Genomic DNA, 56,268 nt, shown 5'->3' on the forward strand with positions numbered 1-56,268 from the left:
TGAATCCGCGGCCACCATCGAGCCTGCCGAATGAATACCTCCGCTGATTGCTCCCGCCTGCCACTGCAGCAGGTGTGGCCCGAAGAACTGGCCGCGCACTATCGCCAGGCCGGTCACTGGCGTGGCGAGACGTTTCCGGCGTTCCTGCGCGAACGCGCGGAACGCTATGCCGACGACATCGCGGTGGTCGCCGGTGATGCCCGCCTGAGCTACGCGCAGCTTTGGCACGAAGCCGGGCGCATCGGTGCCGGCCTGCTGGCGCTCGGCCTGCGGCAGGGGGAGCGGGTGCTGGTGCAGCTGGGCAACACGGCAGGCTTCATCACCACAGTCTGCGGCCTGTTCCGCGCCGGGCTGGTGCCGGTCTACGCGTTGCCGGCGCACCGCATCACCGAGCTGGTGCACTTCGCCACCAAGGCCGAGGCCAGTGCCTACATCACCACCGGGCTGCACGATGGTTTCGATCATCGCGGGCTGGCGCGGGCGCTGCAGGCCGAAGTGCCGGCGGTTCGCCATGTGGTGATCGACGGCGATGCGGCGGAGTTCATCGCGCTGGAGGCGCTGCAGGGCGATCGCAGCCAGCTGCCAGCCGATCCGGACCCGCAGTCGGTGGCGTTCCTGCAGATTTCCGGAGGCAGCACCGGGCTGTCCAAGCTGATTCCGCGCACCCACGACGACTACATCTATTCGTTCCGCGCCAGCAATGACCTCTGCGGCATCGACCGCGACAGCGTCTATCTGGTTGCGCTGCCGGCCGCGCACAATTTCCCGATGAGCTCGCCGGGCTTCTTCGGCGCGCTGTATGCCGGCGCCCGCGTCGTGCTCAGCCCGGGCCCCGGACCGGATGTCGCGTTCCCGCTGATCGCCCGCGAGAAGGTGACCTGCTGCGGCCTGGTGCCGCCGCTGGCGTTGCTGTGGGCACAGGCCGCCACCACCAGCAAGCATGACCTGTCCAGCCTGCAGGTACTGCAGGTAGGCGGGGCCAAGCTGGTGCCGGAGGCCGCGCGGCGGGTCATCGACGGCCTTGGCTGCACGTTGCAGCAGGTGTTCGGCATGGCCGAAGGCCTGGTCAACTACACCCGGCTGGATGATCCGGAAGCATTGATCGTGGCCTGCCAGGGCCGGCCGATCAGCCCGGATGACGAAGTCCGCGTGGTCGATGACCATGACCAGCCGGTGGCCGAGGGCGAGGTGGGGCATCTGCTCACCCGTGGCCCGTACACCATCCGTGGCTATCACAACGATGCGGTAGCCAATGCGCGCTCGTTCACCGACGACGGCTTCTATCGCACCGGCGACCGTGTGCAGCAGCTGCCCGGAGGCTACCTGGTGGTGCAGGGCCGCGCCGGTGACCACATCAACCGTGCCGGCGAGAAGATCTCCGCCGAGGAGATCGAGGACCACCTGCTGGCACACCCTGGCGTGTTCGATGCTGCCGTGGTCTCCATTCCCGACGAGTACCTGGGCGAGCGCAGCTGTGCCTTCGTGATTCCGCAGGGCGAACCGTTCAAGGCGCCGGCACTGAAGGCGTGGATGCGCGGGCGCGGCCTGGCGGCGTTCAAGGTGCCCGACCAGGTCGTGTTCGTCGACAGCTTCGATACCACCGCGGTCGGCAAGATCAGCCGCCGCGAACTGCGCGCGCAGCTGCGTGCGCGTCATCTGCAACAGACAGGAGGAACGCGCTGATGGCGCTGCCCCGTATCACTGGTTATCCCTTGCCGACCGCCGCCGAACTGCCGCAGGCGCGTGGCCCGTGGCGCCCGCAGCGCGATCGGATCGCGCTGCTGGTGCATGACATGCAGCGCTACTTCCTGGCCGCGTTCGACGCCGGCAACGCACCGCTGCGGCCGGCCGTGGACAACATCGCACGCCTGCTGTCGCATTGCCGCGCGCACGGTATTCCGGTGTTCTACACCGCCCAGCATGGCGACCAGGATCGCCGTGACCGTGGCCTGCAGGCCGACCTGTGGGGCCCGGGCATGCGCCGCAGCGCCGACCATGAACCGATCATCGAAGTGCTGGCGCCACAGCCGGGCGAGCACGTGCTGGTCAAGCACCGCTACAGCGCGTTCCAGCGCAGCAACCTGGAGACGCTGATGCGGGTACGTGGCCGTGACCAGCTGCTGGTAACCGGCGTGTACGCCCATATCGGCTGCACCGCGACAGCGGTGGAAGCCTTCCAGCGTGACATCGAGGCCTTCATCGCCGCCGATGCAGTGGCCGATTTCTCGCGTGCCGACCACGATCAGGCACTGCATTGGATCGCGCGCACTTGTGGCGTGCCGATGACCACCGACCAGCTGCTGGGGGTGCTGTGATGGCTACCACGGGTGAGGTGCTGGATCTGGAGCGGATGCGCGCCGATGTTGCGCGGGTGCTGGACTGCACGCCGGATGAGATCGGTAACGACGACAACCTGATGGATCTGGACCTGGATTCAATGCGCATGCTTGGCCTGGTACTGGCGTGGAGCAACACCGGACTGCCGCTGGAGTTCTCGCAGCTGGCCGAGCACACCACGCTGCGCCAGTGGTGGAGTGTGGTGCAGACGCTGCAGGCATCACAGGGCGCATGAACGCCATTGCGCTGTCCACGCCGGTGGCATTGACCGAGGCGCAGGCCGGATTGTGGTTCGCGCAGCGGCTGGCGCCGGACAATCCGTCCTTCAACACTGCCCATGCCGTGTGGATTGACGGTCCGCTGGACGTGCCGGCGTTCGTGGCGGCCGCCAACCAGGCCGCCATCGAGGCACAGGCGCTCGCGCTGCGCTTTGCCGAAGGGGCCGATGGCCAGCCGCTGCAGTGGCATGACCCGTCGCATGCGCCGCAGTTGTCGATGCATGACCTGTCCGCAGACGCCGATCCGGAGTGCACAGTGCGCCGCCTGATGCAGGCCGATCGCCTCAATGCGGTCGATCCCACCCGCGACCGGATCAGCCAGCAGGCGCTGTTCAACCTGGGGGCACAGCGTTGGGTCTGGTACCTGCGCGTGCACCATCTGGCTGCCGATGGCTATGGCATGGCGCTGTTCAGCGACCGGGTCTGCGCGCTCTATGCAGGGCGCGGGGGCGATACGCTTCCGGGGCTTGCGGGCGTGCTGGCCGATGATCTTGCCTACCGTATCGACCCGCGCCGTGCGCAGGCGGGGCAGTGGTGGCGCGAGCAGATGCAGGGCGCACCGGCCGGGGCCGGCCTGTACGGTACCGTGGCCGCCAGTCACGATGCGCTGCGCTGGGTGCAGCCGCTGGATGCGGCGTTCCGCGAACGTCTGCTGCAGGTTTCGGCGAGCTGGCTGCAACCGTGGCCGGATGTGCTGGCCGCGCTGGCGGCCGAGTACCTGCGGCGCATGGGCGCTGCCGATGAGGTGGTGCTGGGTGTGCCCTACATGGGGCGGCTCGGCAACGCGTCGGCGCGTGTACCGGCGATGGTGATGAATGTGTTGCCGCTGCGCGTGGCGGCCGGTGAGGGCAGCGTCGAGGCGTTCACGCGTCGGCTCGGCCGCCAGCTGAGCCAGGGCCGCAGGCACGGCCGCTACCGGGGTGAGCAGCTGCGCCGTGATCTCGGCCTGGTCGGCGCGCAGCAGCGCCTGCATGGTCCGCTGGTGAATGTACAGCCGTTCTACAGGCCGCTGGCGCTGACCGGTGTGCAGGCGACGCTGGAGGTGCTGTGCACCGGGCCGGTGGATGACCTGACGCTGGGCTTCCGTGGCGACGGCCAGCGCCTGCTGGATCTGGAGATCGAGGCCAATCCCGCGCTTTACAGTCGCGAGGATGTCGAGGCCCACGCGGCGCGGTTGCTGCATTTCGTGTCCGCAGCACTGCAGGCTGACGATATTGCCGCGGTGCCTCTGGCGACGCCCGTGGAGGCGCAGCAGGTGCTGCAGGGTTTCAATGCCACCGCGCACGCGCTTCCTGAGACCACCCTGGTTGAATTGCTGCAGCAGGGCATGGATCGGGACCCGCACGCGCCTGCGCTGTTGCTCGGCGACGCTGCCTTGGATTACGCAACGCTGGAAGCGCGCAGTTTCGCGCTGGCGGCACAGCTGCGGGCGATGGATGTCGGCCCGGGCAGCGTAGTGGCGGTGGCGTTGCCGCGCTCGCTGGAGCTGGTGATCGCGCTGGTCGCGGTGCTGCGGGCAGGCGCGGCCTACCTGCCGCTGGACCTTGCCCATCCCGATGAGCGCCTGGCGCGTATTCTTGCCTCGGCGCAGCCGGTGTGCGTACTGGCTGCGGCGGACGTATCGTCGCGTATGGCTGGCGTACCGGTGCTCGCGCCCGAACAGTGGACCGCGCTGAGCTTTGCCGCACCGTGGGCCGACCCGGCACCCGATGACGCGGCCTATGTGATCTATACCTCCGGCTCGACCGGCGAGCCCAAGGGTGTGGTGATCGAGCACCGCGCCATCGTCAACCGCCTGCTGTGGATGCGCGAGCATTACGGCATCCGCGCCGATGACCGGATCCTGCAGAAGACGCCGGCCACCTTCGATGTCTCGGTCTGGGAGTTCTTCCTGCCGCTGCTGTGCGGTGCCACGCTGGTGATTGCCGGGCCGGACGCGCATCGTGATCCCACCGAACTGGCGCGCCTGATCCGCGGGCATGGCATCACCACGGCGCATTTCGTGCCGTCGATGCTCGATGCCTTCCTCGCTGCGCCGGCCTCGGCGGGGCTGCAGCTGCGCCGGGTGTTCACCAGTGGCGAGGCGCTGGACGCCTCGCTGCGCGATCACTTCCACACACGCGTGCAGGCCGAGCTGCACAACCTGTATGGCCCGACCGAAGCGGCCGTGGACGTCAGCTATTGGCCGGCGTCGGCGCAGGATCGCTCGCGGCCGGTGCCGATCGGGTTCCCGGTCTGGAACACCCGCCTGTACGTGCTGGATGCCCGGATGCAGCCTGTGCCGGTGGGTGTAGCCGGTGACCTGTACCTGGGCGGCGTGCAACTGGCACGTGGCTATCTCGGTCGCGACGACCTGACCGCCGAGCGCTTCCTCGCCGATCCGTTCCTGCCTGGCGAACGCATCTATCGCACCGGCGACGTGGCGCGCTGGCGCGCCGATGGTTCGGTCGAGTACCCGGGCCGCAGCGACCATCAGGTGAAGCTGCGCGGCCTGCGCATCGAGCTGGGCGAGATCGAGGCGGCACTGCGCGAACTGCCTGGCATCGTGCGCGCGGAAGTGCTGCTGCGGCAGGACGCGCCCGGCGATGCCCGGCTGGTGGCCTACGTGCCAACCGCGCTTGCCGACCCCGTCATGCTGCGCAGCCATCTGGCCATGCGCGTGCCGGATTACATGGTGCCCTCGGCATTTGTCGGTGTGGACCACTGGCCGGTGACCGCCAACGGCAAGCTCGACCGCAATGCCTTGCCGAAGCCGCCGCAGAACGAGATTGCCGGACTGGCGCCGCGCACGCCGCTGGAGCAGGAGCTGGCCGCGCTGTTCGCCCAGGCGCTGGGCCGCGATGCGCCCGTGGCAGTGGATGCGGACTTCTTCAGCCTCGGCGGCGACTCGCTGTCGGCGGTGCACCTGCTGCTGGCCATCGAACAGCGCTGGCGCTGTGATCTGGGCCTGGGTGCCTTGTTCGCGCAGCCCACCGTGGCCGCGCTGGCGGTTCGTGTTGCCGAACCGCCCGCACTGGCCGACCACGCGCTGGGGCCGGTGATCGCGTTGGCCGCGACCGACGCTGCCGGGCCCACGCCGCTGTTCGTGCTGCACCCGGCCGGTGGCATCGCCTGGAATTACCGGACCCTGGCCCGGGCGCTGCACCCGGTGCGCCCGGTGTACGGCCTGCAGTCGCCTGCGCTGGACGCGCGGCTGCCTCTGCCGAGCAGCATCGAGGCGATGGCCAATGAGTACGTACAGCGCGTGGTCGCGCTGCAGCCGAAGGGGCCGCTGCATCTGCTGGGCTGGTCGGTCGGCGGCATCCTCGCCCAGGCGATGGCGGTGCGCCTGCATGAGATCGGACGCGAGGTGGGTGAGCTGGTGCTGCTCGATGCCTATCCCAGTGAATGCTGGAGGGATGAGCCGGAGCCCGACCCGATTGCCGCGTTGCGTGCGCTGCTGGCCATTGCCGGCCATGATCCGGACGCGCATCCGGAGCTGGACAGCCGCGAGCGCATCCTGGCCTTCCTGCGCCGCGGCGGCAGTGCGCTGGGCAGCCTGCCGGATGTGGTGCTCGACGGCGTGGTGCGCGCGGTGACCGGCACCAACCGATTGATACGCGAACACATCCATCGGCCCTTCGACGGGACGCTGGTACACGTGCGTGCAGGGCGCGATCACCAGGCGCGGCCGCAGCTGCAGTCGGAGCTGTGGCGTGCACATGCGCGCGCGGTGCAGGCGCTGGAGCTGCCGTTCGTGCATGCCGAACTGACCGGGCGCGACGCAGTGGCGCAGCTGGCGCCGTGGTTGTCGGCGCGGCTGCGCCACTGGGACGAGCAACAGGAGATCGCAGCATGCAGTTGACCGGTTTTGAAGGCCGCGTGGCATTGGTGACCGGTGCCGCGGGCGGCATCGGCGAGGCACTGGTGCGGTTGTTGGCCGAGGCAGGTTGCATCGTGGTGGCGACCGATCGCGAAGCGCCTGTTACGGGAGATGTGCGTGTGCACGCCTTTGCGCTCGACGTAACCGACAGCGGCGCGGTGGACGCCCTGGTGGATCAGGTCGAGTCCAGCATCGGGCCGATCACGCTGGCCGCCAGTGTGGCCGGCGTACTGCATGTGGGCGGTGTCACCGAAACCGGCAACGATGATTGGCGCCGGGTGTTCGCAGTGAATGCCGATGGCGTGTTCCATGTCGGTCGTGCGCTCGCGCGGGTGATGCCGCCGCGCGGGCAGGGCGCCATCGTGACCGTCAGTTCCAATGCGGCCGGCGTCCCCCGGCATGGCATGGCAGCGTATGCCGCATCCAAGGCCGCAGCGACCATGTTCACACGGTGCCTCGGGCTGGAGCTGGCGCCGCTGGGCATCCGCTGCAACATCGTTGCCCCGGGCTCGACGCTGACCCCGATGCAGACCGGCATGTGGCGGGACGAGCACGGTGCCGAGCGGGTGATCGCAGGCAACCTGGAGACCTACAAGGCCGGCATTCCACTGCGCAAACTCGCCACCCCAGAGGATGTCGCCCATTCGGTGATGTTCCTGCTCTCCGAGCAAGCCGGGCACGTGGCGATGAGCGATCTGTATGTCGACGGCGGCGCCACCCTGCGCGGCTGAGCTCCGAGCGCCTCTGCCTGGGCCGACACTCGATCATCGGCCAATTCTACGTTCTGACAACGACCACACATCAGCGTCGCCGGCTCTTGGAAAGCAAAGCTGCAGCATGTGCAATCGACCAGTTTCACTACATCAAACAGCGCGGGCTCGTACAGTCACACGCATGGGTCGTCATGCCGGATCACGTCCACTGGATGTTCGAGCTGCGCGCAGCTCACCTTCCAGACATCGCGCGCCGGATGAAATCGTCGAGCGCGCTTGCTCTGAATCGCTTGGCGGGGCGTCGATGTACGGTGTGGCAGCCTGGCTGCTTTGATCATGCAGTGAGGGCCGAGGAGTCGCTGGCGCGACAAGCGCTGTACATCCTGGGGAATCCGGTACGCGCCGGTCTTGCTGGGCAGATTGGCGAGTATCCGTATGCATGGCCGGCCTGGTTCTGATGCCGGCCAGCGGCCGGCACTACCCCTTTGGTGTCTGGCGCGGCTTGCGCGTGCGCTTCGGCTTTGCGCTATCCGCACCGCTGGCGGCGCCATCCTGCAGCGCCTGCAGCCAGGACAAGGTGTCCACGTAGTCGATGAAATGCCGCAGGTAGCCGGGACTGGTCGCCTGCATCATGTCCAGCATGCGTTGCACCAGCACCGCCGAGTTCAGCGGGCCGCCGTCGGCCGGGGCCTCGGCACGCAGCGAGCGGCGCACCTGCAGTTCGCTGCGCTGCTCGGACCACTCGCGCTGCACCTGCTGCAGCATCGGCAGCTGCGGGTAATGCGGCAGCGAGCGCGACCCTGCATCCAGGTCGCGCACCAGTGCGCGCAGGCCTTCGAGCGCTGGCGGCTTACTTGGCATCCGGCGCCTTGGGCTTGGGAATCGGCGCGATCTCGACGCGACGGTTGCGTGCGCGGCCCTCTTCATTGGCATTGGAACTGACCGGCTGCTCGCTGCCGAACGCGGCGGCGAACACGGCGTCAGCCGGTACGCCATCGGCGATCAGGGTGCGGGTCACGGTCAGTGATCGCTGCGCGGACAGCTCCCAGTTGTCGGCGAAGCGGCGGTTGCCTTCGCGCACCGGTGCGTCATCGGTGAAGCCGCTGACCATCAGGATCTCCTCGCGGCTGCCCAGGTAGGCGGCCAGCGGTGCGGCCAGGCTGCGCAGCAGCTCCTGGCCTTCCGGCTGCAGCTGGTCGGAGTTCAGCGCGAACAACACGCTGCCGCTGATGCCGATGCGGCCGTCGACCAAGGTCACGCGACCGGCGGCCAGCGGGCCAGCCAGTGCCTGCTCCAGTGTCTGTAGGCGCTTGGCTTCGGCCTGGCGCTGCTTCACTTCCTGGTCCAGCCGCTGCGACAGCTCCAGCTGCACGGCGACCACGCCGACCAGGATCAGCACGAACGCGCCCAGCAACACCGACATCAGGTCGCCGAAGGCGGCCCAGATCGGGGCGTGCGAACCGCCGTCGACCTCCAGCTCGTCGCTCATGCGCTGCCGGCCTTGCCGCGGCGCGTGGCCAGCTGCTGCAGTTCTTCCATCACCTGCTTCTGCGACAGCAGGCTGAGGTCGACCACCTCGCGCGCCTGTGCCACGTAATAGGCCAGCTGTTCATCGCTGCGCGCCAGCGAGGCATCCAGTGCACCGCCGATCTGCTCCAGTCGGCCGGACAGCTCGCTGGAGGCGCTGCCGAACTGCGCGACGGCTTCACCGAAGGCACCGGCCAGCTGGCCTACGTCGCCGGCGCTGCCACTGAGCTGCGCGGCGATGCTGTCCAGCTTGCCGGTCTCGGCGGCGATATGGTCGGTGAAACGGTTGCCAACGCGTTCCAGCAGCGCGGCCGAACCACCGACCAGTGCGTCCACCGCCGTGCGCTGTTCGTGCGAGGCATGGTTGATCGCATCGAGCAGGGTCTGCACGGTGGCCAACAGGCGGCCGCGTTCTTCCAGCATGGCGTTGTCGCGTACCAGGCTTTCAGAAAGCGTGCTGCGCAGTTCATTGATGACGTCGGCGGCAGCCTTCGGCGCAGCGGCGGCGGTCTGCAGCAGCGTGGACACTTCGGCGAGGGTGGCGCTGGCCTGCGCGCGGCCGTTCTCGCCGATCTGCTGTGCGGTCGTGGCCAGCGCGTCGCAGACCTGCTGCTGCTGCGCGGCCAGATCGCGGGAGACGGCCTGCAATGCGTCGCTCCAGTGTCGCAGGCGCTGCTCATCGCTGGCCTGCAACTGCGAATGCAGCGTGGCGTGCGCCTGCCGCAGTTCGGCGCTGACCGCGTCCCAACGCGCCTGGCGCTGTTGTTCACGGCGGTCCAGGCTGGCCTGCAGTTCGGCGTGCGCGGCCGCAGCGGCGGCCTGAGCGGCCTGCCAATCCTGCGTGCGCTGCTGCTCGTGGCCCTGCAGCAGTGACTGGCTGGCGGCGTGGCGTTCGTCCAGCGCCTGCAGCAATGCCTGCGCACGCTCATCCAGATGCTGACTGGCGGCCTGCAGGGCCTGCTGCTGGCGCTCGGCCAGCGTGGCATTCAGTGCCTGCTGGTGTTCAGCGGCGGCGCGCCAGGCCTCGGCGTTGCCGTTGGCATCGGCCTGCAGCCGCTCGCCGATGCGGGCGAGCAGTGCATCGGCCTGCGCACCCTGGCCATCGCTGAAGGCCTGCAGGTGCTGGCGAAGATCGTTCACCAGCGCCTGCTGTGCCTGGGTCTGTTCGCCGACGACCTTGGCCCAGCTGGCCTCGGTCGCAACGCGGCTGCGCTCGAAGCCGTCGCTGAGGCCGGCCAGCTGCTGCTGCACGGCCTGTTCGACGCGTGCGTGCAGTGCTTCGCCGTGACGGGCCAGGCCAGCCAGGGTGGTCTCGGCCAACGGCTGCAACGCACCGCCGATCGCAGTGGCACTGGCTTCGGCGCCTTCGCGCAGCGACTGCTGCAGCGAAAGTGCCAACCGCTCCTGGAGCGTCTGGCTCTGGGTGAGGAATTCAGCCTGGCCGGCCAGCAGGCGCTCATTGGCGGCCGCGCTGTGCTGTTCAAAGGTGCTGGTCATTGCCTGCAGGCGGTCGACCAGGCCGGGAAGGGCGGCGGACTGCGCCTGCAGCAGGCGCAGCGATTCGGCGCGCTGCCAGGCCTGCGAGTACGGATGCAGGTCACCGGCAATGGCCCGGTCCAGCTGCTGCACGGCCTGCAGGCGGTCCCGGCGCAGCAGCGCCGCCAGCAGGCCCAGCATGGCCGAGCTGGCCACGCCTGCGATCGAGGTGCCGAATGCCACCGCCAGGCCCTGCACCGGCGAGGCCAGCGAGCCGCGGATGGCGGCCATGTCGGTCGCGCTCTGCAGCGCCAGGCCGGTGCCGCGCAGCGTGTCCATCATGCCCAGCAGGGTGCCGAGCATGCCCAGCAGCACCAGCAGGCCGACCAGGTACGGGGTCAGTACCGGTGCGGGCAGGGCAGTGCGCTCGCCTTCCACGCGCAGGCGCACGGCGTTGCGCAGGCCCACCGGCACGCGCTCCAGCCAGGGGGCGAGGCTTTCCTTCGCGCTGGACAGATCGTTCAGTGCGGTGCGCAGGCCGTTGCTGGCCTGGCGGTAGCGGTACAACTCCACGCCGCCGGCGATGTAGCAGGCCGCGATGATCGCCGCGACCGCTGCACCCAGCGGATGCACCGACACATAGCCAATGCCGATCCAGCACACGGCCAGCAGGCCGACAAGGAATACAACGACATGGAAAGCAGTTCTGGACATGGTGTTCCGGTCAGTGGGAGCGCAGGGCGTCTTGCAGCCCTTCGATCGGGTGGAAGCGCAGCTGCAGCTCGGCGAGCAGCAGCGTGCGCATGTCGTGGCGGAAGGCCGCGCGCCAGTCGGGCTGGCCGTGCACGCGTTCAAAGCGGGCGCCGAGCACCGTCGGCGCGATGGCCAGCAGGCTGTGCTCGCGCGGGGTGAGGGTCTGTTCCATCACCGCATCTACTTCGGCCAGCCGAGCCAGGTCGGGCGACGCCTGCACCAGCTGGTCGCGCAGGCGGCCGCGCAGGCGCCCGGTGGCGGTCTGGATGGCCTGCTGCAGCACCCGGTAGCGCTGGCGCAGCGAGGCGAAATTCGGCACAGCGGCCGCTTCGGCCAGGTCCAGCAGGCGCTCGGCCTCGGCGTCCTCGTTGATCGAGGCCAGCAGGCTGGCATGCGCCTGGGCGCAGTCGGCCAGCACGTCCTCGACCGCTTCGGCGGCTTCACCGGGCTCGGGCAGGCGTCCGCCCAGCGCCCCGGACAGGGCCACGGCACGGCTCCAGTCCACCCACTGGCCGAGGCGATCGGTCAGGGCGGGACTGCTGGCCGGCATCGCGCCGTCGCTGAGACGGGCGAGCAGGCGGAGGAACTCCGGTCCACCCAGGACCGGCTGCGCTGCGTTCGCCATCAAGGGGTGAGGGGCCAAAAACCGTTGATTTTACAACCAGATGACCCCGGCTGGATGAAGGCGTGGCCGGGGCGGGGCGCCCGCAGGCGCGACAAGGCTTAGAATGTCCGGCTGCACCCATCCCGTTCGACCCCTGGAGTACCCCATGACTGTTGCGCAGTTCTACCCGATCGGCACCCCCGGACAGCCCTGGGGCGACGCGGAACGCGCACAGTGGCGGGCCCGCCAGCAGCGCCAGCGCAGCTACCACGATGACGTGGTGGCCGCCCTTGAGCGCCTGGACGACAGCATTTTCGATGTGATCCAGTACGGCCAGCTGGACTACGCACCGGACCACTACCCCTTGTTCGCCGTGGTCAACCACGACTGGAACCCGGCGCTGCCGACCGCGCTGATCACCGGTGGCGTGCATGGCTACGAGACCAGCGGCGTACACGGCGCCCTGCAGTTCCTGGAACAGCAGGCCGAGCGTTACCTGGGCCGGCTGAACCTGATCGTGGCGCCGTGCGTCAGCCCATGGGGTTACGAGCGCATCCAGCGCTGGAACCCGGATGCGATCGACCCCAACCGCAGTTTCCGTGACGGCGGCCAGATCGAAGAGGCCGCCGCCCTGATGGCCTGGGTGGCCGAGCGCAAGCCGAACCTGCTGGTGCACCTGGACCTGCACGAGACCACCGACAGCGACCTGCACGAGTTCGATCCGGCCCGCTGCGCCCGCGACGGCAAGCCGTTCGAGCGCGACACCATTCCGGATGGCTTCTATGTGATCGGCAACAGCGAAGATCCGCAGGCCGAGTTCCAGAAGGCCCTGATCGCCGCAGTGGCGCCCATCACCCACATCGCCCCGGCCGACGCCGAGGGCAACCTGGTCGGCCTGCCGCTGCAGTCGCCGGGCGTGGTCTGGGGCGAGTCGCGCTCGATCGGCGCCTGCGCCGGCTTCACCGATGCACGCTTTGCCACCACCACCGAAGTCTATCCGGACAGTCCGCGCACCAACCCGCAGGAATGCAACGACGCCCAGGTGGCGGCGGTGTGCGCGGGCCTGGATTTCGCCCTGGCGGCGCAGTAACGCGCCACGTTCCTGGCAGCGACCGGCATCAACCGGCGCTGCCTCACTGGCGAGGTGGCCACAGCCGGTGAAGCCGACGGGCGGCAACCGGCGAACACATCCAGATCGCGCTGGTACACCGCGCTGTTGACCCCGAACAGGCCCAGCAGCGAGTGGAAGACGTTGTCGTGGCTGTGCGCCCGGTGCAGGGCATTCTCGCGCAGGCAGGCCAGGTCCAGGCCTGCGTTGCGGCTGAACTCCGGCGAGAACCACATCACCATCGGCACCTGGGTCTGCTCGCGGGGTGCGATGATGTAAGGCGTGCCGTGCAGGTACATGCCGCGTTCGCCCAGCGACTCCCCATGGTCGGACACGTAGATCAGCGCAACGTCGCGCCGGTCCGAATAGCCCTGCAGCAGGTCGATGGCCTGGCCCAGCATGTGGTCGGTATGCACCAGGGTGTTGTCGTAGGTGTTGACCAGTGCCTCGTTGCTGCAGTGCTGGATCTGGTTGCTGTCGCAGGTCGGGCTGAAGGCACGCGAGGCTGCCGGATAGCGCTCGAAGTAGGTCGGGCCGTGGCTGCCGAGCTGGTGCAGCACGATCAGGGCGTCACCGTTGAATCCGTCGATGCGTGCGCCGAGCTGATGCAGCAGCACGTCGTCATGGCAGGTGCCGTCGGCGTTGACGCACTGGCCGGGCACCTTCAGTGCGGGCATGTCCTCGGTCGGCACGCGTTCGCATACGCCCTTGCAGCCGCCATTGTTGTTGTTGCGCCAGAGCACGCCAACGCCGGTGCGCTGCAGGATGTCGAGCACGTTTTCTTCGGTTGCTGCGCGGACGTCGTCGTACTGGGCGCGGGTCATCTGCGAGAACATGCACGGAACCGAGATGGCCGTTGCGGTGCCGCAGGAGGAAACATCGCTGAAGCTGATGACGCCGTCCGTGCGCGAGAGGTGTGGGTTGGTCGCGCGGGGATAGCCGTTGAGCTGGAAATTCCGGGCGCGCGCGGTCTCGCCGACGACCAGGATCACCAGTTTCGGACGCGGGCCTGGCACGCGCCGTGCGTCCGCGCCAATCGGGCGCAAGGGTTGCTGGCGGTTGCTGTAGAGGCCTGTCAGATAACCGTGTGTATGGCGCACCACGTTCAATGGGAGCACCTGGTCACGGAGATAGCGGTTGTTGCGCAGCAGCGAGGAGTAGTCCTTGTAGAACGCAAAGCCGATCACCAGCAGCATCGCCAGCGACGCCAGAACGTTGGCCGGCCACACCAGCAGTGACCGTATCGAATCCGCTCCGCTGGCAGTGCGCACCCAGGCCAACCCGGCAGCGGGCATCACGCCAAGCGCCAGCAGGGTCAACAGCAGCGGCAGCGAGAGATACGCGTTCAGTTCGGCCTGGTTGGTCTCGAACACGTTCTGCACCATGCTGCGATCGATCAGCACGTTGTACTGCAGCATGAAGTAGCTGCAGGCGGCGCTGGTGACAACCAGTAGCGCCAGGAGGGGCTTGCGCAGCACCGGCAGCGCCAGCAACGGTGTCAGCAGTAGATTGAACAGGCAGAACAGCAGCAGCGGTAGGCTGGCCAGGAACAGCACGCTGCGCAGGCTGTTGAGGTCGATCAGCCCCCACAGCGTTTTCCAGAGGGCGATGTTTCCAATCGTGGTGAAGAACAGTGCGGTGGCCCAGACCAGAACGATCGGATGGGGCCGAGGAAAACGGAGGCATTGACGCACGAGCAGGTTCCGCAGAACAGGAGTGCGCGCAGTATCGAAACGGCTCTATCAGGAAGTTGTCAGGATTGCCGGGCTAGCCCAGCAGGATCACGCCCCACACCGCGCCGACCATCAACAGCGCGGTGGTCTGCGCGGCGCTGCCCATGTCCTTGGCGTTCTTGGACAGCGGATGCTGCTCCAGCGAGATGCGATCAACCACCGCTTCGATCGCCGAATTGAGCAGTTCCACCAGCAGGCTGATGAAGCAGACCGCCAGCAGCACTGCGCGCTCGACCGTGCTGATGCCCAGTACGAACGCTGCAATGATCAACAGCGCATGCAGAAGCAGCAGCTGACGAAAGGCAGCCTCGCCGCGGAAGGTGGCGATGAATCCATCGCGCGAATGGATGAGGGTGTGGAAGATGCGGCTGAGGCCGGTCTTGCCGTGCGGGTACTTGCCGCTGTCCTTGGGGTGTTGCATGCGGTTTCCGCCGTGAAGTAAGCATTCCCCAGCATGTGCACGCGTTCGTCAGGAAACCGTCAGAGCGGCCACTCCAGGCTGAACCGGCATCCGTGCTGCGAGGAATGCACCGTCATCCTCCAACCCAGATGGCCGACGATGCGCTGGACGATGGACAGCCCCAGCCCCTCGCCACTGTGCGGACTGCCGGGCAGGAAACGCTCGAACTGCTGTGGGTCGATACTGGACGGCAGGCCGGGGCCCGTGTCGGCGACGATGAATGCGGTATCGTGGAGGGCGACCCGCACTTCGCCCCTTTCGGTGTACTGGCAGGCGTTGCGCAGCAGGTTCCAGATCACGCTGTGCGCCAGATCCGCATTGGTGTCCAGCACGGTGTCGTGCCGGGCATCAAACGCAATGCGCACCGGCTTGCCGGAAAGCCAGGGCTGGCAGCGCTCAATGCAGGATTCGATCAGCGGGCGCAGGGGCACGTTGCTGCGCGGCACGACGCTGGGGGCGCGAGAGAGCAGCAGCAGGCAGGACAGCTGGCGCTGCATCTCCTGGGTGGTGCGCAGGATGCGCTCCGCGCTGGGAACCAGATGGCTGTCGGACGGCAGCTGGCAGGCAAGGGTTTCCGCAGCACCGCCGATGATGGCCAGCGGCGTGCGCAGCTCATGGCTGGCATCGCCGCTGAAGCACTGTTCGCGGTGCAGGAAGCGCTCCAGCTCGTCACTATGCCGGGCAAAGGCGCGGGCCAGTACGCCGATTTCGTCGCGTGCGTCCTGGTAGGGAAAGGGCTTGCGCCCGCGCTGAACGGCATCTGCCAACTGCGTGATGGGCGCGATGACGTGCGACGCTACCTTGCGGCCGATCAGGAAAGCGCCGAGCACGCAGATCGAAATAACCAGCGCTGCAAAGGCATTGATCAGGTGTTCCAGGTAGGCGTAGGCTGCCGCGTCCTGCAACAGGTAGTAGCGTTGCCCGCCACTGTCGAACACGCGCAGGTGCCACTCGTTGGGCGCCTCTTCGCCGTGGTAGCCCAGGCCAAACTGGCGCAGCACCACGGGTACGTTGCGGGCATCGTACAGCGCGCTGCCGGAGGGCAGGGTGGGGCGCTGGCCGTGGGCCAGCGCGTCCTGCAGGCGACGTACTTCACTGTCCTGGGTGCGTGCAACGACGGCGGCCCGGACCTGGTCGTAGTCGACCTGTTCGGCCAGCACGATCAAGCCCATCGCCCCAGCCATCAGCAGCACGAACGAAATCGTGATGCGGGTGCGCAGGGTCAGGCGACGGTAGAGGGCGGCCGGGGTCACGCCTGCATGCGCCAGCCGACGCTGTGCACGGTGGCGATCAACGCGCTGTCGAAGCTGCGGTCCACCTGCAGGCGCAGCTCATGGATGTGGGTTCGCAACGCACCGCTGTCCGGAGGCTCGTCGCCCCAGACCAGGTATTCCATTTCCTGCTTGCGGACCACGGCCGGCGCCGCGCGCACCAGGCACATCAGCAGCTTGTGCGAAGTGGGCGTCAGCGCGATGCAGCGACCTTGCCGCCAGGCCTGCGGCGAGCGCGTATCCACCTGCAGGTCCTTCCAGGCGAGCACGCTCTGGACCTGGCGGCCCTCGGCCCTTCGCACCAGGGCCTTGATCCGCGCGTCCAGTTCCTTCAGCGAGAACGGCTTGACCAGGTAGTCATCCGCTCCCAGTTCCAGGCCCTGTATACGGTCTTCGACCGGATCGCGCGCGGTCAGCATCAGAATGGGAACCGGATTCTGGAACTCCTGGCGCAGCTTCCGGCACAGTGTCATGCCGTCCAGGCGCGGCAGCATCAGGTCCAGCAGGATGGCGTCGTAGTCATTCTGCGTGGCCCGGCGCAGGCCGCTGGCACCGTCGCGGGCATCGTCCAGCAGATAGCCGAGCGGTTCAAAGAAGGCGTACAGGTTGGCAACCAGCTCGGGGTTGTCTTCAATGATCAGCAGGCGGGTCATGGCGTGCGTCCTTGCGCGTGGCCGAACTCTGCCCGATCCTTTGCCGAAATCCAATGCCCTTGCTGAATGGATCGCGGCCGGGGTTTGGCCCCGTCAAGCGACGTTCAATCGGCCGGGCTGCGTGAATCTCGGACCGAGTAGATTACCGAGAAGATCTTCCAGCCCTGTTCGGTCCGGATCAGCTGCCACATCTCCTTGCCCCAGTTGGTCTTCACTCCATCGTCGTGGAAGCTGTAGTCGAACGACACCGAAGCCACATCGCCATCTGTCTCGATCTTCGTGTTGGAGAATGTCTCCTCCTTCGGCTTCGGCGAGGCCACCGCCCCGTCGATCAGCGCGATGAAGTTGTTGGTGGGAATCTGCCGTGCCTTGATCGCATCGGGCTTGGCCTTGCGGATGTCCTGTAGGCGCGCATCCTCGGAAACGAACTGCCAGCCGATATCTTCCGGTTTGTCGGAGAAGAACAGGCCCATGTAGGTCGGCTTGTCCTTGTTGATCAGCGAGGTGCGGAACGATTCGACCACCAGTTCGATCGCCTTGACGTCGGCGGGGGCATTCTGCATGGCGTAGGCCGGCAGCCACGCCGGGAGCAACAGGGCGAGGGCGACGAAGCGTGCACGTGCGTTGGGCATCATGGGGTCCTGGGGAGGAATAGGGTGGCGCTGGCGCATCACCGCGCGTAGGTCCGCCAGAAGAGCACGCGGTCTTCGGTCCTGTTGATGGCGACGAAGACTGATTTTCCGGATGCGGGCGCGCAGCGAAAGACGCGGTACGACGCGCTGAGCGTCGCGTCGCCAGGCCACCGGTATCGATTGAACGCAACAGGATCACTGTCGTTGAATGTGGTTGCCTGGCAATCCGCAGGCAACTGCAGTGGTATCGCAGGGGGCTTGGTGAACGCCCGCGCGCTGGTGTTTGAATCGAGGTCGTGCACCTCACGCAGGTCGGTCACCTCGTGGGGTACCCAATCGGGAATCCATTCCTTGTTCACCATGTCGGCGTTGATGGCCTGCTGCTGGGTGTCGAACGAACTGTCCATCAACAGTCCGCAGGCGCTGAGCGCCGTGCAGGCCGTCAATGGAGGGATGGATCGCATCCTGGTCCAGATGGCGAGTGGAAGCATCGTCCTTGCGTCCCCGTGGAATGTCGTCGGGCCTATCGGGTCAGGGCGTCGAACAGGCGATTACGGTCCGCATCGCTCATCGACCAGCTCTGTCCGAGCGGGGCCATGCGAACGGATTCGGTCCGGCCACAGGCCCGGTACTGCCAGGTTTCCGAGCCATCGGGCTGGGCTGCCACGTCGATGCCCTCCAGGCGCGCGCACTGCAGCCGGGCCAGCGCCATCGGCGCGAAGTGCAGCATGTAGTGCTGCACCCGGTCGGCCGGCATTGCCGTGCCGGCAGGCAGCGGTTGGGCCGGGCCGTACTCGGCGAGCAGGCCAACGCAGGTCGCTGCGGCGGACAGGGGATTGCGACCGAAGGCGCGGGAGGCATCCCGCTCCACGCTCTTTCCCAGAGTCTTGCCTTCCTTGCTGCTGGCATAGGCCTCGGCGGCCTGCAGTTGTGCGGCGTCGAGTGTCGACAGCCAGTGCTGACGGCCCTCCTGCAACTGCAGTTTCAGGCCGGGTAGAGTCTTCTGGCAGCGCACTGCGATCGCCTGCGTCTGCACGAAATCCTGCCCACGATCGCCCGGCGTTGCGGTCGCTGTTGCGGCCGCTTGGGCAACAGCGAGGGCCATGCAGGCGATCACCAGATTCCGTCCCATTCCATTGCGCATCCTGCACCCCATGGAGAGTTTGATGGCGCACGCTAGCACGGATGCCGGGCGCTGCAACAGGCCCGCCTGTCGAGGTTTGACGTTGAAGAAGGAGGTACTCCGGGCGCTGGGGCCGCCTGACGTGGTGGAGCACGCCGGTGTTCCCTGTGCCCGCTATGCCAGCAGCGGATGCAGTAGCCGCTGTGCGCAGCGACGGTGGTATGAGAACCTGCTGGGCCTGGATACCGAAGCCTGGTCGCTAGAGCTGGATGCTTCCGATCGCGTGCCCGCAACGTCGCGCCTGAGATCACCGTAGAGGACCGCAATACGCGAATGCGCATCCATCGACCTTTCATCTTCATCGCAAGCCTGGCCCTGATGGCGTTGTGCGGGCTGATGGGCGTACTGGTGCTCATCCATGGCTTCAACCGAGCAGGGCCTGCGCTGCGGCAGGCTGTGCCCACTGGAGATCTCCATCCGCCTGCTTTGGTGAACGGGGATTCGAAATACTGGTGGCGATGGGGCTCTCTGCCACAGCGCTGATGTGCGGGTATATCGCACTGCGGGAGGGCATGCATGGCGGGCCGCAGAGGCGGGCGGGGCGCCGTGGGCGCAGACACCGCCGACCGGGGCGGCCCCGGTCGTAAGGTGTCTGCACCGATGCAAATCGCTGCGTGTGGGGACGCTGCAGGTCGCTTCAGCGATGCAGGGCGTCGATGATCAGCCCGGTGGCGATCTCCACCAGCAGGTACTCGTTATCGGACTGACGCACCCAACGCCGGTCGCGGCCCGGTTCGCGCAGGTCATAGCGCGCGTAATCGTCTACCCAGTAGCGGCGGTCCACTTCGGCCCACGGCAGGCGCTCACCACGCCGCCAGGCCTTCTTCTGCCAGCCCGGCGGTGGCGCATCACGGTTGTGCGGGCCGCCAGCATGCGGCGGTGGGCCATTGCCACGGGCGTGGTGTGGCGGATCGGCGAAGGCGGGAGCCACTGCCAGGGCGGTGGCGGTGGTCAAGGCAATGGCAAGCAAACGTGTGGTCTTCATCGGGATGCCTCCGTCATGGCCGCAGCATGCGGCGCCGTGGCCGGAATATAGGGTAGTCAGTGTGAATGAATACGGGTGTGCGCGGCACTTTTCTGAACAGCGTGATGTGCAGTCGCTGCCCCGGAACGGATCAGCGGGCCCCCTCCGTTGCGCCCCAGCCTCCGCCCAGCGACAGGAAAAGATCCACCTGGCGGTCGGCCCGTTGCGCGCGCGAGGCGGCCAACGCGGACTCGGCATCCGCCAGCGTGGCTTGCGCCGAAAGCACGTCAAGGAAATCGATCCGGCCGAAACGGTGAAGCTGCTCGGCCTGCCGGCTGGCCCGGGCGGCGTCCTCACGCGCCTGGGCCAAGCTGCGTTCGCGTTCAAGCGCCCGCGTGCAGTCAGAGAGTGCCGTCTCGGTCTGGCGGAGTGCCTGCAACACGATGTTGTCAAAGGAGGCGAGCGCGGCGTCGGCATTGGCGCCGGCCGCTGCAATGCGGGCTCGCGCCGCACGGCGGTTGGGCCAATGCCATGACAGCAGCGGGCCAACGCTCGCCCCGAAACTGTCGGCGGAGAGCAGCTGCCCGGCCGAACCGGCTGTGCCAAGGGACGCGCCCAGGGTGATCTGCGGATAAAGGCCCGCGGTCTCTGCGCCGATCATCGCAGTGGCCGCCGCCAGGCTGCGCTCTGCGGCACGAATGTCGGGGCGGCGCTGCAGCAGTCGCCAACCGTCGCCGACCGGCAGTGGCCGATCCAGCTCCGGGGGCTGCGGGCACACTTCCGCTTGCCTGGGATAGTCGGCGGGCAGCCTGCCCATCAATGCGGCCAGCTCGAACAGGCCGGCCTCGCGTTCGGCCGCCAGAGGCGGTATCGCCGCAGCACTGCGATTGACGGCCGCACCGGCACGGCTGATATCGAACTCCGTTCCGCGCCCTCCCAGGGCCAGTCGCCGGGTCGTCTCCAGCGTGGCGCGCTGCGTGGCGAGGACCTGCTGTGTTGCAGCAAGCGTACGATTGCTCGAACACACGTGCAGATAGGCACGGGTGACAGCCGCAGCGACCACGACCCGCACCTGATCGCGTACCGCAGCAACCGCCTCGGCGTCGGCGCCAGCAGCTTCAATGCTGCGCCGGATCCCACCTGCAAGGTCCAGCAGGTAGGACAGGTGCAGACCCAGCGCATAGGATTGCGGCCCGGCTGGCGCCTGGCTGTAGCCACCGGCATGGGTGAGCGTGCCTGATGCATCCACGTCGGCCTGCATGGAGCCGCGCGCCCGATGCTCCAGCACGGTCGCACTGGCGCGCCGCAGGTTGGCGTCGGCCGCGCGCAGATCGGAATTGGCTGCCAGCGCTTCGCGCACATACGCGTCAAGCTGGGGGTCGCCATACAGTTGCCACCAGCGATCTGGTGGTTCGGCAGCGCTGAACGATGGTGCCTGGGCCGAGACGAACGCCTCTGCCGCTCTGGGGGAGGCAGCGAGCGCATTGGCAGGCAGCTGATAGTCAGGGCCGGACACGCAGGCGGTCATGGGCAGCAGCAGGGCAAGCAACCCACCGCGTACTGTTCGCAGGCTCACTTGCAGGCTCCCTGTACCGAGGGCGTGATGGTCACAGACGCAGTGCGGCCCACGATCAGGCGTGCATCCGGCGGAGCGTCGTCGATACGGATACGTACCGGGATGCGTTGCGCCAGCCTTACCCAGGTGTAGGTCGGGGCCACGGCCGGCAGCAGGTTGTGCGTGCTTGAGCGTTGATCGTCGGCAATGCCGGCCGCGATGGTCTCCACGTGCCCGTGTATCTGCCGGTCGTCGCCCATCAGCCGTGCCACGGCGGCATCGCCCTCGGTGATGCAGCCCAGCTTGGTTTCCTCGAAGTAGCCTTCGACACGCAGGCTGCCGGTGTCGATCAGCGCCAGCGCCTGCGCACCGGGTTGCAGGTAGTCGCCCGCGTGCAGGTCCAGGTTGGTAATGATGCCGTCGGTGGTCGCGCGCACTTCGGTGCGTTGGACGTTGAGCTGGGCTACGCGCTGTTCGGCCCGTGCCTGCGCCAGCGCGGCCAACTCGGTATCGACCTTGGCGGCATTGCGTTCGCGGGTTTCCGAGGCGACCAGGTTGCCCAGCGCATTGTCCCGCGTCGATTCGCGGCGGGCCAGCGCCAGCGTTGCGCGTGCGCTGCTGACTGCTGCGTCGGCCTTCTCCAGTGCGGCGGCGAAGCGCGGTTGGTCAAGCACCAGCAGCAGCTGGCCGCTGCTCACCCGCTGGTTGTCGTGCACCAGCACCTGGGTGACCAGGCCTCCCATGTCCGACGCCACGCGCACCACGTCGGCACGCACCCGCCCGTCGCGCGTCCACGGCCGGGTTTCGTAACGATTCCAGATGGACAGTGCAGCGACGACGGCGAGCGCGAACACCACCAGCGTTGCGCTCCAGCGTCCGATGACAGCAAGCGTGTGTTTCATCTCATTTCTCGAACAGGGGCGCGAGCCGGATCATCAGCTCCGCCAGGATCACGAACAGGGACAGGCCCACCAAGGGCCGCGCGGCGAACAACCGGTACAGGCGGAGGCTGGCGAGCAGGCGCGAGGCCGTCACCGACAGCGCCAGCGCGGCGAGGGCCACCGCGAGCAGGCCGGGAACGAGCACGCCGTCAACGGAAAGGTCAGGAAGCATGAGGTCCGTGCCGATGGGTAAGCGGAGGCGCCAGCAGGTCGCGGCGCAGTCCGCAGAGCAGGTGCAGCAGATGCCCTTGATCGACCCCGCTGCTGGCTGTCGCCGCCTCGCGCATGCGGTCCAGCAGTTCCAGAAGATGGGTGTCGACAGTGCGCGGCGAGCAGGCGCGAACCCTGAAATGTGCAGCGATGCGCTCGACCAGCGCCGCATGAAGCGCCCGAACCTGCGGGTTGTGCAGCCGCTTTTCCAGCGCGCGGAGCTGGCGGGATGCGCGTGCCGCACGAAGGTCCGCAAACAGCGCCCGCAGGTCGTGTGCGGCGCTGGCACGACCCTGTAACCGCAGAGCCAGCAGCCCGATCCGATCCAGCATGCGGCTGAGCCAGGCGCGGGTCACATCCCCTTGCCCGGCGGCGAGCCGTGCGATGTCCCGACGGATCGAACGCTCCAGCCGAGCGCGGTTGCGGCCCGCATCGGCGGTCTGGAACAGCTGCATGCTGCACAGTGCCATTGCCGTACCGACGAACAACGCAACGCTGTTGTTGAGTGCGCCGACGATGTTGACCGTGTTGGTCGCACCCAGGCCAGCGATGAGCGGGAAGGTCAGTACCACGCCCAAGGCAGCCATGGTGAACGGCGGCCGGGCCAGGAACGATCCGCACAGCAGCAGCACCGGCGCGAGCGCGGCAATCAGGCCGACGAAATCGGACAGCGCGGGGAAGATCAGCAGACCGTAGAGCAGGCCGACGGCAACGCCGATGCACGATCCCACCAGGTAGCGCATGACATGCGGTGCCGGCGCTTCGAGGGTGCCGAACAGGACGCATGCCGTGCCGATGATGGACACTGCCGTGGCGCCCTCCGACCAGCCTGTGGCGATCCACAGCACGCAGCTCAGCAGGATGCCCACGAACGCACCCAGCGCGCTGCGCGCGGCGTTCCTGTGATCCCGGTGAATCACTGCGCCCTGCAACTTCCGCGCAAGGCGGTCAGGCACATGCAGGCGCCAGTCGGGGCGGGCAGTGTGCAGGTGTGCCTGCAGCACGCGGCAGTCGGCGTGGGCGAGGTCGAGTTCGGCCCGTTGCGCGGCGAGGCCGGCTTGCAGGAGCGCGTGCCAGCCGGTTGAATCCATCTGTGGTGAACGCAGCCGGGCAATGGAATCTTCCACAGCGCTGGACAGCATCAGGGCGTCCAGCATCCGGTCATGCAGGGCGCGCAGGATCTGCACCTGGGCCACGCCATGGGCGCTGTCGAAGGGCAGGTGGATCGACAGCACATGCAGCTCCAGCAGATCCGACGCCACCTTCGAGCGATCAGCCGCCAGCACCGTGTCCGCCGCACCGGCGCACATGTCACGTGTCCATCGTTCCGCATCATCCAGCACCGCAGCAACCCGCGCGTGCACGCGCATCGAGACCCGACGCGGCAGCACCAACCCATGTACCAGCGTAGCCGCAAGGATGCCGATGGAGATTTCCTGCACCCGCGTGATGGCGATGGTGAACACATCTTCCGGCACCATCACCGCAGGAAACCCGATCAGGCTGGTGGTATAGCCGGCCAGCAGGAACGCGTAAGCGCGTGGCGTGCGGTCGAGCACCGCCAGATACAGGCACAGCGCCATCCACGCCGCGAGCGCGGCGCTCAGCACCAGGGGGGCATTGGCGAAACGTGGCACCAGCGCAACGGTGGCGACCGCGCCGCCTACGGTACCGAGCAGGCGGAACAGGCCGCGGCTGAGCGTTGCGCCGGACAGTGGTTGCGACACCAGATAGACCGTGCCGATCACCCAGAAAGGGCGGTTCAAGCCGATCCGCAGGGAGACATACAGCCCAAGCGACGCCGCGAGCAGGCATTTGAGCGAGAACAGCGCCGCCTCCTGGTCAGTCCTGAGGGCAGGGCGCTTCAACCGTGCAAATGCCTGGAACACGTGGGGAAGGAATGGGGTGGGGAAGTGCATGCGGCTCATGCTAGTGATCGGCCGCCCTGTCGAATTTCGCTACAATGACAACCAATCGCTAAAACCGGTCAATGTGAGAATGGCTCGCGTTTCGCTCCCCGGCTTTGACCTGGACCCGGATGAGACCGATCGCCCGGCGGTCGCCAGCCGCCTGCAGGTAGCCGAGCACGACGCGGAGATTCCCGTGCATGAGCACCGCAAGGGCCAGCTGATTCTGGCGCTGCATGGGGCGGTGACCTGCGAAGTGGCCAATGCGTTGTGGATCGTGCCACCCCAGTGTGGCGTCTGGATTCCGGGTGGCATGCCGCACAGCAATCGCGCCACTGCCAACGCGCGCCTGTGCTACCTGTTCGTCGAACCCGGCACCGTCGATCTGCCCATGCAGTGCGTGACGCTGGCGATCTCGCCGATGCTGCGAGAGATGATCCTGCACCTGGCCGACGCGCCGCTGGACTACCCGCATGGCAGCCGCACCGACCGGCTGGCGCGGGTGCTGCTGGACGAGCTGGTGCAGATGCCGGCCGAGCACCTGTCGTTGCCGGTCAGCGATCACCCGAAGGTGCGTGCTTTGGCGGCAGCGCTGTCGGCGGATCCGGCTGACCGCAGCACCATCGGCCAGTGGGCCGCGCGCCTGGCCCTGGGCGAGCGCACGTTGACCCGGCTCATCGAACGCGAAACCGGATTGTCGTTCGGGCGCTGGCGGCAGCAGCTGCATCTGCTCATCGCCATTCGTGAACTCGCCGGCGGTGCACCGGTGCAGCGTGTTTCCGAGACGCTGGGCTACGAGTCGGTGACGGCCTTCATCACCATGTTCAAGAAGGCGCTCGGCCTTTCCCCGGCGCGGTACTTTGCGGTGCGCCTGCGTGGGCAGTAGCCGGGAACAACCCGGGAAGCCCTCGCCTGGGACGGCTATTTCAAGGTGCCGGCGACGGATTGAATCGCGGCCACCACCGCAGCAGGATCCTCGCGCTGGAGGGTGTGGCCGGTTGCCAGGTAGCGGTGCGAGCCGCGTGTGAATCCAGAGAAGAGCAGGGCGTGCTGTGCCTTCCAGAGTGCCTTGCCCGCTGCGGTTTCCTCGAAGAACAGCGGTTCGGCAGCCAGCTGCGTTGCAGTCAGCAGCGCCACCGGCACGTCCGGCATTGCGCGCGGCGTTTCCGCACCGGGGGCATCCAGTTGTTCGGTCAGCACGGCGTAGTCGGCGGCCATGGCCGGCGGCAGCATTGCCCGCAGCTGGGCATCGTCTGCCTGCATGCGGGCACTGTCGGCCTGCTGGAACGCGTGGCGCTGCCCCATCGTGGCCGGGTCCACCAGCACCAGGCCCTGCAGGCGCTCCGGATGGCGGCGTGCAAACTCGGTGGCCAGCAGGCCGCCGTAGGAGTGACCCACCAGCACGACGCGGCGACCGGGTGCGAGCGTGTCGATCACGGCCGTGAGGTCGGCCAGGTGCGCATCGATGCGCTTGGCATGGCCGTCGCTGCCGGACTTGCCGAGTCCTGCACGGGCGTAGGTGATGCTGTGGTAGTTGGCCCCCAGGCCGGCGACCACGTCCTTCCAGGCGCCCGCGCCCTGCCCGAAGCCGGATTCAAAGACCACGGTGATCGGGCCGGCCCCCGTCTCTTCGGCCTGCAGCGCGTAAGCACCGCGATCCACCTGGATTTCCCCTGCGTGGGCGGTGCCTGCAGTGGCCATCATCGCGGCCAGCACCCACAACGTCACTCGGCTGCTCTTCATTGCCATTCCCCTGGGCCGTGACGCGTGCCAGCCCTTCATATGGGTCAGGTCTGCAGCGGAGCGCCGCAGCCTGCCGACCTCGCGACAGGTCGTGCTGGTAAGGTAGTGAGGTATAACACCGACTCCCTGTGCAGGAAGTCATGGTGCGTGAGGTCGCTGCGCCTGCGCTGCAGCGCTTACCGGGCCGCTGTCCGCTTAGGTCAACGACGGCATGATGGCGGAGCCATGCCGTCTTTCGAGTCTTCGGCAAAGGAAGGGCCGACCGAGTGTGTTCAACACGTGCATCGCAATCAGAAGGCGTCCAGGTTGTCACGGCGAACGGGACGGACGCGGAGGATCTATCGCGACAGCGGGTGCAAATTCTGGCTGCGCGCTTTCCGGGTTGACGCTTTCAGCGCCCCAGCGCACTCTGCGGGTTGGGGTCGACAACCCGTTCAGGGGCAGGGCTGCACGGTGGTACCAGGAGGCGGAACAGCCATGAGCCAACTCACCGACAGCTTCGGACGCAGCTTCCCGTACCTGCGCCTGTCACTCACCGAAGCCTGCAATTTCCGGTGCAGTTACTGCCTGCCCGACGGGTACCAGGCCGATGGCCGCCCGCGCTTCCTGCAGGTGGATGAGATCCGCCGCCTGGTGCGGGCCTTTGCGGCGCTGGGGATGAGCAAGATCCGCCTGACCGGTGGCGAGCCCAGCCTGCGCAAGGATCTGAACGAGATCATCGCCACCGTGGCGGCGGTGCCGGGCATCCGCAAGGTGGCCATCACCACCAACGGCACACTGCTGCCGCGGCGCCTGCCGGGTTGGCACCGGGCCGGGCTGACCGCGCTGAACGTGAGCATGGACAGCCTGCAACGCGAGCGTTTCCACACCATCACCGGCCACGACCGCGTGCCGGAGATCCAGCAGGGCCTGGCCCTGGCGCAGGCGTTGGGCCTGCCGGCGATCAAGCTCAACGCGGTGCTGCTGCGTGGCCTGAACGACGACGAGCTGCCGCAGTGGATGGACTACCTGCGTGACCGGCCCTTCAGCGTGCGCTTCATCGAGCTGATGCGCACCGGCGACAACGAAGCCTATTTCCAGCGCCACCACCTGCGCGCCGACGTGGTGGTCGAACAGCTGCTGGCCGCTGGCTGGCACGAGCGCCAGCGCGCGGCCGATGCCGGCCCGGCGCGGGAGTTCGTGCACCCGGAGCATCGCGGCAGCATCGGCATCATCGCCCCGTATTCGCGTGACTTCTGCAAGGGCTGCAACCGCCTGCGGGTGACCGCCAAGGGCGACCTGCGGCTGTGCCTGTTCGGCGAGTTCGGCGTGCCGCTGCGCCCGCTGCTGCAGCGCGATGAGGACCACGACGCGCTGCTGGCACGCATCACCACCCAGCTTGGCCTGAAAGCGGCCGGGCATGGACTGCACCAGGGCCAGACCGGGCTGACCCCGCACCTGGCCTCCATCGGAGGATGAGCAACACGATGAGTGGGGAATTGAATGCGGCCTTCCACATGGCCGATGTCCGCAACAAGCGCATCAGCCGCCGCCGTGCGGTGGCGGTGGGCGAGCTGCATGCCGGTGCGGTGGCCTATCCGCTGATTGTCGAGCGTCGCCTGCCCAAGGGCGATGCGCTGGTGATGGCAGAGATTGCCGGCCTGCAGGGCGCCAAGATGGCCTCGATGATGATGCCGCTGTGCCACCCGCTGCCGCTGGAACTGGTGCAGGTGTTCTGCGCGCCGGTGCCGGAGCGGCAGGCGATCCGCGTGTGGTGCGAGTGCGCAAGCGAGGCGCGCACCGGCGTGGAGATGGAGGCACTGGCCGGGGTCAACGCGGCGCTGCTGACCCTGTACGACCTGAGCAAGCCGGTGGAACCAGCCTTGCGCATCGAAGGCATCCGCCTGCTGTTCAAGGAAGGCGGCAAGCGTGGTGTCTGGCTGCACCCGGATGGCATGGACGAAGCCGAGCGCGCGCGTTTCAAGCCGCGTGCGCCGAAGGGGCTGGAAGGTGCGGCCTGCGCGGTGATCACGCTGAGCGATCGCGCCAGCGAAGGCAGTTATGAAGATATCTCTGGCCCGACCCTGGTGACCGGGCTGAAGAAGCTGGGCGGCGAGGTGGTGGCCGCCGAAGTGCTGCCCGATGGCATCGAGCCGTTGGCCAGCCGCCTGCAGGCCTTGGCCGCCGAGGGCGTCCGCCTGTGCCTGTGTACGGGCGGTACCGGGCTGGGCCCGCGTGACCTGACCCCGGAGGCGCTGCGTTCCTTGAACGCGCGGCCGGTGCACGGCCTGGCGCAGATGGTGCGTGCGCTGAGCGCACAGCACACGCCGATGGCCTGGCTGAGCCGCGCCGAGGTGGTGCAGCTGGGCAACATGCTGGTGTTCGCATTGCCCGGCAGCCCGAAGGCGGCGGCGCAGTGCCTGGACATCCTGGCGCCGGTGCTCGGCCACGCATTGGCGATGGTCGAGGGGGATGGCCACTGATGATTGCCTACAGCGAGGCCTTGCAGCACCTGCTGGACGCGGCCACGCCGCTGCCGGCCGAACATCTGCCGCTGCATGAGGCCGGCGGCCGCACTCTGGCCGGTGACATCATCAGTGGGCAGTCGCTGCCGCCGTTCGACAATTCGGCAATGGACGGCTTCGCGCTGCGCGCCAACGGCGCGACGTTCGAAGCCGGTACCGAATTTGCCGTGCAGGGCTGGCAGGCAGCAGGCGATGCCGGCGCCGAAGGCGGCGAGGGCGCCTGGGAAATCATGACCGGTGCGCGCATGCCGGTTGGGCTGGATACGGTGGTGCCGGTCGAGAATGTGACGATCCTCGCCAGCGAAGAAGGACGCCCGACCCGCATTGCCCTGAAGGGCACGGTAAAGCCGGGCCAGAACGTGCGCCTGCGCGGCGAGGATGTGAGCGACGGCGAGCGCGTGCTGCAGGCCGGGCAAGTGCTGGACATCAATGCGCGCACCCTGCTGCATGCCATCGGCGTGGGTGAAGTGGCGGTGGTGGCACGGCCGAAGGCGGCGGTGATCGCCACCGGCAAGGAGCTGGTGACCGAGGCGGCGCAGACGCTGGAGTCCGGCCAGATTCGTGACAGCAACCGGCCGTATCTGGTTGGCCGCCTGCAGGCCGCCGGTGCCGAAGTGGTATGGCAGGGCACGGTGGGCGACGACGTGGCCACGTTCAATGCGGTACTGGATGAAGCGCTGGCTGCCGGTGCGCAGCTGCTGATCAGCACCGGCGCGGTGTCGGCCGGCCGCTACGATTTCATTCCCGACGCGCTGCGCGGCCGGGGTGCGCGCATCGTGTTCCACAAGGTGGCGATCCGCCCGGGCAAGCCGTTGCTGTTTGCGGTGCTGCCCAATGGCACGCTGTACTTCGGCCTGCCGGGCAACCCGGTGTCGGCAGCGGTGGGCCAGCGCTTCTTCGTCGAACCGGTGCTGCGCCGCCTGCTGGGGCTGGCACCGGAGCCGGTGTTGACGTTGCCGCTGCAGGCCGATGTGCGCACGCCGCCCGGCCTGCGCTTCCACGCGCGGGCGCGGGTGGAAGTGGATGCGCAGGGCCAGCTGAGTGCGCGTGTGCTGGCCGGGCAGGAGTCGTTCCGTCTGATGTCCATGCTGCAGGCCAATGCCTGGGTGGTGCTGGAAGGCGAGGGCGACCTGGCGGCCGCCGGCACGCTGGTGCGGGTGCAGGGTTGGGGGCATCATGATCCGGTGCAGCTGGCGAGCCAGGGGTCATGATGAGACAGGTGAATCTGCAGTTGTTCGGTGCGTTTTCCGATCTGGATGCCAGCCGCGAGATCGCGGTGGAGATGGTTGGCGGCACCGTGGCCGATCTGCGCCAGGCGCTGCGCGAGCTGCTGCCGGTGCGCTGGCCGGATTTCCGTGCGGGCCTGCTCGACTACTCGGCGTTCGCCGACCAGCAACGCGTGCTGCGCGACCATGACGCGCTGCCCGACGATGGCCGGGTGGCGATCCTGCCGCCGGTGAGCGGAGGCTGAGCGATGAGTGAGATGATCATCGCCAAGGTCGTGGATCGCGCACAGGCGGCGATCGATCCGGCCGAGGGCATCGCGGCAGTGTCCGATCCTGGCTTCGGCGGCATCGACGTGTTCATCGGCAAGGTGCGTGACGTCAATGTGGGCCGGCGGGTGACCGGGATCACTTACGATCTGTTCGAGCCGCTGGTGCTGAACGAGTTCAAGCGCCTGGCCGCCGAGGTCGAGGCCGCGTTCGGGCCGAAGCTGAAGCTGTATGTGGCGCATGCCAAGGGCCGGCTCGGCATCGGCGATGTGGCGGTGGTGGTAGCCGCCGGCAGCCCGCACCGCGACGAGGCGTTCCGGGCCTGTCGGCAGTTGATCGAGGTGGTCAAGCACCAGTGCCCGATCTGGAAGCAGGAGCATTACGAGGACGGCGACAGCCAGTGGAGCGAAGGTTGCAGCCTGTGCCATGCCGACAGCGAAGCTTCGCACGCCCATGGCCACGGGCATTGACCACGCCCTTCGGGGGGCGCCGGGTGCAGTAGACCCACGCCATGCGTGGCTAGGGCTTTCCCGATGAACCCGGCCGGCACAGCCACGCCTGGCGTGGCTCTACAGCGATGAGCATCAACGGCATCGTGCTGGCTGGCGGCCTGTCCAGCCGCATGGGCCGCGACAAGGCGCTGCTGCCGTGGCAGGGGCACACGCTGCTGGAACATATGCGCGGGCTGTTGCTGCAGGCCGGTGCCAGGCGGGTCTGGGTGAGCGGTGACTATCCGGCGTTTGGCGGCATCCCGGATCGGGTTGCGCGCTGCGGACCACTGGGCGGACTCTACAGCGTGGCAATGCAGATGCCTGACGGGCCGGCGTGGGTGGTGCCGGTGGATACGCCACAACTGAGCCCGGCACTGCTGCAGCGACTGCGCCTGGCAGAAGACACTGCCTGCGCTATGTTCGACGGCGAACCGTTGCCGATGCGGCTGCAGATCGATGATCATTGCCGCCGCGTGCTGCAGGAGCTGATTGAAGATCCGATGGCGCGCCGTTCACTGCGCGCGTTGCAGGAACGCCTGGGTGTGACCCGGCTGCCTCTGGCCGCGGAGGATCATGCTCTGCTGCTCAACTGCAATACCCCGTCGGAGTGGGAGTCCATCGCACCATGAAAGTCCAGCTGCAACAGCAATCGATGCGCCTGCGCGTGGATGAACAGGAGCTGGCGCGGCTGCTGGCCGGTGAGTCGCTGGAGAACCTGACCCGCTTCGGCGGCAGTGGCGGCTGGGGCGTCGCGCTGTCACTGCATGCCGGGGAGCAGGCGGTGCTGCTCGACGGTGGCACGTTCTGCCGGCTGGTGCTGCCGCGTGCGGCGGTTGAAGCGCTGGCGGGGCGGCTGCCGTGCCGCGATGGGCTGGGCTTTGGCATTGCACTGGATGACGACAGCCTGCTGCAGCTCCAGTTCGACGTGGACGTGCGCGACAGCGTGCGCCAGCGGGGCCCGCATCGGCGTTCAGAGCGCGCACCGGAGTAGGTGCGTGCAGGGGTGGGTGGCACGCTGTCGTATGATGGGGGCCTTCGTTCCTGCGTCGCGGCAATGCCCCTGAATCGCTCTGTCCCCGCTCCGTCCCGGCCCGCCACGCCCAATCCGGCGGCGGCCGACGACGGTGATGCGCTGCGCTTCTGCAGCACCTGCGCGTTCTCCGATGCCTGCACGTCGCAGGGCTATGACAAGACCGCGCTGGGCGAGCTGCATGTGCTGGTCGACCACGTCGGCCCGTTCCAGGCCGGTGACTATCTTTTCCGTGCGGGCGATCCGTTCGACTCGATCGCCGCGGTGCGTGCCGGCGTGGTCAAGACCTTTGTCGATGACAGCCAGGGCAACGAACAGGTGCTGGGTTTCAGCCTGCCGGGCGAGGTGATCGGGCTCAATGCCATCCACGGCGCGCGCTTCCCCTGCAATGCCGTGGCGCTGGATACCGTTTACCTGTGCCGGATCTCGTTTCCGCGATTGAGCCTGCTGGCCACCCGCATGCCGGGGCTGCAGGCGCGGCTGTTCAGCCTGCTCAGCGCCGAGATCGGCAAGGTGGCCACGCTGGCGGCCAACCATCGCACCGAGGAGCGCATGGCGACGTTCCTGCTGGATCTTTCACAGCGCTATGCCCGGCGTGGATTCTCGGCCACCCGCTTCAACCTGAGCATGGCCCGCACCGAGATCGCCAACTACCTGCGGATGGCGCCGGAGACGGTGAGCCGGGTGCTGCGGCGGTTGAGCGACGAGGGTGTGATTGCCGTCAATCAACGTGAGATGCTGTTGCTGCAACCCGAACGGCTGGCGGCGTTGGCCGTGGCCCGGGAATCCGGACTGGACTGATCAGGCAACCGAGGGCCGACCCATGATGCGAGCGGGACTGTTGTTGCTGGGACTGCTGGCCACGGTGCCGGCTTGGGCGGCCACGCTGACCGTTTCGGCCGCGTCGAGCCTGACCGAGAGCTTCCGCGAGCTGGGCGCGGCCTACGAGAAGGCACACCCGGAGACCAGGGTCGATTTCAACTTCGCCGCCTCCGGCGTGCTGCTGCAGCAGATCAGCCGCGGTGCGCCGGTGGATGTGTTCGCCTCGGCCGATGAAACCACGATGGAGCAGGCCCAGCAGCAGGATCTGCTGGCGGCTGGAACCCGCCAGGTATTCGCAGTGAACGCGCTGTGGGTGGTGGTGCCGCCGCAGGCCAGGGCTGCGCCGCGCACGCTGAAGGATCTGGCCGGCAACGGTGTGCAGCGCATCGCGCTGGGCAACCCGGACAGCGTACCGGTCGGCCGCTATGCCAAGGGCGCGCTGGAAGCGGCAGGCCTGTGGCCGTCGGTGCAGGTCAGGATCATCACCACGCAGAACGTGCGCCAGTCGCTGGATTACGTGGCGCGCGGTGAAGTGGACGCCGGCTTCGTCTATGCCACCGATGCACAGGCGATGCCCGACCGGGTGCGCCGTGCCTTCGCGGTGCCGGTGGCGGGACGCATCGCCTATCCGCTGGCGGTGACCAGGGCCAGTACGCAGCCCACAGAGGCCAGGCGCTTCGCTGCCTTCGTGCGTTCGCCGCAGGGCCAGGCGATCCTGGCCAAACATGGGTTCGGCACCCCCTGAGGCATGGATCTGGACTGGACCGCCCTGGGGTTGTCGCTGAAGGTGGCCGGCTGGGCCACCGCGATCAATCTGGTGCTGGGCGTGGCACTGGGCGCGCTGCTGGCGCGTCGGCGCTTTCCTGGCCGTGAACTGCTGGATTCGCTGCTGACCCTGCCGATGGTGCTGCCGCCGACGGTACTGGGCTACTACCTGCTGGTGCTGATCGGCCGCAACGGCCCGGTCGGCGCGTGGCTGCAGTCGTGGTTTGGCATCAACCTGGTGTTCACCTGGCAGGCCGCGGTGATCGCGGCGGCGGTGGCGTCGTTTCCGTTGGTGTTCAAGCCTGCACGCGCGGCGTTCGAAGAAGTGGACGGGCAGCTGGAACAGGCCGCGCGCACGCTCGGTGTGTCCGAAGCCGCGCTGTTCTTCCGCATCACGCTGCCGCTGGCGTGGCGCGGCATTCTTGCCGGCCTGTTGCTGGCGTTTGCACGCGCGATGGGCGAATTCGGCGCGACGCTGATGGTGGCGGGCAGCATTCCCGGCCGGACGCAGACGCTGTCGATCGCCATCTACGATGCGGTGCAGGCCGGCCAGGATGGCAAGGCCAATGCGCTGGTGATCCTGACCTCGGTGGTGTGCATCGTGATCCTGTTGCTGGCCGCGCGGCTGGTGGGCGGGCGTCGCCGGGAGCTGCGCGATGTGGCTTGACCTTCAGGTGCAGCGTCGCCTGCAGGCCGCAGGCCAGGAATTCGTGCTGGACGTCGCGCTGCAGTGCACGCAGCGGCAGGTGGTGCTGTTCGGACCCTCGGGCGCCGGCAAGAGCCTGACCCTGAAGGCGGTGGCCGGACTGCTGCGGCCGGGGCGGGGGCATGTTCGCGTGCGAGGGCAGGCGCTGTTCGATGCGGCCGCCGGTGTGGATCTGCCACCGCAGTGCCGCCGGTTGGGTTATGTGTTCCAGGACTACGCGTTGTTCCCGCATTTGAGCGTGCGCCAGAACGTGGCGTTCGGGCTGCAGAAGGGCTGGTTGAATCCGCGCGTGGGCCAGCGCTTCGACGCAGTGGAGCAGTGGCTGCACGCATTCCGCATCGACACGGTGGGGGATCTGCTGCCATCACAGATATCCGGCGGCCAGCGCCAGCGTACCGCGCTGGCGCGCGCCCTGGTGACGCAGCCGCAGGCGTTGCTGCTGGATGAGCCGTTTTCCGCACTGGACCATGATCTTCGCCAGCACCTGCGCCAGGAACTGGAAACGGTGCTGGACAAGACCGGCATCCCGTTGTTGTTGATCAGCCACGACCCGCAGGATGTGGCGATGTTCGGCCAGCAGGTGGCGCGCATGGTGGACGGCCGCATCGTCAGCGATTGACCTGCGGTTGTAGAGCCGAGCCCATGCTCGGCTGCCGCTGGCGGTGTCGCGAAAAGCAGCCGAGCGTGGGCTCGGCTCTACAGGATCGCCAGATCAATACAACTCGCAGTGCGTGCGGCCTTCGCCCCGCAGCGCGTCCCACTGGCCTGCACCGGCGACGGCGTCGATGGCCTCGCGCACCGCGCATTCCAGGTGGCGCTTGTTGCCGCACAGGTACACATGCCCGCCGCGGGCGAGTACATCACGCACCTCGTTGGCGCGCTGCTGCAGCACGTGCTGCACATAGACCTTTTCGGCACCATCGCGCGAGAACGCGGTATGCAGGCCGGCCAGCACGCCGCGCGCATGCCAGTCCTGCAGCTGTTCGCGGTACAGGTAATCGTGCTGGCGGTGCTTCTCGCCGAACACCAGATGCACTTCGCGTTCGCAGGCACTGGCCTGCAGCTCCTGCAGCAGGCCCATCAAGGGCGCGATGCCGGTGCCGGTGCCGACCAGCAACAGCGGCGCCTGGCCAGTATCGGCCAGGTGGAAGCCGGGGTTGGAACGGCAGTACACACGGGCATGGTCGCCGCCATGCAGCAGGCTGCCGGTGGCAGTGCCGAAGCGCTCGCGGCCGCGCAGGGTGTAGCGCACTTCGCGCACGCACAGGCTCAGCTGGTCGTCGCACGGGTGCGAGGCGATCGAATAGGCGCGCGGCAGCCGCGGTGACAGCAGTTCGCGCAGCCGGGCAAGCGGCACGCTGTCCCGCGTGGCGTGGTCCTGCAGCACGTCCAGCAGGTCCAGGCCGTGCAGGTAGGCGTCCAGCTCGCGCTTCTGGCTGACCTTCAGCAGGCCCTTCAGCGCCTCGCTGCCACTGAGCCTGGCCAGTTCGCGCAGCACGCTCCTGCCCAGCAGGCGCAGCTCGCGGTCGTGCAGGGCGGCCACGGCGGCGGTGTCGCCGTACCAGGCGGCCAATGCCCGCAGCAGGGCAGGGTCGTTCTCCGGCACCACGTGCAGGGTGTCGCCGGCGCGGTAGGCCATGCCACTGCCGGCAATGTCCAGCTGCAGATGCCACGCCGCTGGGTCGCTGCTGTTCAAGCGGCGCCGTTCGAGAACGGGGGCGGCAAACGCATTGTCTTCGCCATAGGCGGTGACCTGCAGGTGCAGGTCCTGGCCAGCGCTCAGGTTGCCGTTCAGCACCTGGCCAAGCACCGGCTGCCATTGCTGGAAGAACTGCTCGTAGCCCAGGTCGGCGTCCACGCGGTGCAGCAGTGGCTGCGCCTGGCGCGCGCGCAGCGCAGCATCCAGCGCCTTGGTGAAGCCGCAGAAACTGGGGTAGCCGGTGTCACCGAGGCCGAACACTGCATAGCGCAGGCCGCTCAGCGTCGGGGTCTGGCGCAGTGTTTCGAAGAACTGCTCGCCGTTGGCCGGCGGTTCTCCATCGCCGAAGGAGCTGGAGATCGCCAGCAGCACATCGCCGTGGCCCAGACTGGCCACGTCGATGTCGTTGAACGGGAGCACCTGCGGCGCGTGCGGCTGCAGGTCCACGCCCAGGCGCTGGGCCAGGGCGCGGGCATTGCCCGACTCGGACGCGAAGGCCACCAGCAGGCGACTGAAGGGCGTACTGGTCGGGAGCGCGTTCACGCGGCCTCGTAGAAGTCGTCGAACTTTTCCTTGCTGAACTCGACCAGGTCGTAGTTCTGCATCAGGTCGTTCACCACGCGGCGGATGCTGATGTACGAGGTGATGTTGCCATCGGCGTCGAACAGCGGCTGCACGGTGGTGTCGACCACGTAGAGCACGCCGCCCTTGCCGAGGTTGGGCACGATGCCGGTCCAGGTCTTGCCGGCCTTGATGGTGTCCCACATGTCCTTGTAGACGGCCTTGGGCACGTCCGGGTGGCGCACGATGCTGTGCGGCTGGCCGATCAGTTCCTCGCGGGCGAAGCCGGTGAGCGTGCAGAACAGGTCGTTGGCGTAGGTGATGTTGCCCTGCAGGTCAGTGGTGGAGATCACCATGACGTTCTGCATGGCGTTCAGCAGCTGGGCGGTGTCGGGGGTATAGCTCATCGCAGGGTCCTTGTGGATGCCGGCCGCGCCGGCGTGTTCGGGTCCTGCATAGGAATACGCCCGCGCGGCGGTGGTGGGTTTGACATTGGTCAAGCGCGTGGCGCGAAGGCCTGCGACCGGGTGTCGCAGGGAGGTTCTCTGTAGAGCCGAGCCGGGAGGAACATACAAGCCCATGCTCGGCTTATGCGGCAAACGGGCTTGCGAGAAGCCGAGCGTGGGCTCGGCTCTACTGAAAAGGCGAGGGCCTCAGTCCATCAGATAGCGCAACACCCCCGCCGAGACCACGCCGATCAGCACCGTCGGCAGCATCGACAGCCGCGTGGCGGCCAGCAGGGTGATCGCCAGTGCGGCCAGGTCGGCCGGCTTGTCGGCGACGAAGTCCGGGGCGATCACCGAGATCAGCACGCAGCCTGGCGCGGCTTCCATCACCGTCACCGCGCGTTTGCTCAACGTGCGGTTACGCAGCGCGAGGAAACCGACGATGCGGGTCAGGTAGGTGGCGGCGGCCATCAGCACGATGGTGAGCACCGAGGTCCAGTGGATCAGGCCGTTGAAGATCATGCTGCGTCCTCCGCCAGCAGCCAGGCCGCGGCCAGGCCGGCCAGGGCACCGCTGGCCACATACCACGCGCCCGGGATCAGCAGGCAGGTGGCTGCGGCCACCGCCAGGCTGACCAGCCACGGGCGCGCGGCCTTCATGCCCTGCCACATGCCGCGCAGCAGCACCAGGAACACGGCGGGGAAGGCCATGTCGAAGCCATAGGCGTGGACGTCGCCCAGCAGCGGCCCGATGATCGCGCCGAGTGCGGTGCAGGCCACCCAGACCGTGTACAGGCCGGCCGACACGCCCAGGTAATAGGCCAGGCTGAAGCCAAGCGCGCGCCGGCGCGCATCGGCCACGCCCATCGCCCAGCTTTCGTCGCACATGAAGAACAGCGCCGGCAGCACCCGGCGGCGCGGCAGGTGCTGCAGCAGCGGGGCCAGGCTGGCGCCCATCAGCAGGTGGCGGCTGTTGACCAGCGCGGTGATGGCCACGATCAGTGCAATGTGCGGTGGCGAGGTCCACAGTTCGACGGCGGCGAACTCCGAGCCGCCAGCGAAGTTGAGGCCGGTCATCAGCGGTACTTCCAGTGCGCTCAGGCCTTTCTGGGCGGCCTGCGCACCGAGCACCAGGGCGAAGGGGATGAAGCCGATCATCACCGGCACGGCGGCGCGCAGGCCGCGCAGGAATTCGGCACGCGGCGCGGTATCGCAGGTGGCGGGCAGGGGGAGGGTGGTACGGGCGTCCATGGAACGGCACAGCGTAGCGGGGGTGGCCCATGCTAGCGGTCTGATCGCGAAATCGGGTTGCGTTGATGCCACTTGATTCCGGATGATTGATATTCCATGCGGCTGAAGGCATCCAGGGTGAAATTCCATGCAGTACCAGCTCGACAACCTCGATCGGCGCATCCTCGACGCCCTGCAGCGCGACGGCCGCCTGCAGAACCTGGAGCTGGCTCGCCTGGTCGGGCTGTCGCCGTCGGCCTGCCTGCGCCGGGTGCGGTTGCTGGAGGAGGGCGGCTACATCGACCGCTATGTGGCGCTGCTGAACGAGGCCAAGGTGGGCCGAGGCTTCACGGTATTCGTGCGGGTTTGGCTGCGCGGGCAGGACGAGGACACCACCAATCACTTCATCAACAGCATCAAGTCTTTCCCGGAAGTGCTTGAATGCCATCTGATGGCTGGTGACTGCGATTTCCTGTTGCGGGTGGCGGTGGCCGATCTTGATGCCTACCGGCAGTTCCAGATGCAGCACCTGAACCGGATTGCCGGGGTGCAGAACACCAAGACCGAGATTCCGATGCAGCGGATCAAGCAGACGACCCAGCTGCCGCTTTGAGGAATGGTGGTGCGGCCGGGTTGCACCCGGCGCCCGCGGGTAGTGCCGGTCGCTGGCCGGCAACCTCAGGAGCAACAGCCGAAGCAACAGCCGAAGCAACAGCGTGCATTCCCCGCGGGATGGCGGGGTGGGTCCGGTTGCAGGGGACGCCCTAAACCCCGCTCCGCGGTCCGGCCCAGCCGCTGGCGGCTGGGCGTTCGGGCCCTTGCGAAGCAGTGCTTCGCAAGCAAATCACCCTTGGGGGCTTGGCCGCGGCATCCATGCCGCGGACACCCCTGCAACCAGACCCACCCCGCCTTCGACAGTTTCCCGCGATCTGCCGGAACGGCATGAACTGCTCCTGGCAGGTGTCGACCTTGGTCGACACGTTTGGGTCGGCATGGGGTCGGATCCCGTTGCTTCGCAACGGGCTCTGACCCCCGCGCGTAGATAGCGTGGTCTGTTCGATTCATTGATTCCTGATGCGTGACTGGCTCCACGGAGCCTGCCTCGACGCCCGGCCGTGGCGGCGGTCATCGCAATGACATGTGGCCCCGGTACGGTTTGAGCCCGCTTGCGGGTCGCGCGCGGGCCGGGGTTCCGGTCGTGCCACGCGTCCACAGCAGCTGCTGTCGCTGCCGAGGGTCATGTGTTCTACGTCAGGGGGCTGAATGGACACCATGCGGTCAGAACTTGGAAGGTGGCCATTGTCGCGTGGCTGCTGCTGTCCTTTGCCGTTGCCGCACAGGACGGTGTTCATGCCTACGACATCCCTGCGCAGCCGCTGGAACAGGCAGTCGAGCGCTTCAGTGTCATCAGTGGGTGGTCGGTGATGTACCCGGGCGACCTGGCCGCGGGCCGCAGCAGCCATGCGCTGCGCGCCAGCCTGGCGCCGCTGCCTGCCTTGCAGGTGCTGCTGCAGGACTCCGGTATCGAGGCCGAGGTGATCGGCGCGCAGCGCGTGGTGCTGCGCCGGGGCACGTCCTCGGCGGCCGAACCCGGTGTTGGTGCCGAACTCCCCGAGGCCGAACGTCGGCGTCGCTATGGCGGGCTGCAGCAGCGGCTGCGTGCGGCGTTCTGTGACGACCCGGAGATCGCGCCCGGCCGCTACGCCGCGACGCTGCGCTTCCGCATCGACGGCGCGGGCCGGGTGAGCGAGCCCGAGCTGCTGTCCGGCAGTGGCAGTGCCCGCCGCGATGCACGCTTGCTGCAGGCGCTGCAGGGCCTGGTGCTGGCGACAGAGGCCGCCGCGCTGACGCAGCCGGTGACCCTGCAGATCCGTCCTTCCGGCACCGACCACGACTGTGGCGCGCGCGCGCCCCTTCCATGACTTCAAGGATTCGAACATGAGCAACAGTACGGCTGGGGCAGTTGACCTGATGGACCACCTTCTGGGGGCCTACGACGAGCTGAAGCGCCGGCTGGTGCGCAAGCTGGGCTCGGAAGAGCTGGCAGGCGACGCGCTGCAGGACACATGGATGCGCCTGAGTGCGCGCCGTGGTCGTCTGGATGCGGTGCAGAATCCCGCGGCCTATCTGCTGCGCATGGCGATGAATACCGTGATCGACCGCCAACGCGCCGACCACCGCCTGCTGAGCCTGGAAGAGGTGGATGCGCTGATGGACATGGCCGACACCGCGCCGGGTCCGGCACAGGCAGCCGAGCTGGACTTCGCGCTGGAGGATATGGTCGGCCTGCTGCAGCGCATGCCCGAGCGTCGCCGCCGCATCCTGCTGGCGATCCGTGTCGACGGGCTGCAGCAGCGTGATGTGGCCGACCACCTGGGCGTGTCGCTGCGGCTGGTGCAGCGCGAGTTGAAGGCGGCCCAGGACTACCTGGCCGAGCGCAACGGGCAGGGGCGCCAGGTGCGGTTCTGAGCGACGGCATCCGTCTACACTTTGACGCCGAGCAGAACCCCGCAGCGTGCGGGTCCGGCATGAGCCCCCATGGATCCTGACGATCGCCCGCAACGCCCGCTGGATGCCGTCGAGCGTCAGGCGCACGCGTGGGTGGTGCGGCTGACCTCGGGCGAGGCGACCGCCGCCGACGGGCGCAGGTTCCGTACCTGGTGTGAGGCGGATCCGCGCCATCGCGAAGCGTTTGGCCGTGCGCGCCGGCAATGGGAGCTGGTGCGCCTGGCCGGCGAGCAGCTGCCTGCCACCGCGCGCCAACCGGTTGCTCCCACGCAGGTGCAGCGTTGGAGCCGCCGCGCGTTCCTCGGCGCAGCCATTGCCGCACCGGCCAGCCTGGCGGTGGTGGCGGCGGTTCGCCCTCCGCTGGGGCTGTGGCCGTCGGTGACGGCGATGGCTGCCGATTTCCACACCGGTACCGGTGAGCGGCTGCAGATCGCGCCGTCGCCGCAGCTGAAGATCGAACTGGATACGCAGAGCAGCCTGCGCCGTCGCGCTGACGCGCAGCGCGACGGCTTCGAGCTGGTGCAGGGCCAGGCCGCGATCGAAACCCGGGCCGGCCTGCGCCTGGCCCTGTTCGCGGGGGCGGGCTGCGTGATTGCCGATGAAGGTGCGGTGCGCCTGGACGTGCGCAACACCCACGGCCAGGTACGGGTGACCTGCCTGCAGGGCAGCACCCGGATCGAGCACCCGCAGGGCCGCCTGCAGCTGCAGGCGGGCCAGCAGACCCGGTACGACGAGCGCCTCAGTGGCGTGGTGGCCGAAGCCGTGGCCTCGGAAGTGAGTGCCTGGACCGAAGGCATGCTGGTGTTCCGCCGGGCGCCGCTGCGCGAGGTGGTGGAGGAGATCAACCGTTACCGCCGCGGAAAGATACTGCTGGGAGAATCGGCGTTGGCACGTGCGCCGGTCAGCGGCCGCTTCCGCATTGATGATCCGGATGCGGCACTGGAGCAGCTGCGACTGACGATGTCGCTGGATCTGCGTCGCTTTCCGGGTGGCATTGCCGTCCTTGGATAGATGAAGACGCTGGCCGTGCGCGCCGCGCAGGGCTGTTGCAAGCGAGGAGAGGCCAAGGATGCGCAACGAGACCATCGGTGTGCTGGATCTGCGTCGCAATCTGTCGGCGCTGCTGGAAACCACGCAGCGACGGCCGTTGATGGTGCATCGCTATGGCTCACCTTGGGTGTGCGTGGTGTCCGATGCGCAGTGGCGGCAACAGGCGGTGCTGCTGGATTTCGATCCGCAGTCGCACCCGCTGGCGATGCTGCTGCGCCTGCAGCAGCAGGCGCTTCCCCTGTCTGAAGCCGGCGCGTTGTCACCGGCGGTCCTCGCGCGCGCACTGCTGTTGATGGGGGTCCATGGCATTGACGATCTCGCGCAGCTGCACGAGCAGGTGCTGCACCATCGACTTTGGCACTGGTTCGTGGCCGGTACCCACGGTGTGATGGACAGCTGGCAATTGCCGGCGCTGCGCGCGGCGATGGGATCATGGTGCGATGACGCGGAGATGACCGATGCGCTGGCCGCGTTCGCTGCGCGCAGCGATGTGGCGATACTGGCGCGCCGTTGCGGGGGCGAAGCACCGCGGCTGGAGCGCGAAGCCTGCAGGCAGATGACGCTGCGATGACGTTGCCGATGAAGCGCCACGCAGCGCACAGCGCTGCATGCGCGTTGTCGCTTCGCCTGCCTTGCTGACGTCTTCTCCAGAGTACGACGCACCATGCGTCACGGAGCACGGGCGGCGCCGATGGCAGACAGTCGCAGGATCAGCATGCTGGAGCTGGATCGTCACCTGAGTCAGTCACTGGAGCAGGCACGGCACACGCCGTTGAACGTGCAGCGCTATGGGCGCTCGTGGGTCTGGGTGCTGTCCAGCGACGCCTGGGCGGATGCGGCGCGTTGGGCGGCACTGGATGGTAGTGCGCACCCGCTGGTGGCGCTGCGAAAAACCCTCGACCTGCAGCTGCGCCCCTGGCCCGAAGCGGCCATGAGCCTGCTGCCGCTTGATGCGGGCGATGCGCGGCTGCTGCAACGCGCAGCCCTGCTGGTGGTCATGCGCGATCTGAACAGTGCTCAGCGCGTGTATGACGACCTGCGCTATCACCAGGCCTACCGGATGTTCATCGGCCTCGATCATGGAACAGCGTGGTCGCCGATGCAATGCGTGCGCCTGCTGCAGGCCTGCGCGCACCCGTTGCTGCGCGGCTGCATCGACGATGCGCTGGCCAGCGTGCCGCAGCACCTGTTCGCGTCTGCATGTGCCCCGGCTGCACGTGTTGCGCCTGCACAGGCACACGCGCAGCGGATTTCCGGCGGATGTTTATCGTACTGACACATGCACCGCTGACCATGGCGCAGCGGTCTCTTCCAGGATGACGAGGGCGGAACAATGGCAAGGCAGGTTCGTGGTCGCAAAGCTCGGCAGCAGGGCTTCAGCCTGATCGAGATCATGGTGGTGGTGGTGATCATCGGCATTCTCGCCGCGTTGATCGTGCCGCGGTTGATGGACCGCCCCGACCAGGCGCGCGTGGTCGCGGCGCGCCAGGACATCGCGGCGCTGATGCAGGCGTTGAAACTGTTCAAGCTGGACAACGGGCGCTATCCCAGTGCCGAGCAGGGCCTGCAGGCGCTGGTGAAGCCACCGCAGGGCGGTGGCGCGATGCCGGTCACGCCCTATCTGGATCGTCTGCCGAATGACCCGTGGGGCCATCCGTACCAGTATCAGATACCTGGCACCCATGGCGACATCGATGTGTTCTCGCTGGGCGCGGACAGCAAGCCCGGTGGCGATGCCGGAAACGCGGACATCGGCTCCTGGCAGCTGTGAGGCAGGCCGATGTCAGCCCGGATGCGTTCTGTTTCCAGTGCCCGTCAACGGGGCATGGCAGTGATCGTCGCGCTGCTGGTGGTAGCACTGGTGGCGGTGATGGCCACGGCGCTGCTGACCCGGCAGTCGGCCCAGCTACGTGCGCTGCGTGGCGAGCAGCTGCGCGCACAGGTGCGCATGGCCGTGGACGCAACGCTGGAGCGTGCGGCGCAGCAGCTCCGTGAGGATGTGAAGGAGCAGCTGACCACGGTGCGCAGCGGGCGCTGGGCACGCCCATTGGAGCTGCAGACGCCGTTGCTGGTGCAGCTGCAGCTGGTCGATGCGCAGTCGATGTTCAACCTGCGCAACCTGCTGGCGCATGGCAGGCCGGACCCCGAGGCGCGGCGCGCGTTCATCGCGTTGTGTGCCGGGCAGGGGCTGGGCCAGGGCGCCTGCGCATCGGCCGCGAACCACATCCAGGCGCGCCTGCGCGATGGCGACATGCAGGCGCAGGCACCGCTGCCGCGCGAATCGCTGATCGAACAGGCGCTGCCGGGTGCCGATCCGGCGGCGTTGCGTGCGCTGGCGCGGCGCACCGTGGTGTTGCCGGCGCAGACCCTGGTCAACACCAACACCAGCGATCTGAGCGTTCTGCAGGCGGTGACGCCTGCGGTCGAGCCGGCACGGCTGCAGGCGCTGCTCGGTGAGCGTGACGCTGGCCATTGGCTGCTCAATCGTGGCGACATCGCCAACCGACTCCAACTGAGCAACGAACAGATGGCAATGCTTCCCCTGGGTATCCATAGCGAGTGGTTCCTGGCCATCGGCCAGGTGCAGGCCGACGGCAGCGCGGTTGATTTTCGCGCGCTGCTCTGGCGCGAGTATCGCGACGAAGGAGTGCGTGTGCAACGCGTGTGGACGAGGATCGGCGCATGAACGTGCAGCTTCGGGTGCGCCTGCCGGTGCTCGAGCGTCTGCGCGCCGACAGTGCGGTGGACTGGGCGCAGCTGCACAAAGGCGAGGTGCTGGCTCACGGTTGCGACACGCTGGCGGCGCTCGGCCTGCGGCATCCGCAGGCCGCGGTGCATGCCTGCCTCGATCCGAACGACCTGATCCTGCTGGAACTGCAGCTGCCACCGTTGTCCGGGCGCCGCCTGCAGTCGGCGCTGCAGGGTGAGGTAGAGGCGATGCTGCTGGATGACCTGCAGGAGGTAGCGCTGGCCCATGGTGCGCAGGCGGCGGACGGCACGGTTCCGGTGGCCTGGCTGGGTCAGCAGGCGCTTTTGCAGGCGCAGCAGCTGCTGGCTTCGTGTGCACTGCGGCTGCAGGCACTGTATCCGACGCCGCTGCTGCTGCCCTGGCAGGACGCCCATGCCACGCTGCAGGTCAGCGGCGAGCACCTGCTGGTACGCAGCGGGCGCGATCGGGGTTTCGTTCAATGGTATGGCGGACGTGACGCCTGTGCGGTGATGCAGGCGCTGGCCGTGCGCCTGCAACAGGCCGGTGTGCAAGCCGTGCAGTGGATCGACGGTGTGCCGCCGACGTGGCCAGACAGCCTGCCGGCCACCGCCCTCGCGCATCAACGGCAGGCCTGTGGCCCTCTGCCGGGGTGGTCATTGCCGCTGCCCGGCACAGGCCGACAAGCACCGCGGCTGGCGATCGGCCTGGCAGTGGCGGCAGTGCTGCTGGCTGCACTCGGCCTGCAGCTGCAGTTCTCGCGTTGGCGAAGTGAGGGCGAGGTCCTGCAACAGGACATGGCACGCCAGTTCAGCGCACGCTTCCCGGAAATCACCGACGTGGTGGACCCGGTGCTGCAGGCAAGGCGAGCACTGGCCGTGCCACTGCCGGCGCCGCCGTTGCCGCCGCTGCAGCGTCAGGTAGCCGGCACGCTGCAGGCGGTTCCGGAGCTGGCCGGGCAGGTGCGTAGCCTGCACTACCAATCGGGCCAGCTGGACATGGAGCTGGATGCTGCTGCCCAGGCATTGGCCGATGATCCCCAGCGGCTTGAGCACTGGCAGCAGGCGCTGCAGGCGCAGGGCCTGCAGTTGGCGCGCGACGCCGGTGGACGCCTGCGGGTGAGCGGAGCTGGACAGTGACGACCCGTACCTTGCGACTGGGCGGGGAACTGGCGGGCCTGCAGCAGCGCTGGCTGCGCCTGCCACCGCGCGACCGGCTGATGCTGTGGGTGATGGTGGTGGCGCTGCTGGCGGCGGGTCTGTGGCTGTTGTGGCTGGAGCCGCTGCTGAAGCTGCGCGCGCACTGGCAGGCAGAGCTGCCGCGGCTGCAGGCGCAGTCGCGCGCACTGGCACCGCTGCTGCGCGTCCGTGAGCGCCAGCAGCTGGCGCAGGACCAGCATCCGACACTGGCCGGGCTGCGCGATGGAATCAAGGCGGCCGGTCTTGCCGATGGCCTGCACGTCGAAGCGCGCCAAGGACGCTGGCACCTGCAGGTGCAGGCCGTGCCCGCCGACGCGTTGTGGAACTGGCTGCTGCCGCTGCTGGCCGACCCGGCCATCGAGCTGCAGCAGCTGCAATTGACACGCACAGGGGATGCGAACATGCCGGCGGCACGGATTTCCGGAAACATCGTGATGGCGCTCGCTACCGGTGACCATCCATGAAGGCGATGCGCAGCCTTGCCTGCAGTACCGCGTTGGCACTGATGGTGGGCATGGCCCACGCGCCGGCTGCGGCACTGGCCCAGGACGCCCACGATGAGCCGGTACAGTTGAACCTGGTCGATACCGATATCGGTGGCGTGCTGCGCATGGCAGCGCGCTTCACCGGGCGCCAGTTCCTGGTCGATCCACGGGTGACCGGCAAGATGACCGTGGTTTCCGATGGCCCGGTCAGCCGTACCCAGGCCTACCAGTTGCTGCTGGGCGCACTGCGCATGCGCGGCTTCGCCGTGGTCGAGAACGGCGGCGTCAGCCGGGTGGTGCCGCAGGCCGACGCCAAGCTGCTTGGTGGACGCGTCGGCGGTGGCGGCGCAGGAGGCGAGATCGTCACACGCACCTTCGCGCTGCGTTACGAGAACGCCGGCGCGCTGGTGGCGGTGCTGAGGCCGATGATCAGCCCGGACAATCCGATCACGGCCAACCCGGGCAACAACACCCTGGTGATCACCGATTACGCGGACAACCTTGAGCGCATCGCGCGGGTGATCACCAGCGTCGATACACCCGCTGGCATGGATACCGATGTGGTGAAGCTGCAGCAGGGCATCGCCGTGGACGTCGCGGCGATGGTGGCGCCGCTGCTGGACGCGCAGGGCGCCGAAACCAGCCAGAAGGTGGTGGTGATGGCCGACCCACGCAGCAACAGCGTGCTGCTGCGCTCCAGCAGTCCCGGTCGCACGCGGCTGGCGCGGCAGCTGGTGGAGAAGCTGGACCGCGCCCAGGACGAGTCCGGCAACCTGCATGTGGTCTACCTGCGCAATGCCCAGGCCAACCAGTTGGCCGGCGTGCTGCGGGGCGTGGTGGCCGGGCAGAGCGATGCACCGGCAATGAGCAGCAATGAAGGCATCACACCACTGTCGGGTGACACCAACCGTTCCACGCCCACGCAGCCGTCGCAACCGCAACAGGCCAAGGCGGGAGGGAATGCGCTGGAATCACAGCGGCTGGACCCCAACCGGCGTGACCCGATCGATGCCGGTGGTACCAGCTTCAGCCAGAACGGCATTTCGGTGCAGGCCGATGTGGCCACCAACACGTTGCTGATCTCGGCGCCGGAGCCGGTGTACCGCAACCTGAGGCGGGTAATCGACCAGCTCGACCAGCGCCGCGCGCAGGTGCTGGTCGAGAGCCTGATCGTGGAGGTCAACCAGACCGACGCGGCTGAGCTGGGTGTGCAATGGATGCTGGGCAATGGGCGTACCTTCGGCGGCACGCACTTCGGGGGTGCCACCGGCGGCAGCGGCTTGAACACCTCCGCGCGCACCACGCTGGACGTGCTGCCCAGGGATGGCCTGAAGATCGGCGTGATCGACGGCACCATCAACCTGCCCGGCGTCGGCCAGATCCTCAACATGAAGGCGTTGGCCAACGCGCTGCAGAGCAAGGGCGGCGCCAACATCCTGTCCACGCCGAACCTGATGACGCTGGACAACGAAGCGGCCAGCATCATGGTCGGGCAGACCGTGCCGTTCGTCAGCGGCCGCTACGTGACCGATGGTGGCGGCGGCAGCAACAATCCGTTCCAGACCATCGTGCGCGAGGACGTGGGCCTGAAGCTGCGCGTTCGCCCGCAGATCTCCGAGGGTGGCACGGTGAAGCTGGACATCTACCAGGAGGTCAGCAGCATCGATGCGCAGAGCGCGACCAGTACGGCCGGCATCATCACCAACAAGCGCGCCCTGGATACCAGCGTGCTGCTGGATGATGGCCAGATCATGGTGCTGGGCGGCCTGCTGGAGGACAGCGTCAGCCATGGCCGTGATGCGGTGCCGGGGCTGGGCAGGATACCGGTGCTGGGCGCGTTGTTCCGCAGCGATACCCGCAAGCGTGCCAAGACCAACCTGATGGTGTTCCTGCGCCCGCACGTGGTGCGCGACCCCGCCGCCGGCCAGCGTCTGACCCGCGACCGCTACGACTACATGCGCAACGCGCAGGCCAGCGCGCAGCCGGTACAGAGCTGGGCCTTGCCTGCGCTGTCGGCGCCGCAGCTGCCACCGCAGGACTTGTCTGTGCTCGGCCAGGGCAACGCGCGCGATGGGCAGGGCCAGCCGCTGCAGAACACCAGCCTGGCGGCGTTGTATCCGGCCGGCGAGGGCGATGCCCAGCTGGTGCAGTTCGCACAGGGGCTGGACCCGGCGCGTGCCAGCCAGGGCGTGGCACAGGTGCGGGCACTGGGCCTGCAGGCCTATGCCGAAGCGACGCCCGGCGAGAGCGGGCAACGCCTGCGCGTGCGATTGCCACGCGATCCGGCGACGCTGGACCCGGCGCTGCAGCAGTTGCGCGCGCTGGGCTACACGCCGGAACTGGTGATCGGGCCGTGAGCGCCCCCCCGCCACTGCCGTACGCCTGGGTGCGAAGCCATGGCGTGATGCTGACCGAGGCGGGCGGCGAGCCCGTGTTGCTGGGCACCGCCGAAACTGCGGCGTGGGCCGTGGCCGAGCTGCGCCGCCGGCATGGCCCGCTGCCGTTCCAGGCGCTGGATGCGGCGACCTGGCAGCAGCGGTTGGGTGAGCAGTACCGTGACGGCGGCGATGCCGCTGCCGTAGTGGGCGCCGCCGAAAGCGAAGTCGATCTGGACCGGCTGATGCAGGACATGCCGGAGGTCACCGATCTGCTGGATGCACAGGACGACGCGCCGGTGATCCGCATGATCAATGCGCTTTTGGCACAGGCCGCACGCGATGGCGCCAGCGACCTGCACATCGAACCGTTCGAGACCCATTCGGTGGTGCGCTACCGCGTCGATGGCACGCTACGCGACATGGTGCAGCCGCGTCGCGCGCTGCATGCGGCGCTGGTATCACGCATCAAGATCATGGCCCACCTGGACATTGCCGAGAAGCGCCTGCCGCAGGATGGACGCATCGCGATCCGGGTGGGCGGCCGCCCGTTGGACATCCGCGTATCGACTGTACCGACCGCGCACGGCGAGCGCGCCGTGCTGCGCTTGCTGGAAAAGGATGCCGGTCGCCTGCAGCTGCAGCGCCTCGGCATGGCCGATGACACGCTGGCCACGTTCACCGGGCTGATCCGGCAGCCGCACGGCATCGTGCTGGTCACCGGGCCGACCGGCAGCGGCAAGACCACCTCGCTGTACGCCGCACTGGGCCAGCTCGACAGCAGCACCAGCAACATCCTCACGGTGGAGGACCCGGTGGAGTACGACTTCGCCGGCATCGGCCAGATCCAGGTCAACGCGCGCATCGGCATGAGCTTTGGCACCGCGTTGCGCGCGATCCTGCGCCAGGACCCGGACACCATCATGATCGGTGAAATCCGCGACCTGGAGACCGCGCAGATTGCGGTGCAGTCGTCGCTGACCGGGCATGGCGTGCTGGCCTCGCTGCACACAAACGATGCGATCTCGGCGGTAACCCGCCTGGCCGACATGGGGGTGGAGCCGTTCCTGCTGGCCTCTTCATTGCGCGGCGTGCTGGCACAGCGGCTGGTGCGGCGGCTGTGCATGCAGTGCCGGCGTGCCGAGGTGGACGACGAGGGCCGCACCGTGTGGCGTGCGGTGGGCTGCCCGGCGTGTGCCAACAGTGGCTATCGCGGTCGTACCGGTATCCACGAACTGTTCGTGGTGGACGACCGTGTGCGTGCATTGATCCACGAAGGGCAGGGCGAGCCTGCGCTGCGTGAGGCTGCGCGGCGCGCCGGCATGCGCAACCTGCGCGAAGACGGCCAGCGCTGGGTCGACGGCGGGGTGACCACGCTGGAAGAGATCCTGCGCGTCACTGGCGACGCCTGAGGCGACCATGGCCCTGTTCGATTACCAGGCCGCCAACGCGCAGGGCCGCATTGAAAAAGGGCAGCTGGATGCCGACAGCCCGCGCGGCGCCCGCCAGCTGCTGCGCGGGCGCGGACTGACGCCGGTCCAGGTGAGTGTGGCGCGCGGAGCCGGTACGGGCTGGGGCGCGCGTCGCCTGTCGGCCAGCGAGCTGGCCTGGGCCACGCGCCAGCTGGCCAGCCTGCTGGCCGCCAGCCTGCCGTTGGAAGGCGCATTGAGTGCGGTGATCGAACAGGCCGAGCGCCCGCATGTTGCGCAGGCGCTGACGGCCGTGCGTGCGGACGTGCGCGCCGGACAGCGCCTGACTGTGGCATTGGCAGCGCGGCCGCGCGATTTCCCGCCGATCTATCGGGCGCTGGTGGGAGCAGGCGAAGACTCCGGCGACCTGGCACGGGTGATGGAGCGCCTGGCCGACTACATCGAAGAACGCAATGCGCTGCAGGCCAAGGTGCTGACCGCCTTCATCTATCCGGCGGCGATCAGCCTGGTGTCGGTGGCGATCGTGATCTTCCTGCTCAGTTACGTGGTGCCGCAGGTGGTGACCGCGTTCGTGCAGGCGCGGCAGACCCTGCCGATGCTCACGCAGGTGATGCTGGCGGCCAGCACGTTCGTGCGCAGCTGGGGCATGTGGGTGGGGCTCGGCATCTCGGCGCTGGTGATGGCATGGCGGCTGGCCCTGCGCCGGCCCGAGCTGCGCCTGCGTTGGGATGCGCTGCTGCTGCGGGTGCCGATGATCGGGCGCTTCGTGCTGGGCGTGAACAGTGCGCGCTTCGCCTCGACGCTGGCGATCCTGCTGGATGCCGGCGTGCCGCTGCTGCGGGCGTTGGAGGCGGCGCGACAAACCCTGGGCAACGCATTGCTGGCGCGCTGTGCGGATGATGTGTCGGCGCGTGTACGCGAAGGTGCGGCACTGGGCACGGCGTTGAAAGTGCAGAAAATGTATCCGCCGATCCTGGTGCATCTGGTGACCAGTGGCGAGAAGACCGGTTCGCTGGCGCCGCTGCTGGACCGCGCCGCGCAGACCATCTCGCGCGAGATCGAGCGTCGCGCGATGGCGCTCACTGCGCTGCTGGAACCCACCATGATCCTGGTGATGGGCGGCGTAGTGCTGACGATCGTGCTGGCCGTGCTGATGCCGATCATGGAGATGAATCAACTGGTGCAGTGATGCGCAAAGCGCATCACGGGTAGAGGCGACTGTCAGTCGACTGCTTTTCCTGCGTGTATCGACAAGGCCCGCGCTTCGCGCGTTAGTCGACTAGCAGTCGACTCTACCCGGTCGGCGTCTTCGATTCTCCACACAATCCTCCACACCTTTTTCCGATCTTCCACAGGTTTCTTAAGCGGCCTGTCATCGGCGCGGACCAGCATGGACGCGTCGCCGCAGAGTGGGCTGGGAGGCCCTCGGCGGCAGCAGGCGTGTAGTGACCGTTCCTCCCTTGGTGTTTCCCTTCGCAGTAAACCCTTCAGGAGAAGATCATGAACAAGTACAAGACCCTGGCCGCGCTGGTTGCCACCGCGCTGCTGGCCACCGCCGGTGCCGCTTCGGCGCAGACCGCCGTCACCGGTGGCGGCGCCTCGCTGCCGGCCGACCTCTACAAGGGTTCGGCTGACAGCATCCTGCCGGCCAACTTCAGCTACGCCGTGACCGGCTCGGGCACCGGCAAGAAGGCCTTCCTGGAAAACAACTCGGCGCTGTTCTCCACCACCGGTACCGTGCACTTCGCCGGTAGCGATTCGGTGCTGAGCAGCACTGAGCTGAGCACCTACAACAGCACCTACAATGTGTCCGGCGATGCCAACCGCTATGGTGCCCTGGTGCAGATCCCGTCGGTGGCCACCTCGGTCACGATTCCGTTCAACAAGGCCGGTTCGGCCGTTGACCTGTCGGTGACCCAGATCTGCGGCATCTTCTCCGGCAAGATCACCAGCTGGTCGAGCATCGACAGCGCCCGCAGCGGTGCCATCCAGGTGGTCTACCGTGGCGAGAGCAGCGGTACCACCGAGCTGCTGGCCCGCTTCCTGACCAGCGCCTGCAAGCCGGCCGACGTCTCCGGTACCGCGCTGAAGCTGACCAATGGCGTGCCGGCTTTCTCGGTGCAGTCGACCTTCGCCAACCTGTTCACCACGGTTCCGTCGAACTTCGTCGCTGCCCCGGCCACCGGCGGCACCTCGGTGTACAACGCCGTGTACGCTGCCGATGGTCGCATCGGCTACGTCGGCCCGGACGTGATCCCGAGCCTGACCGACGCCACCAAGGTCGCCAAGGTCAAGGGCTTCTCGCCGGACGAAGTGAGCGTGCAGGCGACCCTGGAAACCGTCGCTCCGCCGACCGATGCCGCCGCTGAGAACCCGGCCAACTGGGTGCCGGTGTTCGGCAACCCGAACGCGGGCTACCCGATCGCGGGCTACACCAACTTCGTGTTCGGCCAGTGCTACAAGAACGGCACCGTGGGCGCCAACGTCCGCGGCTTCCTGACCCGCCACTACGGCAGCACGGTGATCAACGGCGTGGAGCAGGGCCCGAACGACGCCGCCATCCGCGCGCACAAGTTCATTCCGCTGACCAAGGCCTGGCGTGATGCGATCCGCACCCGCTTTGCGACCGCCACCAACGCCGGTGCCGTGAACAATCCCAGCACCTGCTCGGGCATCGGCCGTCCGCTGTAACCGCGATTGCTTTGGTAGTTGCAGGAAGCGCACAAGGGCGCCGGCAGAAATGCCGGCGCCTTCTGCGTATGTCCGCTGCATGACAGTGACGCGCCTGTCGCCTTCACGCCGCCGCCACCGTCTATCAGGTGCAGGGCGTGCGTCGCGCAGGCCCATCCGTACTCGCCGCCGCCGACGCGGCCCATCAGGTTGACGAGGTCCCCGATGTCGCACCCGCATTCGCCCACCGCCCGCTTCTCTGCCATCCCGTGGCGCAGCCACCCGATGGCCTGGGCCGTTGCCCTGGCCCTGGGTACCGTCGTGGCGCCGGCCACCCAGGCCCAGCAGGCATTCAGCCCCGGCTGGTTCGCCGAACGCGGTGCGGCGCAGGGCGCGGCGGCACAGAGCGGGCGCATGCCCAATGGCGTGCCGATCCAGTTCCAGCTGCCCGCGCAGCAGCAGGACGCGGCGCGGCAGAAGCTGCAGCAGTCCATCGACAACCTGGGCACGGCTGCGCAGGCCATCGCCCTGCAGCAGCGCCTGCAGGAGCAGGCACGGCAGGCGCGCCGCGAGGCGGGTTTCGTAGTGGCCGATGGCCTGGGCAAGGATGGCCTGAAGGTTGACGAGAATCCGCTGACCCGCGGCTGGATCAATGCGCGCGACGCAATCCAGTCGCAGGCCGCCGACGGGCGGGTGCTGGTCAACATCGAGCAGACCGCCGACCAAGCGATCCTGAACTGGGAAACCTTCAACATTGGTGGCAACACCACGCTGAATTTCCTGCAGAACCCCGACTGGGCCGTGTTGAACCGGGTCAATGATCCCGCTGCAAGGCCCAGCCAGATCCTGGGCCAGCTGAAGGCCAATGGCACGGTATTCGTTGCCAATCGCAACGGCGTGGTGTTCGGCAATAACAGCCAGGTCAATGTCCGCAACCTGGTGGCGGCAGCGGCGCGCATCAGCGATGCACAGTTCCGTGAGCACGGCCTGTACAGTGCCGACGCGAACACGTCGGCGCTGACCGACGCCGTGGGCAAGGTCATGGTCGAGCGCGGCGCGCGCATCACCACGGACGAACCGACCACGGCAACAAGGGGCGGTGGCTACGTGCTCCTGGCTGGACACAGTGTGGAGAACGCAGGCCAGATCGAGACCCGGAAAGGCCAGGCCCAGCTTGCCGCCGGCGACAGTTTCGTGATCCGTCGCGGCGTGGGAACCGCCCAGAACACCGCGTCCACCACACGCGGCAATGAGATTGCCCCGCGCTTCGTCGCTGACACCACGGCGGGCAGTGTTCGCAACAGTGGTCTGATCCAGGCGCGCGAAGGCGATGTCACGCTGGCCGGCCGCACCGTCGAGCAGGCTGGAGTGGCCGTTGCTACCACCACGTTGAACCAGCGCGGTACGGTGCACCTGTTGAACTCGGCGTCCGATGCGGCCGGCAGCGTGACCCTGGCCGCCGGCTCGACCACGGCAGTACTGCTGGAAGACGATGGCAAGAGCACGGCGCTGGACACCCAGCGCAACGCGCTCATCAAGGAATCGGCCGAGCAGGACAAGCTGCGCGGTTCCAGCAACAGTGGCACCTTCGACAATCTCTCGCGCCTGCAGGACCGCCGTGAGCAATCCCGCATCGAAGTTGTCTCCGGCGGCGATGTGAACTTCCAGGCCGGCTCGCTGGCGGTGGCCACCGGCGGCCAGGTGATCGCCGACGCCAGCCGGCGCAGCTATCTGGATGAGGGCGCGCGCGTGGATGTCTCCGGTGCGGTGGGTGTGCAGGTGGCGATGGAAAGCAACAACGTCAAGGTGAAGGTGCAGGGCAATGAGCTGCGCGATTCGCCGGACAACCGGGACAGCGGCAAGCTGATCAGCAGCGAAGTCTGGATCGACCGCCGCCAGCTGACCGAAGTTGCCGCCGGTACCGGTGGCTATGGCGGAACGCGCTGGTATGCCGGCGGCGGCCTGCTGGAAGTGGGTGGCTACCTGGACAATCAGGGGCATTCGATCAGCGAATGGGCGGCGCAGGGCGGCACCGTCCAGTTGGCGGGCAAGGAAGTGGTCAGCCATGCCGGTTCGCGCATCAATCTGGCCGGTGGCAGCCTGGATGTACAGTCCGGCGTGGTGCAGCAGAGCTGGCTGCGTGGCCGCGACGGGCAGTTGTACCGGCTTGATGATGCACCGGCCGAGATGCTGTACGACGGTCTGTACCAGGGCTATGAAGTGAAGCAGGAACGGTGGGGAGTGACCGAATCGTTCCGCAATCCGCTGGTGGCACCCACCCAGCGCTTCGACAATGGCTACACTGTGGGACGCGATGCCGGCCGCCTGCTGATCTCGGCGCCCACGGCTGTCCTGCAGGGGCAGGTGGACACGGTGGCGTTCCAGGGCCTGCAGCAGACGCGTCGCCCCGACCCGGAGCAGGACGGGTACGCGCAGGCACAGACGGCGGCGGCCCGCAACGCCCAGCTCTGGCTGGGGCGTTTCGACAACAACGGCCGAAGTGCAGTGTTCGATTCGCAGATCCGCATCGGAGCGCTCCAGGCCGACACCCGGTCGTGGACGCTACAGGCACCGATCGGGGAAACACAGCGCAATACGGTGTGGCTGGACAGTGAGGTTCTGAGCGCCCAGCGTTGGGGGCAGGTGGACCTGGCTTCGGCGGGCCGTATCGAGCTGGATGGCACGCTCAGCTTGCAGGAAGGTGGCCGGCTGGGACTCACCGCAGGCCGCGTCAGCTTCGGTGGAACGGTGCAGATTGCCGGCGGGCAGGTGGACGCCGGCAACCTGCTTGCGACGCTCGGCGGGCCCACGGCGTTGTTGTCCTCCGGACGCGGCGCGGTGGATGTTGCGGCGGGCGCGCGGATCGATCTGGGCGGCGGCTGGAGCAACGCGCTTGCCGCGCCGGATGGTGGCCCCGCGCAGGCGTGGATCGACGGCGGGCAGGTGCGCTTCAACAGCAGCCACGACGTCCAGGTGGGCGACGGGGCCGCGATTCTGGTCGATGCCGGCGGCGCGATCAATGCCGATGGCAAGGGGCGCGTAGGCAAGGGCGGCAGCGTGAGCCTGTTCGCGGCCAGCACCGAGGTCGCCACTGACGGCAGCGGCCGGCTGGGTATCGGCAAAGACGCGCGCTTCAGCGCGCTCGGCAATGGCAGCGGCAACTTCACGATGGCAACAGGCGGTGCGGTGTCCATCGGCGCGCCTGGCACGGATGCACCGACAGCCTCGCTGCGATTGCAGGCCGCGCTGTTCAAGAGTGGCTTTGCCGCCTATGACATCGCCGGTCACAACGGGTTGACGGTTGAAGAGGGGACCCAGCTTCAGGTGGAGCAACCGGCGCTGCGCCTGGCCGGGGGTGCGCAGCAGGCCCTGACCCGCGAGCAGGGGGTGGAGGCCTGGATGCCATCGTTGTATGAGTCGGATCCGACCCGCGGACGTGTGTCGCAGCGCGGCGGCGCGCGCCTGGCACTGCGCGCCGGGCATCTGCTGTCCACGGCCGACCTGCGCATTGGCAAGGGCGCCAGGATCGAGGTCGACCCCGGCCAGTCGATCGAACTGTTCAGCGCAGGCAACCTGAGCGTGGCCGGTCGTCTGAAGGCAGCCGGCGGCCGCATCCGCCTGGATGAGGCATTCGATCCGTCAGGCGTACGCGGCGATGCACGCCGCGAGCGCCAGTGGACGATCGCCGATGGCGCACTGCTCGATGTGAGTGGCGATACGGTTTCCCGGCCCGACGCGCGCGGCACGTTGCACGGGCTGGTGCGCAAGGGCGGAACGATCGAGATCGGGGGAGCGCTGGACTGGGAAGACCAGGACAACGTGCGCCACCTGCCACCCGACACCTTCGTGGTGGTGGAACGCGGTGCGCGGCTGGATGCGTCCGGTGCCTCGGCGCTGCTGGATATCGATGGCAGCGGGCGCACCCGGGTGGACAGCGACGGCGGCAGTATCGTGCTGCGCGCGGGCAATGCCCTGTACCTGCACGGCGAGCTGGACGCCGCTGCGGGCGGCGACGGCGCGCGCGGAGGCACCCTGGGGGTTGCCTTCGGCGGTGGCACCTACGGCAGAACGGCAGACGGCAAGGAGGTGCTGGCACCGCGGTTGATTTCGCTGACCCAGCGAGCCGCGCAGTCGTCGGACCTGCCTGCACGCCTTGAATACGGCCACGCGGCCCTGTCGGTGGAGCAG

56 protein-coding genes (2 of these 56 running past the window's edge) are annotated in these 56,268 nt (G+C 67.9%); 35 read left to right on the plus strand and 21 right to left on the minus strand.

The genetic code is table 11. The features are described 5' to 3' along the window. The 7 genes in view from ARC23_RS03835 to ARC23_RS20285 are tightly spaced (each overlapping or abutting the next) and all read left to right on the plus strand, a layout consistent with a single transcriptional unit that may run on beyond the window. A protein-coding gene (locus ARC23_RS03835) for an isochorismate synthase (RefSeq protein WP_057496010.1) crosses the window boundary here: on the plus strand, positions 1-34 show its 3' portion. Its footprint begins 1,160 nt before the window's first position; only the last 34 of its 1,194 coding nucleotides appear in the window; the start codon falls outside the window, past its left edge; its stop codon occupies positions 32-34. Continuing rightward, complete coding sequence (locus ARC23_RS03840) at positions 31-1,683, plus strand: (2,3-dihydroxybenzoyl)adenylate synthase (protein ID WP_057496011.1); 1,653 nt, start codon at positions 31-33, stop codon at positions 1,681-1,683. The genes ARC23_RS03835 and ARC23_RS03840 overlap by 4 nt, the downstream gene beginning before the upstream one ends. Continuing rightward, a complete protein-coding gene (locus ARC23_RS03845; RefSeq protein ID WP_057496012.1) occupies positions 1,683-2,315 on the plus strand; it encodes an isochorismatase family protein in 633 nt (210 codons plus the stop codon). The genes ARC23_RS03840 and ARC23_RS03845 overlap by 1 nt, the downstream gene beginning before the upstream one ends. Continuing rightward, positions 2,315-2,572, plus strand: coding sequence for a phosphopantetheine-binding protein (locus ARC23_RS03850; protein ID WP_057496013.1), 258 nt, complete (start codon positions 2,315-2,317; stop codon positions 2,570-2,572). The genes ARC23_RS03845 and ARC23_RS03850 overlap by 1 nt, the downstream gene beginning before the upstream one ends. Further along, positions 2,569-6,459, plus strand: coding sequence for an enterobactin synthase subunit F (locus tag ARC23_RS03855; protein ID WP_057496014.1), 3,891 nt, complete (start codon positions 2,569-2,571; stop codon positions 6,457-6,459). Before ARC23_RS03850 ends, ARC23_RS03855 begins: the two co-directional genes overlap by 4 nt. Continuing rightward, positions 6,450-7,208: a 2,3-dihydro-2,3-dihydroxybenzoate dehydrogenase gene (locus ARC23_RS03860; protein WP_057496015.1), complete on the plus strand. Its 759-nt coding sequence runs from the start codon at positions 6,450-6,452 to the stop codon at positions 7,206-7,208. The genes ARC23_RS03855 and ARC23_RS03860 overlap by 10 nt, the downstream gene beginning before the upstream one ends. Further along, positions 7,205-7,648, plus strand: coding sequence for an REP-associated tyrosine transposase (locus ARC23_RS20285; RefSeq protein ID WP_080393010.1), 444 nt, complete (start codon positions 7,205-7,207; stop codon positions 7,646-7,648). The genes ARC23_RS03860 and ARC23_RS20285 overlap by 4 nt, the downstream gene beginning before the upstream one ends. A gap of 19 nt (positions 7,649-7,667) precedes the next feature. On the opposite strand, the gene ARC23_RS03865 is transcribed toward ARC23_RS20285, so the two are convergent. From ARC23_RS03865 to ARC23_RS03880, 4 genes are read right to left on the minus strand one after another with little or no spacing between them, the layout of a single operon-like run. Further along, positions 7,668-8,123, minus strand: a complete 456-nt coding sequence (locus ARC23_RS03865) for a DUF2894 domain-containing protein (protein ID WP_411847888.1) — start codon at positions 8,121-8,123, stop codon at positions 7,668-7,670. Then, the gene (locus ARC23_RS03870; RefSeq protein ID WP_005409939.1) at positions 8,041-8,679 is read right to left on the minus strand and encodes an OmpA family protein; all 639 of its coding nucleotides are present in this window, start codon (positions 8,677-8,679) and stop codon (positions 8,041-8,043) included. Before ARC23_RS03870 ends, ARC23_RS03865 begins: the two co-directional genes overlap by 83 nt. Next, entirely contained in the window at positions 8,676-10,907 is a 2,232-nt protein-coding gene (locus tag ARC23_RS03875; protein ID WP_057496017.1) for a DUF802 domain-containing protein, read from the minus strand. Before ARC23_RS03875 ends, ARC23_RS03870 begins: the two co-directional genes overlap by 4 nt. Before the next feature lie 10 nt (positions 10,908-10,917). Then, on the minus strand, positions 10,918-11,571 hold the full coding sequence (locus tag ARC23_RS03880) for a DUF3348 family protein (RefSeq protein WP_057496018.1): 654 nt from the start codon (positions 11,569-11,571) through the stop codon (positions 10,918-10,920). A 145-nt stretch (positions 11,572-11,716) separates the two neighbouring features. Between ARC23_RS03880 and ARC23_RS03885 the strand changes: the two genes are divergently transcribed. After that, positions 11,717-12,640, plus strand: coding sequence for a M14 family metallopeptidase (locus ARC23_RS03885; protein ID WP_057496019.1), 924 nt, complete (start codon positions 11,717-11,719; stop codon positions 12,638-12,640). On the opposite strand, the gene ARC23_RS03890 is transcribed toward ARC23_RS03885, so the two are convergent. From ARC23_RS03890 to ARC23_RS03945, 12 genes are all read right to left on the minus strand, one after another. Further along, positions 12,544-14,352: a phosphoethanolamine transferase gene (locus ARC23_RS03890; RefSeq protein ID WP_057496020.1), complete on the minus strand. Its 1,809-nt coding sequence runs from the start codon at positions 14,350-14,352 to the stop codon at positions 12,544-12,546. The genes ARC23_RS03885 and ARC23_RS03890 overlap by 97 nt on opposite strands. A gap of 73 nt (positions 14,353-14,425) precedes the next feature. After that, positions 14,426-14,812: a diacylglycerol kinase gene (locus ARC23_RS03895; protein WP_057496021.1), complete on the minus strand. Its 387-nt coding sequence runs from the start codon at positions 14,810-14,812 to the stop codon at positions 14,426-14,428. A gap of 59 nt (positions 14,813-14,871) precedes the next feature. Further along, positions 14,872-16,104, minus strand: coding sequence for a sensor histidine kinase (locus ARC23_RS03900; RefSeq protein ID WP_057496022.1), 1,233 nt, complete (start codon positions 16,102-16,104; stop codon positions 14,872-14,874). Then, entirely contained in the window at positions 16,101-16,775 is a 675-nt protein-coding gene (locus ARC23_RS03905) for a response regulator transcription factor (protein WP_057496023.1), read from the minus strand. Before ARC23_RS03905 ends, ARC23_RS03900 begins: the two co-directional genes overlap by 4 nt. Positions 16,776-16,879: 104 nt before the next feature. Next, positions 16,880-17,410, minus strand: coding sequence for a Cif family virulence factor (locus ARC23_RS03910; protein ID WP_057496024.1), 531 nt, complete (start codon positions 17,408-17,410; stop codon positions 16,880-16,882). A 35-nt stretch (positions 17,411-17,445) separates the two neighbouring features. Further along, complete coding sequence (locus ARC23_RS03915; RefSeq protein ID WP_238985186.1) at positions 17,446-17,814, minus strand: hypothetical protein; 369 nt, start codon at positions 17,812-17,814, stop codon at positions 17,446-17,448. Positions 17,815-17,930: 116 nt separating this feature from the next. Next, a complete protein-coding gene (locus ARC23_RS03920; RefSeq protein ID WP_238985187.1) occupies positions 17,931-18,524 on the minus strand; it encodes a hypothetical protein in 594 nt (197 codons plus the stop codon). A gap of 703 nt (positions 18,525-19,227) precedes the next feature. Beyond that, entirely contained in the window at positions 19,228-19,575 is a 348-nt protein-coding gene (locus tag ARC23_RS03925; RefSeq protein ID WP_057496026.1) for an RcnB family protein, read from the minus strand. Positions 19,576-19,705: 130 nt separating this feature from the next. After that, positions 19,706-21,130 (minus strand): efflux transporter outer membrane subunit, encoded by a 1,425-nt coding sequence (locus tag ARC23_RS03930; RefSeq protein WP_057496027.1) that lies wholly within the window; start codon positions 21,128-21,130, stop codon positions 19,706-19,708. After that, positions 21,127-22,011 carry an efflux RND transporter periplasmic adaptor subunit gene (locus ARC23_RS03935; protein WP_057496028.1) on the minus strand — a complete coding sequence of 295 codons (885 nt, stop codon included), beginning with the start codon at positions 22,009-22,011 and terminating at the stop codon, positions 21,127-21,129. Before ARC23_RS03935 ends, ARC23_RS03930 begins: the two co-directional genes overlap by 4 nt. A 1-nt stretch (position 22,012) precedes the next feature. Further along, positions 22,013-22,222 carry a DUF1656 domain-containing protein gene (locus tag ARC23_RS03940; protein WP_057496029.1) on the minus strand — a complete coding sequence of 70 codons (210 nt, stop codon included), beginning with the start codon at positions 22,220-22,222 and terminating at the stop codon, positions 22,013-22,015. Further along, positions 22,212-24,188 (minus strand): FUSC family protein, encoded by a 1,977-nt coding sequence (locus ARC23_RS03945; RefSeq protein WP_238985188.1) that lies wholly within the window; start codon positions 24,186-24,188, stop codon positions 22,212-22,214. The genes ARC23_RS03940 and ARC23_RS03945 overlap by 11 nt, the downstream gene beginning before the upstream one ends. A gap of 70 nt (positions 24,189-24,258) precedes the next feature. Between ARC23_RS03945 and ARC23_RS03950 the strand changes: the two genes are divergently transcribed. Further along, positions 24,259-25,053, plus strand: coding sequence for an AraC family transcriptional regulator (locus ARC23_RS03950; protein WP_057496030.1), 795 nt, complete (start codon positions 24,259-24,261; stop codon positions 25,051-25,053). Between the two features lie 35 nt (positions 25,054-25,088). Here the strand turns inward: ARC23_RS03950 and ARC23_RS03955 are convergent, their stop codons facing one another. Continuing rightward, complete coding sequence (locus ARC23_RS03955; RefSeq protein WP_057496031.1) at positions 25,089-25,910, minus strand: alpha/beta fold hydrolase; 822 nt, start codon at positions 25,908-25,910, stop codon at positions 25,089-25,091. A 477-nt stretch (positions 25,911-26,387) separates the two neighbouring features. On the opposite strand from ARC23_RS03955, the gene moaA reads away from it, so the two are divergent. The 11 genes from moaA to ARC23_RS04010 all read left to right on the plus strand — a co-directional run bounded on the left by moaA (position 26,388) and on the right by ARC23_RS04010 (position 34,340). Then, positions 26,388-27,368 carry a GTP 3',8-cyclase MoaA gene (gene moaA / locus ARC23_RS03960; RefSeq protein WP_057496032.1) on the plus strand — a complete coding sequence of 327 codons (981 nt, stop codon included), beginning with the start codon at positions 26,388-26,390 and terminating at the stop codon, positions 27,366-27,368. Positions 27,369-27,376: 8 nt separating this feature from the next. Beyond that, a complete protein-coding gene (gene moaCB / locus ARC23_RS03965) occupies positions 27,377-28,372 on the plus strand; it encodes a bifunctional molybdenum cofactor biosynthesis protein MoaC/MoaB (protein ID WP_057496033.1) in 996 nt (331 codons plus the stop codon). After that, positions 28,372-29,625, plus strand: coding sequence for a molybdopterin molybdotransferase MoeA (locus tag ARC23_RS03970; RefSeq protein ID WP_057496034.1), 1,254 nt, complete (start codon positions 28,372-28,374; stop codon positions 29,623-29,625). The genes moaCB and ARC23_RS03970 overlap by 1 nt, the downstream gene beginning before the upstream one ends. Continuing rightward, entirely contained in the window at positions 29,625-29,885 is a 261-nt protein-coding gene (locus ARC23_RS03975) for a MoaD/ThiS family protein (protein ID WP_057496035.1), read from the plus strand. The genes ARC23_RS03970 and ARC23_RS03975 overlap by 1 nt, the downstream gene beginning before the upstream one ends. 3 nt (positions 29,886-29,888) lie before the next feature. Beyond that, a complete protein-coding gene (locus tag ARC23_RS03980; RefSeq protein ID WP_057496036.1) occupies positions 29,889-30,377 on the plus strand; it encodes a molybdenum cofactor biosynthesis protein MoaE in 489 nt (162 codons plus the stop codon). Positions 30,378-30,484: 107 nt separating this feature from the next. Further along, on the plus strand, positions 30,485-31,027 hold the full coding sequence (mobA, locus tag ARC23_RS03985) for a molybdenum cofactor guanylyltransferase (protein WP_057496037.1): 543 nt from the start codon (positions 30,485-30,487) through the stop codon (positions 31,025-31,027). Then, complete coding sequence (locus ARC23_RS03990) at positions 31,024-31,389, plus strand: hypothetical protein (RefSeq protein ID WP_057496038.1); 366 nt, start codon at positions 31,024-31,026, stop codon at positions 31,387-31,389. The genes mobA and ARC23_RS03990 overlap by 4 nt, the downstream gene beginning before the upstream one ends. Before the next feature lie 63 nt (positions 31,390-31,452). Further along, on the plus strand, positions 31,453-32,229 hold the full coding sequence (locus tag ARC23_RS03995) for a helix-turn-helix domain-containing protein (RefSeq protein ID WP_057496039.1): 777 nt from the start codon (positions 31,453-31,455) through the stop codon (positions 32,227-32,229). A gap of 22 nt (positions 32,230-32,251) precedes the next feature. Beyond that, positions 32,252-32,995, plus strand: coding sequence for a molybdate ABC transporter substrate-binding protein (gene modA / locus ARC23_RS04000; RefSeq protein WP_057496040.1), 744 nt, complete (start codon positions 32,252-32,254; stop codon positions 32,993-32,995). Between the two features lie 3 nt (positions 32,996-32,998). Further along, positions 32,999-33,682 (plus strand): molybdate ABC transporter permease subunit, encoded by a 684-nt coding sequence (gene modB / locus ARC23_RS04005; RefSeq protein WP_057496041.1) that lies wholly within the window; start codon positions 32,999-33,001, stop codon positions 33,680-33,682. Next, entirely contained in the window at positions 33,672-34,340 is a 669-nt protein-coding gene (locus ARC23_RS04010) for a sulfate/molybdate ABC transporter ATP-binding protein (protein WP_057496042.1), read from the plus strand. The genes modB and ARC23_RS04010 overlap by 11 nt, the downstream gene beginning before the upstream one ends. A gap of 93 nt (positions 34,341-34,433) precedes the next feature. Here ARC23_RS04010 and ARC23_RS04015 read toward each other — a convergent pair whose 3' ends face one another. The 4 genes from ARC23_RS04015 to ARC23_RS04030 form a co-directional block, all read right to left on the minus strand. Next, the gene (locus tag ARC23_RS04015) at positions 34,434-35,963 is read right to left on the minus strand and encodes a diflavin oxidoreductase (protein ID WP_057496043.1); all 1,530 of its coding nucleotides are present in this window, start codon (positions 35,961-35,963) and stop codon (positions 34,434-34,436) included. After that, positions 35,960-36,388 (minus strand): PAS domain-containing protein, encoded by a 429-nt coding sequence (locus ARC23_RS04020; RefSeq protein ID WP_057496044.1) that lies wholly within the window; start codon positions 36,386-36,388, stop codon positions 35,960-35,962. The genes ARC23_RS04015 and ARC23_RS04020 overlap by 4 nt, the downstream gene beginning before the upstream one ends. 246 nt (positions 36,389-36,634) lie before the next feature. Further along, a complete protein-coding gene (locus ARC23_RS04025) occupies positions 36,635-36,949 on the minus strand; it encodes an AzlD family protein (protein WP_057496045.1) in 315 nt (104 codons plus the stop codon). After that, positions 36,946-37,677 (minus strand): AzlC family ABC transporter permease, encoded by a 732-nt coding sequence (locus tag ARC23_RS04030; protein ID WP_057496046.1) that lies wholly within the window; start codon positions 37,675-37,677, stop codon positions 36,946-36,948. The genes ARC23_RS04025 and ARC23_RS04030 overlap by 4 nt, the downstream gene beginning before the upstream one ends. 127 nt (positions 37,678-37,804) lie before the next feature. Here ARC23_RS04030 and ARC23_RS04035 point away from each other — a divergent pair, with 127 nt between their 5' ends. The 15 genes from ARC23_RS04035 to ARC23_RS04105 all read left to right on the plus strand — a co-directional run. Continuing rightward, positions 37,805-38,269, plus strand: a complete 465-nt coding sequence (locus ARC23_RS04035) for an Lrp/AsnC family transcriptional regulator (protein WP_005413654.1) — start codon at positions 37,805-37,807, stop codon at positions 38,267-38,269. Between the two features lie 628 nt (positions 38,270-38,897). Continuing rightward, positions 38,898-39,578, plus strand: a complete 681-nt coding sequence (locus ARC23_RS04040) for a hypothetical protein (RefSeq protein ID WP_057496047.1) — start codon at positions 38,898-38,900, stop codon at positions 39,576-39,578. 16 nt (positions 39,579-39,594) lie between these two features. Then, complete coding sequence (locus ARC23_RS04045; protein WP_057496095.1) at positions 39,595-40,125, plus strand: RNA polymerase sigma factor; 531 nt, start codon at positions 39,595-39,597, stop codon at positions 40,123-40,125. A 69-nt stretch (positions 40,126-40,194) separates the two neighbouring features. After that, positions 40,195-41,175 (plus strand): FecR family protein, encoded by a 981-nt coding sequence (locus ARC23_RS04050; protein WP_057496048.1) that lies wholly within the window; start codon positions 40,195-40,197, stop codon positions 41,173-41,175. Between the two features lie 58 nt (positions 41,176-41,233). After that, positions 41,234-41,785, plus strand: a complete 552-nt coding sequence (locus ARC23_RS04055; RefSeq protein WP_057496049.1) for a hypothetical protein — start codon at positions 41,234-41,236, stop codon at positions 41,783-41,785. A 120-nt stretch (positions 41,786-41,905) separates the two neighbouring features. Continuing rightward, entirely contained in the window at positions 41,906-42,490 is a 585-nt protein-coding gene (locus tag ARC23_RS04060) for a hypothetical protein (RefSeq protein ID WP_057496050.1), read from the plus strand. 57 nt (positions 42,491-42,547) lie between these two features. Then, the gene (gene gspG / locus ARC23_RS04065) at positions 42,548-42,985 is read left to right on the plus strand and encodes a type II secretion system major pseudopilin GspG (RefSeq protein ID WP_054171900.1); all 438 of its coding nucleotides are present in this window, start codon (positions 42,548-42,550) and stop codon (positions 42,983-42,985) included. 9 nt (positions 42,986-42,994) lie between these two features. Beyond that, a complete protein-coding gene (gspK, locus tag ARC23_RS04070) occupies positions 42,995-43,900 on the plus strand; it encodes a type II secretion system minor pseudopilin GspK (protein WP_057496051.1) in 906 nt (301 codons plus the stop codon). Next, complete coding sequence (gspL, locus tag ARC23_RS04075; protein WP_057496052.1) at positions 43,897-45,060, plus strand: type II secretion system protein GspL; 1,164 nt, start codon at positions 43,897-43,899, stop codon at positions 45,058-45,060. Before gspK ends, gspL begins: the two co-directional genes overlap by 4 nt. Further along, the gene (gspM, locus tag ARC23_RS04080) at positions 45,057-45,584 is read left to right on the plus strand and encodes a type II secretion system protein GspM (protein WP_057496053.1); all 528 of its coding nucleotides are present in this window, start codon (positions 45,057-45,059) and stop codon (positions 45,582-45,584) included. Before gspL ends, gspM begins: the two co-directional genes overlap by 4 nt. Beyond that, positions 45,581-47,962 (plus strand): type II secretion system secretin GspD, encoded by a 2,382-nt coding sequence (gene gspD / locus ARC23_RS04085; protein WP_057496054.1) that lies wholly within the window; start codon positions 45,581-45,583, stop codon positions 47,960-47,962. Before gspM ends, gspD begins: the two co-directional genes overlap by 4 nt. Then, on the plus strand, positions 47,959-49,392 hold the full coding sequence (gene gspE, locus ARC23_RS04090) for a type II secretion system ATPase GspE (RefSeq protein WP_080393009.1): 1,434 nt from the start codon (positions 47,959-47,961) through the stop codon (positions 49,390-49,392). Before gspD ends, gspE begins: the two co-directional genes overlap by 4 nt. Positions 49,393-49,399: 7 nt before the next feature. Then, a complete protein-coding gene (gspF, locus tag ARC23_RS04095; protein WP_057496056.1) occupies positions 49,400-50,599 on the plus strand; it encodes a type II secretion system inner membrane protein GspF in 1,200 nt (399 codons plus the stop codon). A 311-nt stretch (positions 50,600-50,910) separates the two neighbouring features. Then, entirely contained in the window at positions 50,911-52,101 is a 1,191-nt protein-coding gene (locus ARC23_RS04100; protein WP_057496057.1) for a substrate-binding domain-containing protein, read from the plus strand. Positions 52,102-52,305: 204 nt separating this feature from the next. Next, a protein-coding gene (locus ARC23_RS04105) for a filamentous haemagglutinin family protein (protein ID WP_057496058.1) crosses the window boundary here: on the plus strand, positions 52,306-56,268 show its start. Its footprint extends 8,430 nt past the window's final position; only the first 3,963 of its 12,393 coding nucleotides appear in the window; its start codon is at positions 52,306-52,308; its stop codon lies off the right edge, out of view.

The organism is Stenotrophomonas beteli (assembly GCF_001431665.1).
Classification (GTDB): domain Bacteria; phylum Pseudomonadota; class Gammaproteobacteria; order Xanthomonadales; family Xanthomonadaceae; genus Stenotrophomonas; species Stenotrophomonas beteli.

Excerpts from the sequence above, each read along its gene's own strand:
- ARC23_RS03840 (WP_057496011.1), top strand. The coding sequence starts at position 31 with ATGAATACCTCCGCTGATTGCTCCCGCCTGCCACTGCAGCAGGTGTGG.
- ARC23_RS03845 (WP_057496012.1), top strand. The coding sequence starts at position 1,683 with ATGGCGCTGCCCCGTATCACTGGTTATCCCTTGCCGACCGCCGCCGAA.
- ARC23_RS03850 (WP_057496013.1), top strand. The coding sequence starts at position 2,315 with ATGGCTACCACGGGTGAGGTGCTGGATCTGGAGCGGATGCGCGCCGAT.
- ARC23_RS03855 (WP_057496014.1), top strand. The coding sequence starts at position 2,569 with ATGAACGCCATTGCGCTGTCCACGCCGGTGGCATTGACCGAGGCGCAG.
- ARC23_RS03860 (WP_057496015.1), top strand. The coding sequence starts at position 6,450 with ATGCAGTTGACCGGTTTTGAAGGCCGCGTGGCATTGGTGACCGGTGCC.
- ARC23_RS03865 (WP_411847888.1), bottom strand. The coding sequence starts at position 8,123 with ATGCCAATGAAGAGGGCCGCGCACGCAACCGTCGCGTCGAGATCGCGC.
- ARC23_RS03870 (WP_005409939.1), bottom strand. The coding sequence starts at position 8,679 with ATGAGCGACGAGCTGGAGGTCGACGGCGGTTCGCACGCCCCGATCTGG.
- ARC23_RS03875 (WP_057496017.1), bottom strand. The coding sequence starts at position 10,907 with ATGTCCAGAACTGCTTTCCATGTCGTTGTATTCCTTGTCGGCCTGCTG.
- ARC23_RS03880 (WP_057496018.1), bottom strand. The coding sequence starts at position 11,571 with ATGGCGAACGCAGCGCAGCCGGTCCTGGGTGGACCGGAGTTCCTCCGC.
- ARC23_RS03885 (WP_057496019.1), top strand. The coding sequence starts at position 11,717 with ATGACTGTTGCGCAGTTCTACCCGATCGGCACCCCCGGACAGCCCTGG.
- ARC23_RS03895 (WP_057496021.1), bottom strand. The coding sequence starts at position 14,812 with ATGCAACACCCCAAGGACAGCGGCAAGTACCCGCACGGCAAGACCGGC.
- ARC23_RS03905 (WP_057496023.1), bottom strand. The coding sequence starts at position 16,775 with ATGACCCGCCTGCTGATCATTGAAGACAACCCCGAGCTGGTTGCCAAC.
- ARC23_RS03910 (WP_057496024.1), bottom strand. The coding sequence starts at position 17,410 with ATGATGCCCAACGCACGTGCACGCTTCGTCGCCCTCGCCCTGTTGCTC.
- ARC23_RS03915 (WP_238985186.1), bottom strand. The coding sequence starts at position 17,814 with ATGGACAGTTCGTTCGACACCCAGCAGCAGGCCATCAACGCCGACATG.
- ARC23_RS03925 (WP_057496026.1), bottom strand. The coding sequence starts at position 19,575 with ATGAAGACCACACGTTTGCTTGCCATTGCCTTGACCACCGCCACCGCC.
- ARC23_RS03935 (WP_057496028.1), bottom strand. The coding sequence starts at position 22,011 with ATGAAACACACGCTTGCTGTCATCGGACGCTGGAGCGCAACGCTGGTG.
- ARC23_RS03940 (WP_057496029.1), bottom strand. The coding sequence starts at position 22,222 with ATGCTTCCTGACCTTTCCGTTGACGGCGTGCTCGTTCCCGGCCTGCTC.
- ARC23_RS03945 (WP_238985188.1), bottom strand. The coding sequence starts at position 24,188 with ATGAGCCGCATGCACTTCCCCACCCCATTCCTTCCCCACGTGTTCCAG.
- ARC23_RS03950 (WP_057496030.1), top strand. The coding sequence starts at position 24,259 with ATGGCTCGCGTTTCGCTCCCCGGCTTTGACCTGGACCCGGATGAGACC.
- ARC23_RS03955 (WP_057496031.1), bottom strand. The coding sequence starts at position 25,910 with ATGAAGAGCAGCCGAGTGACGTTGTGGGTGCTGGCCGCGATGATGGCC.
- moaA (WP_057496032.1), top strand. The coding sequence starts at position 26,388 with ATGAGCCAACTCACCGACAGCTTCGGACGCAGCTTCCCGTACCTGCGC.
- moaCB (WP_057496033.1), top strand. The coding sequence starts at position 27,377 with ATGAGTGGGGAATTGAATGCGGCCTTCCACATGGCCGATGTCCGCAAC.
- ARC23_RS03970 (WP_057496034.1), top strand. The coding sequence starts at position 28,372 with ATGATTGCCTACAGCGAGGCCTTGCAGCACCTGCTGGACGCGGCCACG.
- ARC23_RS03975 (WP_057496035.1), top strand. The coding sequence starts at position 29,625 with ATGAGACAGGTGAATCTGCAGTTGTTCGGTGCGTTTTCCGATCTGGAT.
- ARC23_RS03980 (WP_057496036.1), top strand. The coding sequence starts at position 29,889 with ATGAGTGAGATGATCATCGCCAAGGTCGTGGATCGCGCACAGGCGGCG.
- mobA (WP_057496037.1), top strand. The coding sequence starts at position 30,485 with ATGAGCATCAACGGCATCGTGCTGGCTGGCGGCCTGTCCAGCCGCATG.
- ARC23_RS03990 (WP_057496038.1), top strand. The coding sequence starts at position 31,024 with ATGAAAGTCCAGCTGCAACAGCAATCGATGCGCCTGCGCGTGGATGAA.
- ARC23_RS03995 (WP_057496039.1), top strand. The coding sequence starts at position 31,453 with ATGCCCCTGAATCGCTCTGTCCCCGCTCCGTCCCGGCCCGCCACGCCC.
- modA (WP_057496040.1), top strand. The coding sequence starts at position 32,252 with ATGATGCGAGCGGGACTGTTGTTGCTGGGACTGCTGGCCACGGTGCCG.
- modB (WP_057496041.1), top strand. The coding sequence starts at position 32,999 with ATGGATCTGGACTGGACCGCCCTGGGGTTGTCGCTGAAGGTGGCCGGC.
- ARC23_RS04010 (WP_057496042.1), top strand. The coding sequence starts at position 33,672 with ATGTGGCTTGACCTTCAGGTGCAGCGTCGCCTGCAGGCCGCAGGCCAG.
- ARC23_RS04020 (WP_057496044.1), bottom strand. The coding sequence starts at position 36,388 with ATGAGCTATACCCCCGACACCGCCCAGCTGCTGAACGCCATGCAGAAC.
- ARC23_RS04025 (WP_057496045.1), bottom strand. The coding sequence starts at position 36,949 with ATGATCTTCAACGGCCTGATCCACTGGACCTCGGTGCTCACCATCGTG.
- ARC23_RS04030 (WP_057496046.1), bottom strand. The coding sequence starts at position 37,677 with ATGGACGCCCGTACCACCCTCCCCCTGCCCGCCACCTGCGATACCGCG.
- ARC23_RS04035 (WP_005413654.1), top strand. The coding sequence starts at position 37,805 with ATGCAGTACCAGCTCGACAACCTCGATCGGCGCATCCTCGACGCCCTG.
- ARC23_RS04045 (WP_057496095.1), top strand. The coding sequence starts at position 39,595 with ATGAGCAACAGTACGGCTGGGGCAGTTGACCTGATGGACCACCTTCTG.
- ARC23_RS04050 (WP_057496048.1), top strand. The coding sequence starts at position 40,195 with ATGGATCCTGACGATCGCCCGCAACGCCCGCTGGATGCCGTCGAGCGT.
- ARC23_RS04055 (WP_057496049.1), top strand. The coding sequence starts at position 41,234 with ATGCGCAACGAGACCATCGGTGTGCTGGATCTGCGTCGCAATCTGTCG.
- ARC23_RS04060 (WP_057496050.1), top strand. The coding sequence starts at position 41,906 with ATGGCAGACAGTCGCAGGATCAGCATGCTGGAGCTGGATCGTCACCTG.
- gspG (WP_054171900.1), top strand. The coding sequence starts at position 42,548 with ATGGCAAGGCAGGTTCGTGGTCGCAAAGCTCGGCAGCAGGGCTTCAGC.
- gspK (WP_057496051.1), top strand. The coding sequence starts at position 42,995 with ATGTCAGCCCGGATGCGTTCTGTTTCCAGTGCCCGTCAACGGGGCATG.
- gspL (WP_057496052.1), top strand. The coding sequence starts at position 43,897 with ATGAACGTGCAGCTTCGGGTGCGCCTGCCGGTGCTCGAGCGTCTGCGC.
- gspD (WP_057496054.1), top strand. The coding sequence starts at position 45,581 with ATGAAGGCGATGCGCAGCCTTGCCTGCAGTACCGCGTTGGCACTGATG.
- gspF (WP_057496056.1), top strand. The coding sequence starts at position 49,400 with ATGGCCCTGTTCGATTACCAGGCCGCCAACGCGCAGGGCCGCATTGAA.
- ARC23_RS04100 (WP_057496057.1), top strand. The coding sequence starts at position 50,911 with ATGAACAAGTACAAGACCCTGGCCGCGCTGGTTGCCACCGCGCTGCTG.